The sequence below is a fragment of the Bacteroides intestinalis genome, assembly GCF_003464595.1.
In the GTDB taxonomy this organism is placed as follows: Bacteria; Bacteroidota; Bacteroidia; order Bacteroidales; family Bacteroidaceae; genus Bacteroides; species Bacteroides intestinalis_A.
The window spans coordinates 57,672-115,342 of record NZ_QRZF01000016.1 but is presented as its reverse complement, the minus strand read 5'-3'; the positions used below and the strand labels follow the sequence as shown (position 1 = coordinate 115,342).

Annotated in this window: 37 protein-coding genes (2 of these 37 cut by a window edge); 15 read left to right on the top strand and 22 right to left on the bottom strand. The window is 42.9% G+C overall.

Features of this window, described 5'->3' with window-relative positions:
- A protein-coding gene (locus DWW10_RS19070) for a TonB-dependent receptor (RefSeq protein WP_022392902.1) crosses the window boundary here: on the bottom strand, positions 1-497 show its beginning. It extends 2,308 nt beyond the left edge of the window; only the first 497 of its 2,805 coding nucleotides appear in the window; it begins with the start codon at positions 495-497; the stop codon falls past the left edge of the window.
- Between the two features lie 417 nt (positions 498-914).
- On the opposite strand from DWW10_RS19070, the gene DWW10_RS19065 reads away from it, so the two are divergent.
- Positions 915-3,701, top strand: a complete 2,787-nt coding sequence (locus tag DWW10_RS19065) for a sensor histidine kinase (RefSeq protein WP_022392901.1) — start codon at positions 915-917, stop codon at positions 3,699-3,701.
- 93 nt (positions 3,702-3,794) lie between these two features.
- Here DWW10_RS19065 and DWW10_RS19060 read toward each other — a convergent pair whose 3' ends face one another.
- From DWW10_RS19060 to dxs, 14 genes are all read right to left on the bottom strand, one after another.
- Positions 3,795-5,234, bottom strand: coding sequence for an NADH-quinone oxidoreductase subunit N (locus DWW10_RS19060; protein ID WP_022392900.1), 1,440 nt, complete (start codon positions 5,232-5,234; stop codon positions 3,795-3,797).
- 119 nt (positions 5,235-5,353) lie between these two features.
- Positions 5,354-6,835, bottom strand: a complete 1,482-nt coding sequence (locus DWW10_RS19055; RefSeq protein WP_022392899.1) for a complex I subunit 4 family protein — start codon at positions 6,833-6,835, stop codon at positions 5,354-5,356.
- A 48-nt stretch (positions 6,836-6,883) separates the two neighbouring features.
- Positions 6,884-8,773 (bottom strand): NADH-quinone oxidoreductase subunit L, encoded by a 1,890-nt coding sequence (nuoL, locus tag DWW10_RS19050; protein WP_022392898.1) that lies wholly within the window; start codon positions 8,771-8,773, stop codon positions 6,884-6,886.
- A gap of 41 nt (positions 8,774-8,814) precedes the next feature.
- Positions 8,815-9,123 (bottom strand): NADH-quinone oxidoreductase subunit NuoK, encoded by a 309-nt coding sequence (gene nuoK, locus DWW10_RS19045; RefSeq protein WP_022392897.1) that lies wholly within the window; start codon positions 9,121-9,123, stop codon positions 8,815-8,817.
- Between the two features lie 12 nt (positions 9,124-9,135).
- On the bottom strand, positions 9,136-9,651 hold the full coding sequence (locus tag DWW10_RS19040; RefSeq protein WP_022392896.1) for an NADH-quinone oxidoreductase subunit J family protein: 516 nt from the start codon (positions 9,649-9,651) through the stop codon (positions 9,136-9,138).
- A gap of 79 nt (positions 9,652-9,730) precedes the next feature.
- On the bottom strand, positions 9,731-10,207 hold the full coding sequence (locus DWW10_RS19035) for a 4Fe-4S binding protein (RefSeq protein ID WP_022392895.1): 477 nt from the start codon (positions 10,205-10,207) through the stop codon (positions 9,731-9,733).
- 55 nt (positions 10,208-10,262) lie between these two features.
- Positions 10,263-11,339 carry an NADH-quinone oxidoreductase subunit NuoH gene (gene nuoH / locus DWW10_RS19030; RefSeq protein ID WP_022392894.1) on the bottom strand — a complete coding sequence of 359 codons (1,077 nt, stop codon included), beginning with the start codon at positions 11,337-11,339 and terminating at the stop codon, positions 10,263-10,265.
- A gap of 96 nt (positions 11,340-11,435) precedes the next feature.
- Complete coding sequence (locus DWW10_RS19025) at positions 11,436-13,028, bottom strand: NADH-quinone oxidoreductase subunit D (RefSeq protein WP_022392893.1); 1,593 nt, start codon at positions 13,026-13,028, stop codon at positions 11,436-11,438.
- Between the two features lie 7 nt (positions 13,029-13,035).
- Positions 13,036-13,635 (bottom strand): NADH-quinone oxidoreductase subunit B, encoded by a 600-nt coding sequence (locus DWW10_RS19020; RefSeq protein ID WP_009131728.1) that lies wholly within the window; start codon positions 13,633-13,635, stop codon positions 13,036-13,038.
- The gene (locus DWW10_RS19015) at positions 13,626-13,976 is read right to left on the bottom strand and encodes an NADH-quinone oxidoreductase subunit A (protein WP_007666958.1); all 351 of its coding nucleotides are present in this window, start codon (positions 13,974-13,976) and stop codon (positions 13,626-13,628) included. The genes DWW10_RS19020 and DWW10_RS19015 overlap by 10 nt, the downstream gene beginning before the upstream one ends.
- Positions 13,977-14,088: 112 nt before the next feature.
- Positions 14,089-14,469 carry a hypothetical protein gene (locus tag DWW10_RS19010; RefSeq protein WP_182021471.1) on the bottom strand — a complete coding sequence of 127 codons (381 nt, stop codon included), beginning with the start codon at positions 14,467-14,469 and terminating at the stop codon, positions 14,089-14,091.
- 103 nt (positions 14,470-14,572) lie between these two features.
- Positions 14,573-16,024, bottom strand: a complete 1,452-nt coding sequence (locus DWW10_RS19005; protein ID WP_022392890.1) for a TrkH family potassium uptake protein — start codon at positions 16,022-16,024, stop codon at positions 14,573-14,575.
- Between the two features lie 112 nt (positions 16,025-16,136).
- Positions 16,137-17,477, bottom strand: coding sequence for a Trk system potassium transporter TrkA (trkA, locus tag DWW10_RS19000; protein WP_007666955.1), 1,341 nt, complete (start codon positions 17,475-17,477; stop codon positions 16,137-16,139).
- Positions 17,474-19,378: a 1-deoxy-D-xylulose-5-phosphate synthase gene (gene dxs / locus DWW10_RS18995; RefSeq protein ID WP_022392889.1), complete on the bottom strand. Its 1,905-nt coding sequence runs from the start codon at positions 19,376-19,378 to the stop codon at positions 17,474-17,476. Before dxs ends, trkA begins: the two co-directional genes overlap by 4 nt.
- Positions 19,379-20,080: 702 nt before the next feature.
- On the opposite strand from dxs, the gene DWW10_RS18990 reads away from it, so the two are divergent.
- The 6 genes from DWW10_RS18990 to DWW10_RS18965 all read left to right on the top strand — a co-directional run bounded on the left by DWW10_RS18990 (position 20,081) and on the right by DWW10_RS18965 (position 28,953).
- Positions 20,081-20,803, top strand: a complete 723-nt coding sequence (locus DWW10_RS18990; protein ID WP_022392888.1) for a helix-turn-helix domain-containing protein — start codon at positions 20,081-20,083, stop codon at positions 20,801-20,803.
- A 20-nt stretch (positions 20,804-20,823) separates the two neighbouring features.
- The gene (locus DWW10_RS18985) at positions 20,824-21,813 is read left to right on the top strand and encodes a GSCFA domain-containing protein (protein WP_118422091.1); all 990 of its coding nucleotides are present in this window, start codon (positions 20,824-20,826) and stop codon (positions 21,811-21,813) included.
- Positions 21,789-24,317 carry a bifunctional UDP-N-acetylmuramoyl-tripeptide:D-alanyl-D-alanine ligase/alanine racemase gene (locus tag DWW10_RS18980; protein ID WP_118221928.1) on the top strand — a complete coding sequence of 843 codons (2,529 nt, stop codon included), beginning with the start codon at positions 21,789-21,791 and terminating at the stop codon, positions 24,315-24,317. Before DWW10_RS18985 ends, DWW10_RS18980 begins: the two co-directional genes overlap by 25 nt.
- A 100-nt stretch (positions 24,318-24,417) precedes the next feature.
- Entirely contained in the window at positions 24,418-24,633 is a 216-nt protein-coding gene (locus DWW10_RS18975) for a Sec-independent protein translocase subunit TatA/TatB (RefSeq protein WP_022392885.1), read from the top strand.
- 106 nt (positions 24,634-24,739) lie between these two features.
- Positions 24,740-25,561, top strand: coding sequence for a twin-arginine translocase subunit TatC (gene tatC / locus DWW10_RS18970; protein WP_118221929.1), 822 nt, complete (start codon positions 24,740-24,742; stop codon positions 25,559-25,561).
- Complete coding sequence (locus DWW10_RS18965; RefSeq protein WP_118422090.1) at positions 25,561-28,953, top strand: DEAD/DEAH box helicase; 3,393 nt, start codon at positions 25,561-25,563, stop codon at positions 28,951-28,953. The genes tatC and DWW10_RS18965 overlap by 1 nt, the downstream gene beginning before the upstream one ends.
- A 391-nt stretch (positions 28,954-29,344) precedes the next feature.
- On the opposite strand, the gene DWW10_RS18960 is transcribed toward DWW10_RS18965, so the two are convergent.
- Positions 29,345-30,862, bottom strand: coding sequence for an MFS transporter (locus DWW10_RS18960; protein WP_182021470.1), 1,518 nt, complete (start codon positions 30,860-30,862; stop codon positions 29,345-29,347).
- 301 nt (positions 30,863-31,163) lie between these two features.
- On the opposite strand from DWW10_RS18960, the gene DWW10_RS18955 reads away from it, so the two are divergent.
- Positions 31,164-32,384 (top strand): glycoside hydrolase family 88/105 protein, encoded by a 1,221-nt coding sequence (locus DWW10_RS18955; RefSeq protein ID WP_118221931.1) that lies wholly within the window; start codon positions 31,164-31,166, stop codon positions 32,382-32,384.
- A gap of 4 nt (positions 32,385-32,388) precedes the next feature.
- Positions 32,389-33,357 carry a pectinesterase family protein gene (locus DWW10_RS18950; RefSeq protein WP_118422089.1) on the top strand — a complete coding sequence of 323 codons (969 nt, stop codon included), beginning with the start codon at positions 32,389-32,391 and terminating at the stop codon, positions 33,355-33,357.
- 91 nt (positions 33,358-33,448) lie between these two features.
- On the opposite strand, the gene DWW10_RS18945 is transcribed toward DWW10_RS18950, so the two are convergent.
- Entirely contained in the window at positions 33,449-33,796 is a 348-nt protein-coding gene (locus tag DWW10_RS18945; RefSeq protein ID WP_118422088.1) for a cupin domain-containing protein, read from the bottom strand.
- 148 nt (positions 33,797-33,944) lie between these two features.
- Between DWW10_RS18945 and DWW10_RS18940 the strand changes: the two genes are divergently transcribed.
- The 5 genes from DWW10_RS18940 (at position 33,945) to DWW10_RS18915 (ending at position 43,294) form a co-directional block, all read left to right on the top strand.
- The gene (locus DWW10_RS18940) at positions 33,945-35,711 is read left to right on the top strand and encodes a pectinesterase family protein (protein WP_118422087.1); all 1,767 of its coding nucleotides are present in this window, start codon (positions 33,945-33,947) and stop codon (positions 35,709-35,711) included.
- 148 nt (positions 35,712-35,859) lie between these two features.
- Positions 35,860-37,176, top strand: coding sequence for an acetylxylan esterase (locus tag DWW10_RS18935; protein WP_118422086.1), 1,317 nt, complete (start codon positions 35,860-35,862; stop codon positions 37,174-37,176).
- A 402-nt stretch (positions 37,177-37,578) separates the two neighbouring features.
- Positions 37,579-40,572 carry a SusC/RagA family TonB-linked outer membrane protein gene (locus tag DWW10_RS18925; RefSeq protein WP_118422102.1) on the top strand — a complete coding sequence of 998 codons (2,994 nt, stop codon included), beginning with the start codon at positions 37,579-37,581 and terminating at the stop codon, positions 40,570-40,572.
- A 21-nt stretch (positions 40,573-40,593) separates the two neighbouring features.
- Positions 40,594-42,126 (top strand): RagB/SusD family nutrient uptake outer membrane protein, encoded by a 1,533-nt coding sequence (locus DWW10_RS18920; protein WP_022392874.1) that lies wholly within the window; start codon positions 40,594-40,596, stop codon positions 42,124-42,126.
- A 16-nt stretch (positions 42,127-42,142) separates the two neighbouring features.
- A complete protein-coding gene (locus tag DWW10_RS18915) occupies positions 42,143-43,294 on the top strand; it encodes a dienelactone hydrolase family protein (RefSeq protein WP_022392873.1) in 1,152 nt (383 codons plus the stop codon).
- Between the two features lie 91 nt (positions 43,295-43,385).
- On the opposite strand, the gene DWW10_RS18910 is transcribed toward DWW10_RS18915, so the two are convergent.
- Together DWW10_RS18910 and DWW10_RS18905 are read right to left on the bottom strand one after the other, a co-directional pair.
- Entirely contained in the window at positions 43,386-47,798 is a 4,413-nt protein-coding gene (locus tag DWW10_RS18910) for a hybrid sensor histidine kinase/response regulator transcription factor (protein WP_118422084.1), read from the bottom strand.
- 21 nt (positions 47,799-47,819) lie between these two features.
- Positions 47,820-48,974, bottom strand: a complete 1,155-nt coding sequence (locus DWW10_RS18905) for a dienelactone hydrolase family protein (RefSeq protein ID WP_022392871.1) — start codon at positions 48,972-48,974, stop codon at positions 47,820-47,822.
- 85 nt (positions 48,975-49,059) lie between these two features.
- On the opposite strand from DWW10_RS18905, the gene DWW10_RS18900 reads away from it, so the two are divergent.
- Positions 49,060-53,511: a hybrid sensor histidine kinase/response regulator transcription factor gene (locus DWW10_RS18900; RefSeq protein WP_118422101.1), complete on the top strand. Its 4,452-nt coding sequence runs from the start codon at positions 49,060-49,062 to the stop codon at positions 53,509-53,511.
- Between the two features lie 13 nt (positions 53,512-53,524).
- Here the strand turns inward: DWW10_RS18900 and DWW10_RS18895 are convergent, their stop codons facing one another.
- The 3 genes from DWW10_RS18895 to DWW10_RS18885 all read right to left on the bottom strand — a co-directional run.
- Complete coding sequence (locus DWW10_RS18895; RefSeq protein ID WP_022392869.1) at positions 53,525-54,937, bottom strand: glycoside hydrolase family 140 protein; 1,413 nt, start codon at positions 54,935-54,937, stop codon at positions 53,525-53,527.
- Positions 54,938-55,031: 94 nt separating this feature from the next.
- Entirely contained in the window at positions 55,032-56,762 is a 1,731-nt protein-coding gene (locus DWW10_RS18890; protein WP_022392868.1) for a hypothetical protein, read from the bottom strand.
- A 13-nt stretch (positions 56,763-56,775) separates the two neighbouring features.
- Positions 56,776-57,671, bottom strand: partial view of a RagB/SusD family nutrient uptake outer membrane protein gene (locus DWW10_RS18885; RefSeq protein ID WP_022392867.1) — the 3' portion only. The gene runs 1,165 nt beyond the window's last position; 896 of the gene's 2,061 nt are visible here — the last part of the coding sequence; its start codon lies off the right edge, out of view; it ends in the stop codon at positions 56,776-56,778.

Genomic DNA, 57,671 nt, shown 5'->3' with positions numbered 1-57,671 from the left:
ATGATGCTGATGCCGGGGACGCGACGGATGACTTCCGAGGCATTGCTGTCCTGGGTTTTAGCTATTTGTTGGGCGGAAACCCCACTCTGTACCACAAGGCTGCGGCGTTGTTCCTGTATGAGTGCTACCTCGTTATTCCGTTTGGCTTGTGCGGTGACGGAGACTTCGCCTAATGCTTGTGCATCACTTTCCAACTCAAAGTTCAGCACAGTTTCGGCCTTAACTTTTACACTGTTGAGCAGGATATCTTTGTATCCTATATATCTCACGGCTATGGTGTATGTACCGTCTTTTACATTCAGCGTATAGTTACCGTCGATGTCGGCTACTACCCCCTGCGCTGTCCCGGTTATCTGTATGGTAGCTCCGGTCAGCGGCTCTTTCGTCTGCTTGTCGAGAACGGTTCCTTTGATGTTTCCAGCCAGGGCGGTCATGGTGGAAAGTACCAGTAATAAAATGAAGAAAAATACTTTTCCTAAATCCAGTTTCATGCTCATCTTTTATCGTTTCTTGTTTCCGGTGCAAAGATGCGGCAACGGAATTACAACCGTAATACACATGTCATACAATTGATTCTCAATTAGGTTACAATTTGATAACAAGGTGAGGTGATGTTAGGGGGAGTGTACCGATATTTGCTTTATTACTGTATAGAAAGGAAGGAAACCAGTTGACGAGTTGACAAGGGAACAAGGGGCTGCGCAATGCTTCTGTGCCGCATGGAACCTTGTCCCCTTGTCAACTTGTTAACTCGTCAACTTTCCCTCAAAACCCTACAAAAATGATCAAACGTTTATTAGACTCATGTAGCTGCTGGTTTTAAACTTTCTTTTTTTTGTTAGTAGGAATAGGACAGAAATTAATAAGTAAGCATTATCTTTGTGTTATTTTAGAATATTAAAAACACGAATCGTATGAGTGACAACCAATCACATGAGGCAAAACGTTTTCAGCTCCTTTCATCTGTTGGACAAATAGGTTGGTGGGAAGCAGATTTCGCTACCGGGGAATATCTTTGTTCCGAATATGTTTGTAATTTGTTCGGCTTGGAAGATAATACCATGACTTTTCAGCAGTTCGGTGAATTAATTCGCGAAGATTATCGTTGTCGCATTACGCGTGAGTTGCTTTCGATAGAAGAAATCGAAGTTTATGAACAAACCTTTCCCGTTTATTCTACACGAGGTATTGTCTGGATTCGCTCCCGTTTAGGAGAAAAATGGTTGGCAGAAGATGGACATCCGAAAGCATTCGGTATTGTTCAATTGGTTGATACCCCTAAAACACAGTCTGATGATATTCTGAAACAATTTAATGAGTTGTTGTTCAGGCAACATACGGTATCCCACTCTTTGCGTAACTTTATGAAAGATAAAAGCTTGAGTGAAGTGATTTCGGGAGTGTTGAAAGATGTGCTTGAACTTTTTCATGGCGGACGAGTCTATATTGTAGAGTATAATGATGCCGAGTACCGTACTCAAAGTTGTACCTATGAAGTAGTGGCCGATGGTGTGACCCCGGAGATAGATTTGCTGCAATTTCTCCCGACTAATGGTATGGAGTGGTGGCTTAAGCAGATGCTGGAAGATAAACCTATTTTATTGAGTTCTTTGTCAGACCTGCCTCGCGAAGCCCATCAGGTATATGAAATACTTGCCGTACAAAACATAAAATCGCTTATGGTAGTCCCTTTGCGGAACACTGAACGAGTATGGGGATATATTGGCATTGACTTGGTAGACAGACATTATAAATGGACAAATGAGGATTACCAATGGTTTTCATCTTTAGCGAGCATCATTAATATTTGTATCAGTTTACGTCTTGCCAGAGATGAGGCCGACCGGGAACGCAAAACTCTGTCCAATCTCTATACATATATGCCCATGGGGTATGTACGGCTCTCCATTCTTTACAATGACGAAGGAGTACTTTATGATTATCTCATTACGGATGCAAATCAGTTCAGCGCTGTTTTATCCGGTTCGCCTATAGAGGCTTACAAAGGACGTTTTGCATCAGAAATCTATTCTCCTGACAAATTGGATATTAAACTTCGCCTTCTTGCAGATATACACAAACATGGGGGACATCGGGAACTGGATGAGTATTTTGAGAACTCAGGTAAGACTTGCCATTGTATTATTTATTCACCTGAACCAGATGAACTGGTTTGTCTCTACATCGATATTACGGAAATGCGTCGCACTTATACGGCACTTGATCATAGTGAGAAACTACTGCGTAACATTTTCTCCAACATTCCTGTAGGTGTGGAGATTTATGATAAGGATGGGATACTGATTGATCTTAATAATAAAGATATGGAGATATTCGGAGTCAAGGATAAAGCAAGTACAATTGGTGTGAACTTCTTTGAAAATCCGAATGTGCCGCTGGATGCCCGTGAAAGAGTGAAAGTAGAAGATGAATTCGACTTTTCACAGGATTATGAATTTGCCAATGTGAGTGACTACTATGAATCGGAGAAGAAAGGAGGAATAGAACTATACACTAAGGTCAGTAAAATATATGACAGTTGTGGCGAGTGTAGTGGTTTTGTACTTATCAATATTGATAATACGGAACGCATCAGTTCTATTAATCGTATCCGCGATTTTGAGAACTTTTTCCTACTGATTTCTGATTATGCCAAAGTGGGCTATGCTAAATTGAATCTGCTTACTCGTGATGGATATGCTATTAAGCAGTGGTATAAGAATATGGGTGAAGATGAAGATACCTCATTGGCTGAGGTTGTGGGTGTTTATAATAAGATGCATCCGCAAGACAGAGCACGTGTACTGGCTTTCTTCGAAAAGGCTAAACAAGGGGAAGCTAAAAGTTTCAAGAGTGAAATGCGTGTACTAAGACCCGGAACATTGAATCAGTGGAATTGGGTACGCATGAATGTGGTACTTAACCGGTATGAACCGGCAAATGGCTTGATTGAATTAATCGGTGTCAATTATGATATTACCGAGTTAAAGGAAACGGAACAGAAGTTGATTGAAGCCAAGGAGAAGGCAGAAGAATCAGACCGGCTGAAGAGTGCTTTCCTGGCAAATATGAGCCATGAGATACGTACACCGCTGAATGCAATTGTAGGTTTCTCAAGTTTGCTGGTGGAGACCGAAGATAAGGCAGAAAAACAGGAGTATTCTAAGATGGTGGAGGAAAACAATGAACTCTTGTTGCAACTGATTTCTGATATTCTGGATTTATCAAAGATAGAGGCAGGCACTTTTGATTTTAAATTCAGGGAACTGGATGTTAAAACTTTGTGTGGAGATGTTGCACGTGCTATGAAGTTACGTGTAAAACCGGGTGTTGAACTTATCTTTGAATCTACCTTGCCGTCATTTGTGATTGTAAGTGATCCCAATCGTCTGCATCAGGTTATTTCTAACTTCGTAAATAATGCTATTAAGTTTACTTCAACAGGCAGTATTCAAATCGGATACGACAAACCTGATGAAAATCATCTGCGAATATATGTGTCGGATACAGGTATTGGCATTGCTCCTGAGGCATGCAGGCAGATATTTGACCGTTTTGTGAAACTGAACTCATTTGTACAGGGCACTGGTCTGGGGCTTTCTATCAGTAAAAGTATCATCGAACAGTTAGGAGGTACCATTGGCGTGGACAGTGAACTGGGCAAAGGCTCCACATTCTGGTTTATTCTGCCGGTGGTATAATCATTGTTATCCTAATACTAACGATAAAAAAAATGTGTACCGGAGATTTGATTCTCTCGGTACACACTTTAGTGAAATAAGAATTAATGTCCGTTATAGTCCGAACGAGAACTTGTCGATGGATTGATAAACCACGCTTGCAAGGCTCAATACAATAATACCGAGCGTACAGATGACAAGGCTGGCACGCGTATAATTATCGCTACGGAAAGTAGCGATAGGCTCATCACTCTTGTTGATATACATAGATTTCACAATCTTCAGATAGTAATAGAGTGAGATAATTGTGTTTACCAGTGCAATAAACACCAGCAAGTGGAAACCACCTTGGAAGGCTGCTGCGAAGATAAAGAACTTCGAGAAGAAACCTGCAAACGGAGGAATACCTGCCAGTGAGAACAGAGCGAGCGTCATAAGGAACGCCAGCTTGGGATTGGTGCTGTACAGTCCGTTATATTCTTCAAGTGTGAAACGTTGGGCACGCAAAGCAATAATCGTGATTACTGCAAATACGGAGAGGTTGGCAAACATATAAATGAGTATGTAGTACACCAATGATGCCATACCTTGTTGTGTACCGGCAATGACACCCAACATAATGTAACCTGCCTGCGAGATACTGGAGAATGCCATCAGTCGTTTCAGGTTTTCCTGGCGCAGTGCAAAGAGGTTGGCGAGGGTGATAGAGGCTATAATAACCCAGTAGAGTACTTCCTGCCACTGATCTATCATCGGAGCAAACGTCTTGATCAGAATTGTCAGCAGCACGAAAGCAGCCGATCCTTTGGAGATTACACTCAGGTAAGCAGTTACCACACTCGGAGCACCTTCATATACGTCGGCTGTCCAGAGGTGGAAGGGTACGAGCGAGAGCTTGAATCCCATACCGGAGAAGAAGAATACAAATGCCATTATCTGCAAGGCGTTGCCGTTTAGATGGGCCGGAATATCATCAAAGTAAAGTGTGCCTACTGTGCCGTAAATAAGTGAAATACCATATAGCAACAGTCCGCTTGAGAAGAGTGCTGTAAGAATGTATTTGGCACCGGCCTCAGCAGAGTGGTGGCGATACTTATCAAAAGCGACCAGCGCAGCCATTGGGATACTTGCTGTTTCCAGTCCAATAAAGAACATCAGGAAGTGACCTGCGGAAATCATGAAATACATACCCAACAGCGTGCAGAGCGTTAACATATAGAATTCACCCTGTTTGATTATTGTATCCGGCAGTTTTAGCCACTCGTGTGCCATCAGGAAGACGATAAGCGTACCAACACTGAGTATCGATTTCACAATACTTTGTATCGGCGCATTATGGTACATACCACCGAAAGCATCGGCAGCCGGACCGGGTATGATCGTAATCAGCGTGTGTATCGTGAGCAACACGACGGGCAACATGGTGTTGAGTCGTGGGTTACCATCCTTTTTATGTGCATCAGGGCTCATAAAGAGGTCGGCTACGAAGAGGATAACGATGACCGCTATCAGCGAAAGCTCTTCTTTGAGAATGAGGAATTGGGAATAATCCATTTGTAACAAAATTAATAATTAATAATGAAAGAATGAAAGGCATTCAGCATCATGCTTTTGCGGCATGGGCTTAGGCTTTTGATGTTATACGGTCTTTCATTCTTTAATTCTTTCATTCTTTAATTGAACGAAGTTATCAAAGGCAATACACTTTCTCCAATCATATTGCTGATCCATAACGGAGCAAGACCGAGACCTGCAACGCAAACGATGAGTATGATAACGGCGGTGCGTTCATCCCAGGTAGCGTCGGTTAATGTCAGGTGATGCTTGTTAGTACAAGTGCCATAGAGAATCTTACCAACGAGTCTAAGGATATAGACTGCAGTGATTACGATACTGGTGCAGGCAATAATCGTCCACGTACGGTGGAAGACATCCACATGCTGGAATGCACCGTTGAAGATGGTCATTTCGGCAACGAAACCGCTGAGTCCCGGAAGTCCGAGGTTAGCAAGTCCGGCAATCACATAGCAGACAGCCAGGAAAGGCATAATCTTCATCAAACCGGAGAGCTCGCGTACGTCACGGGTATGAGTGCGGCCGTATATCATACCGATAAGGGCAAAGAACAGGGCAGTCATCAATCCGTGGCTGAGCATTTGCAGGACAGCACCGGTACAAGCAGTCTGGTTCATCATCAGGATGGCAAAGAGTACGAGACCGCAGTGAGATACGGAAGAGTATGCGTTGATATACTTCAAGTCCGTCTGTACACAAGCAGAGAAAGCACCGTAAACTACGGATATACCAGTCAGGATCAGGAAGATCCATCCAAGTTCCTGGGCAGCTTCGGGCATCAGATACATGGCGATACGGAAGCAGCCATAACCTCCAAGTTTCATCAACACACCTGCATGGAGCATACTTACAGCCGTAGGCGCAGAGGCATGACCGTCGGGGCTCCATGTATGGAACGGGAATAATGCACCGAGTACACCGAAACCGAGGAAGGTGAGCGGGAACCAGATGCGTTGTTGTTCAATTGGAATATTGTGCAGTTGTGCAATCTCCAGCAAGTTCATACTGGTGGCACCGGAACCGAAGTAGATACCCAGAATACCAATCAGCAAGAATGCAGAACCACCCATCAACATCAATGTCAGCTTCATGGCAGAATATTCCTTTCGTCCACTGCCCCATACACCGATAAGCAGGTACATAGGAATGAGCGCTACCTCATAGAACATGAACATAGTGAACAAGTCTGTAGAAATGAAGAAGCCGAACACGCCCAGGGAAAGCAGGGTGAACCAGAGGAAATACTCTTTTGTCAGCGGTTGCAAACGCCAGGAGGCGAAAGTACCGGTGAAGACAATGATGGCAGAAAGCAGCAACATGGCTACTGAAATGCCGTCTACTCCCACGGAGTAATGTATATTAAGTGCCGGATACCAAGGTACATCTGCACGGAACAGCATTTCGGCAGTGTCTCCGGCGGCACGGGCTTGCAGGTAAGCAATGGTCAGGCCTACGGCAGCCAGCACCAATGCTGATGCACCTATGACCATCACCGTGCGTATCTGCTTGATGTTACGACTTAGCCAGAGACCAAGCAACATCAACAGAGGGATGAGAACAAAAATACTTAATATGTTCATCTTTATATTACGTTTTACTATTTACGAATTACGATTAACATTTCTCTACTATAGCAGCAATAGCAATATCAGCGCCAGCGTACCCAACAGGAATACGTAAGTGTATTGCTGAATCTGTCCGCTTTGCAAACCGCGTATCTCATCGCTGGTGGCGTTGGCACTCCAGGCAAGGAAGTTGAAGAAGCCATCTACTACATGGCGATCGAACCAGGCAATGGGGCGGGAGATGCAACCGAAAATAATCTTGTGAGTTATGAACTGATATACTTCGTCGATATAGAATCGATGATAAGCAGCTGTCCATAATCCGCGGAAGCGGTGGGCAAGAGCATTGGCAACGGGTTGTTTGGCCCGTGCATACATGGCTGTAGCAATCGCAATGGAGATAACGGCTATGGCGATGCTGGTGCCTGCTACTGTCCAATCGAGATGTATCTCGTAAGCTGTACCGTTGGAGCTGATGAACTTACCGAAGGGGATGAAACCTGCTACAATGGTAACAACAGCAAGGAACACCAACGGGATAGTCATAGCCAGCGGGCTTTCGTGGGGCTTATGTTCAGAGTGAAGCTCTTTGTTTTCTTTACCCCAGAAAATTCCGTAATAGAGGCGGAACATATAGAATGCCGTCATAGCAGCAATTGCTGTCATAATCCAACCCATAGCAGGACTGAACTGGAAGCATGCAGTCAGTATTTCGTCTTTAGAGAAGAATCCGGAGAACGGAGGGATACCTGCGATGGCAAGACATGCAATCAGGAATGTGATATGTGTTACAGGCATATATTTACGTAACCCACCCATAGCGGACATTTCATTGCTGTGTACTGCATGGATGATGCTACCTGCACCGAGGAAGAGCAATGCCTTGAACATGGCGTGTGTAAACAGATGGAACATTCCTGCCATGTAACCCAGGCCACCGTGATGTGGATCGGCAGAAGTACAAACTCCCAGTGCCACCATCATAAAGCCAATTTGTGAAATAGTAGAGAATGCTAATACACGCTTGATATCACTCTGCACACAAGCTACCGAAGCGGCGTAGAATGCAGTGAACGCTCCGACGTAAGCTACCAGGTGCAGCACATCCGGTGCATAACCGATGAACAACGGGAACATTCGTGCCACAAGATAAACTCCGGCTACTACCATCGTTGCTGCATGGATCAATGCACTGACAGGTGTCGGGCCTTCCATAGCATCCGGTAACCAGATATGCAATGGGAACATTGCACTCTTACCGGCACCACCGATAAACATAAGTCCCAGTGCCAGAGGTATCATTGTCGCACCGCCTTTCAGTAATGCCATTTCACTGGGCTGGAAAGTATAGGTTCCGGCATAGTAACCGTAAACGAGGATACCGATCAGGAAACCCAGGTCGGCAAAACGGGTGACAATAAACGCCTTTTTGCTTGCAGCAACAGCAGACGGCTTCGTATAGTAGAAACCGATAAGCAGATAAGACGAAACACCCACCAACTCCCAGAACAGATACATCTGGAAGATATTGGTAGCCACTACCAGACCCAGCATGGACATGGTGAAGAGGCTGAGAAATGCATAATAACGTTGGAATCCATGTTCACCTTTCATGTAGCCGAAAGAGTAGATATGTACCATCAGCGACACGGTAGAGATAACAATAAGCATCATTACTGAAATAGGATCGAGCAGGATACCCAGGTCGATGCTCAGCGTTGGGGTGAAAGGCAGCCACGTCACATTATAAGGTATAACTGTGTCGAAAGTGCCGTCTGTCAGACGTGGAGCGGAGAAATATTGCCAGGCAGTGGCATAGCTCAGTAGGGCCACCACAGCCAATACCGTGGTACCGATGATGCCTGCCGTCCGGTGCGTCATCCATTTGCCGCCAATCCCCAATACCAGGAAGGAGAGGAGAGGAAGCAGGAGAATGAAGATTGTATATTCCATATTCTTTTCTTTTTTATTCTATTATTGATACTGTACTTATTCTACCACTTCAATTCGTCCAGTTTATTAACCTGGATGCTTCGTATATTACGGTAGATATTGATCATAATCGCGATAGCTACTGCCGTTTCGGCTGCCGAGATGGCGATGGAGAACAGGGCAAAGAAATACCCTTCCAGTCCGTCGGGGAAAAGGAAACGGTTGAATACTGCGAAGTTGATATCCGTAGCATTCAGTATCAACTCGATGCTGATAAGTATCGCCAGCGTGTTGCGGCGGGTGAAGAACCCGTAAATACCGGCGAAAAACATGATAGCCGAAACTATCAGATAATATTCCATGTGTATCATAATCAATTGTTTTTATCGTTTACGTGCAATCACCAAGCCACCTACGATACATGCCAGCAACAGGATGCTGATTGCCTCGAAAGGAAGCAGATAACCATATTTATCACTACTCAACATAGAATGTCCGATAGTCTTGATATTGATTTCCAATGGTACAAGATCGGTGGTTACTATAAACTTATGTTTCAGTGTGATGAACAGTACGATGATGGCTCCGCCTACGGTTGCTCCCAGACCGGCCACCAGTTTGCTACGTTTCAATTTGTCGATGGTACGGTCTCCTTCGCCACTGGTTAGCAGGATGGAGAAGACGTAGAGTACCACAATACCGCCGGCATAAACCATGATTTGTACTGATCCCAGGAAGGTGTAACCTAACAGGAAGTAGATGCCTGCTGTGCCGAAAAGCGTAAACAGCAGATACGTTGCCGAGCGTACCATGCGGCGTGTAGTCACTGTGAGAATAGAACACACGGTGATGAACACTGCCAGAAAGTAGAATACTACGGTTTCAAGGGTTATTTCCATTTGATTTAATGTTTTAGTGTTTATTGATAAGTGATTGGTATATGCCGCATGGCACTAATCACTTATCACTAATCGTTAATCATTTTTTTATTACGTGACTGCCCGGATGATTAAGCGTCTTCACCAGCTTTGTGCGGTCGAATACTGCATGTTCAAAGTCTGTAGCAAACGTAATTGCATCGTGCGGACAAGCTGTAACGCAAAGTTGGCAAAACATGCATGAACCGAGATCGTATTCATACTTCGCCAAAATCTTCTTTTTCTTGCCGTCCTCAGTCTCTATCATTTCACTGGTTACTTTGATAGTGTCATTGGGGCATGCTATCTGACATAGTCCACATGCTATACAGTGATGTTCGTTCCGCTCATTGTGGGGCATGGTCAGCGTTCCGCGAAAACGGTCGAACATTTCCAGTGTCGCACGGTTTTCCGGATATTGTTCCGTTACTTTCCGGCGGCAAAAAACAGTCATGGTAGTTTTCATACCTGTTAGCAAAGAACCGATGCCATGCATCAATCCGCCTAAATAACTGTATGTTTCGTTCTTATCTTTCATTATCTCTTTATATTTAATTTACCCGAAGGGAAACTTTGCTCCGGCGCTACGCCGGTTAGAAGTGCAGTTTAAATACAACAATCAGTACCATGATGATCAGGTTCAGCATTGAAATCGGTACCAGGTACTTCCATTCCAGTGCCAATATCTGGTCGATACGCAGGCGGGGGAATGTCCACTTAATCCACATCAGTAGGAATACTACAAAGAAAGCTTTACCAAAGAACCAGATGAAGCCCGGAATATAATCCATTATAGCATTGAAGCCGTCCAGTCCTACGATATGGAATGGCATCCAGCCACCCAGGAAGATGGTAGCAGCTACACTGGCTACGATAAACAGGTTCAGATATTCGGCCAGGTAGAAGAAACCGAAGTGCATACCGCTGTATTCGGTGTGGTATCCTGCCGTCAATTCACTTTCTGCTTCCGGTAAGTCGAACGGACCGCGGTTACATTCTGCGTTTCCGGCTATCAGATAGATAACGAATGCAATTACTGCAGGTATGTGTCCTTTGAAGATGAACCATCCATCTGCTTGGCCTTCTACAATTTCAGAGAACTGCATTGTTCCCATCAGTACTACCATGGTCAGTATACTTAGTCCTACAGACAATTCATATGAGATAATCTGTGCGCCGCTTCGCATGGCACCGATGAGTGAGAACTTATTGTTCGAACCCCATCCTGCCAATAGAATACCTATTACACCTATACTGGACGCAGCCAGCAGGAAGAATACACCTACATTGAAGTTCAGTACTTCCATACCTTTATTAATAGGCAGGCATGCAAAGGTCAGGAACGAAGCAATGATCACCATGAACGGTGCCAGATTATAGAGAAAGCGGTCAGCATCCTTGGGGGTGAATATCTCTTTGGTCAGCATCTTCAATACGTCACAAATGACTTGGATGCTACCCCATTTACCCACACGGTTCGGACCGAGGCGGCATTGGAAGAAGGCGCATATCTTGCGCTCCATATAAATAAGAATGATGGCGAGCACGGCATACATCAGGATGATGCACACGCCTATCACTACACATTCGAGGAATATTGCCAGACCTTCCGGCATGATGGAAGTCAGCGTCTGGTGTATCCAGTTGGTTACTATACTAAAGTCAAACACGTTATTTAGTTATTAGTTGTTAGTGATCAGTGATTAGTATCTTGCGATGTGACAGCGTAGTTCGCTCATCACTAATCACTAATCGTTCATCATTAATTACCTGTCAATATCCGGCACTACGTAATCCAGTGTTCCCCCGATAGCTATCAGGTCGGCAATCTTCGATCCGCGGCAGATGGTGTCTACGGTACTTACCAATGGTAATCCCGTTGAACGGAAATGCAAGCGGTACGGAGTTTTGTCACCATGACTCTCCAGGAAGACGCCAAACTCACCGCGGCTTCCCTCTACAGCAGCATAATACTGCCCTTCCGGTACGCGGATAATAGGTTTCATCTTTTCCTGATACGGACCTTCGGGAATGTTGTCGATGAGTTGCTCAAGGATATTCATACTTTCCATGATTTCATCCATACGAACCATGTAGCGTGCCCAGGAGTCTCCTTCGGTATAGACGATTTCTTTGAAATCCACTTTGTCGTATACTCCATAAGGTTGGCGCTTGCGCACATCACAAGCCCAGCCGCTGGCACGTCCTGTGCCGCCTGTGGCTCCGAAAGCGATAGCATCTTCACGGCTCAGCACTCCTACGCCTTTCAGACGTTGTTGTGCGATAATGTTACCGGTGAATACCTGGTGATATTCGTGGATGATTCCACGCAGATAGGGGATGAACTCTTTCACTCGTTTCTGGAAGTTAGGATGCAAGTCAGCCTGTACGCCACCGATAGTGTTGTAGTTCATGATGAGGCGTCCACCACAAGTTTCCTCAAAGATGTCGAGTATTTTTTCACGATCACGGAAACCATAGAAGAAAGCGGTAAGGGCACCGAGGTCCATTGCCAGACAGGAATAGAACAGCAAGTGAGAGTCGATACGTTGTAATTCATCCATAATGGTGCGGATGTACTTCACACGGTCACTCACTTCTATACCCATTGCCTGTTCAATACACATACACAGGGCATGGCGATTCTGGTGTGCACCCAGATAATCCAGACGGTCGGTCAATGCCAACGTTTGGGGATAAGTAAGGCTTTCGCACATTTTTTCAATACCCCGGTGGATGTAACCACAGTTAGCATCTATCTTATCGATGGTTTCACCTTCCAGTGATACACGGAAACGCATTACACCATGCGTAGCCGGGTGTTGGGGACCGATGTTCACAACGTATTCCTCGTCACCAAAGAGCACCAGTTCTTTATTTCTCACGGTACCATCCGGGTTCAGTTTTAACTCGACAGTGGTATCGATAGTTTCTTCATTGTCCATGCGCAATGGGTTGTCCTTTTCCGGATCGTTATCCTTACGCATCGGGTGGCCTACCCAGTCATTACGCAGGTAGAGACGACGCATATCAGGGTGTCCTATGAAGACAATACCATAGAAGTCATATACTTCACGTTCATTGAAATCCGCTGCTTTCCAAATGTCGCTGACACTGGGTAATTCAGGATTCTTGCGGTCCAAAGTAGCAGTACGTACTGCTGCTTGTTTACCGGTAGCGGTGGATTCCAGCAGGTAGACAACACCCAGTCCGCGTGGAGCATCCGGTGCATCTCCATCGGCGGGTTCTCCCCAGTCCATACCGCTAAGGCACTTCAGGAAGTCCATCTGCTCTTCGCGGTACAGACGGAGCATTTCAGCATGTAAGTCCGCAGGTTTTATAAATCGTATATTATCCATATTTTGATTATTTTTCTGTCTCCTCTTTCGGTTTGGGCTCTTTTCTGTTTACTCCACCGAAGAATTTTTCAATTTTCACTTTGCGCTGCAATTGCATCATACCATAATAGAATGCTTCCGGACGGGGAGGACATCCCGGGATGTACACATCCACCGGTAGAACCTTATCTACTCCATTTACTACATGGTACGACTTCTTAAATGGCCCGCCACTGACGGCACATCCACCTACGGCAACCACATATTTCGGGTCTGGCATCTGGTCGTACAAGCGTTTTAGTACAGGTGCCATCTTATTAGTAATGGTTCCGCATACCATAATCATATCTGCCTGTCGCGGACTGGCACGGGCTACTTCAAATCCGAAGCGCGCCATGTCATAGCGCGCGGCACCCAGTGCCATGAACTCGATACCGCAACAGCTTGTTGCAAACGTAAGTGGCCACAGTGAATTACTGCGTCCCCAGTTGATGAAATCGTCCAATACTCCGAGGGCGACGTTTGCACCTCCGGCATTAAGTTCGCGAACGAGTTTCTCCAATGTTTCATTATCCGTAAATTCTTCATACGGGATAGATTTTATTTTGGGCTTTTTCTTTATTTCCATTCCAATGCTCCTTTCCGCCATGCGTAGGCAAGTCCCAATACAAGGATAAGTAAGAAAAATAAGATACTGAGTAATCCTGCTATTCCCAGGTCACGGGCGATAACAGCCCATGGGAACAGGAATACTGTTTCCACATCAAACATCAAAAACAGGATGGCAAACAGATAGTAACCTACCCGGAATTGCATCCATGATTTACCACGGGTAGGGATACCGCACTCGTACGCTTCCATCTTCTGTGGATTGTACGAACGGGGTGATATCGCTTTTGACAATGCGATAACAATACCCACGAAAGCAATTGCCGTCAGCAAGACGACTACTAACAAAGTAAAGTTCATAAATCTAATTAACTTTTAGATGTATATAATAGGATAGTTGGTCGAACTGGGCAATACCTCTGAATTGCCTTCAACGGACCTTGGTAAGCGATAGGGCCTACCTGACTTTTTATCAAATAATAATCTTTCTCAGCCCGAATACATAGTAAGAAAGCGGGTCGGGTACAGGATAGAAAGAAGTATGTAGAGGCGAATCACCGATCGAAGAATCGGATAGCCAGCACATTCGAAAATAATTCAGCAATAGCAAGACACTCTTGTTACCGGGTACTTGCGTACTGTCCACATTGTCCATATATAAAGGTATAGACGAGAAGTGGTCATATAATATGCTACGGATATCTTGTTTGTGGGCAGTAGGAGCCTGAGATAAGATGCAACGTTCTTCATCATTGCGTATGAAAGTGCATGATATACCTGCCGCCTGTGCGGCACCGTCGTATAATAATACGCCGAGCAAGACTATCATGAAGTATTTTATGCACTGTCTCATACAACTACTTTTTTCATTCGGCTGCAAATGTATAACAAATATTGGCTATTTTGTTATATAGAGATGGCAAAGTACTTTATTTTTAGCACTTTTTTGCCTTATATCAACTTCTTCTCCAGAATTCCGGGGTAAAAAGCAGCAATACGGTGAATAATTCCAGACGCCCCAGAAGCATGAGGAAAGATAATAACCACTTTGCTACATCAGGCAATGCATTCCATGAAAAGGCAGGGCCTGTTTCACCCAATCCGGGACCCATATTACCGATACTGGAAACTACGCAACCCACAGATTCTACAAAACCGATACCCAGTCCCATCATAATCAGTACACTGATGATAATGATAACTGCATATATAAAACAGAATGCCAGTACGGTAGATTGTACGGAGGGTGAAATAACCTGCTTGTTAATCCTGACCGGTAACACTGCATTCGGATGGAGAATATGTTTGAATTCATTACGCGCTACTTTGCCGAGAATAACCATGCGGATACATTTGAGACCACCTGTCGTGCTTCCTGCACAGGCACCCATCAGCATGACAATGGTTAGCAATCCCCATGTTACGGCAGGCCATAACATGTAGTCATCTGTGGCAAACCCGGTAGAGGTGTGCAGCGAGATAACCTGGAACAGTGATTTACGGAAGGCATCTTCCATTCCTATTGAATTGGAATAGTAAAGTATGACTGTAATTAAACCGGTGAATATTATAACTGACCAGAAATACCATTTCAACTCGGCATCGTGGATAACTTTCTTGAATTTCCGGTTGACGAAGAGCAGCAACAATGTAAAGTTGATGCCGGATATAAACATGAAGATGGATATTACATATTCAATATAGGGAGATTGATAGTAGGCTACACTGGCTTGTTTGGTTGAGAAACCACCTGTGCCGGTAGTGGCAAATGCATGACAAACACTGTCGAACCAATCCATTCCGCCCATCATCAGTAAAACAACGAGAATACCAGTAATACCTGCATAGATACTCCAAATCCATTTGGCGGTAATGCCTATACGCGGATGTACTTTATCGTGTGTCGGTCCGCTGGCTTCGGCTGCAAATACCTGCAAACCACTGACACCGAATATCGGAAGGATGGCAATGGTAAACATGATAATCCCCAAACCGCCTATCCATTGGGTCATACTGCGCCAGAAGAGGAGTCCGTGGGGCAATGACTCTATGTCATCCAATATGGTAGCACCCGTACTGCTAAAGCCGGACATTGTTTCAAAGAAAGCGTTGGTGATGCTCGGTATATATCCGCTGATATAAAATGGCAGCATGCCGAAAAGTGAAAATGCTATCCACGCAAAGCTGACGAGTACATATCCGTCCCTGCGTGTCAGTTGGCGATCTCCTCCCTTGCCCATGGCTGCCAGAAGTAATCCCGCGCCTGCCGTGATACCTGCCGATACCCAGAAATCCACCAATGCTTCGTCCTGATAATAGAACGAAACACCGGAACAGGCAAGCAGCATCACTGTTTCAAGCAACAAGAGAATACCAATAATCCGTATGACTGTCTTGAAATTAATCACGTAATTAAATTATGAATTATGAATTATAGATTATGAATTATGAATTATGAACGGACTTTGTAGCAAAGCGTGTGGCGCAGCTAATTCATCATTCATAATTTATCATTCATAATTAATTAAAGAATTTCTCAATCTTTTTAATCATCATATTCAGGCAGAACACTACTACGTGGTCGCCCGGTATTATCTGGGTATTACCGGTTACTACCACACCTTCACCTTGGCGGATTAATCCGCCGATGGTAGCTCCCTTTGGTAAACCGAGGTCTTTAACTTGATGTTTGGTGATTTTAGAATCGGCCTTCACGGTGAATTCCGCAACATCGGCATTGGCAAAAGTAAGACATTTCACATTGCTGACATCAGCATCCAGCATCATTTGATAAATGTGGCTGGCGGTGATCATCTTCTTGTTGATCACTGTACCGATATCGAGGCTTTCTGCCATGCCTATATAATCTATATTTTCTACTTCTGCCACTGTTTTGCTGACGCCCATACGTTTGGCTGCAAGGCAGGAGAGAATATTCGTTTCCGAGTTGTCCGTCAGTGCTACGAAAGCTTCCGTATTCTTCAGACCTTCTTCAATCAGTAAGTCCATATCACGACCATCACCATTGATAATCATGACTTTATCATCGAGAATCTCCGTCAGGCGGTTGCAACGGTTCAGATCGTTGTCTATGATCTTTACCTGCATATAGTCGGGTACATATTGTGCGGTTCGTACGGCAATGCGGCTTCCACCCATGATCATTACGTTGCGTACATCGGCATAATCTTCCTTACCGGCTATCTTGCGTATATAGGGTACATATTTACGGGTGGTGGTGAAATAAACAATATCATGTAGTTTAATTACATCGTCACCACGCGGAATAAGTGTCTCGTTGCCGCGTTTGATGGCTACTACATGATAGGGTTTATCCGTCCCGGCGAGTTGGTGGAGAGGAATATCCAGTATTTCCGCTTTCTCACGCATTTTGGTACCGATCAGTATCAAAGACCCGCCACAAAACTCCCACCATTGGCGTACCCAACTCATACGTATGGAGGATACGATTTCTTTTGCTGCAAGCATTTCCGGGTAAATCAGTGAATCGACACCCAGCTTCTTGAAGAACTCCTTATTTTTTGGCAGAAGGTATTCGTAATTATCAATGCGGGCAACAGTCTTTTTAGCACCGAGGTTGGTAGCCAACATACATGCAGTCATGTTACGGCTCTCGTCGGGAGTGACGGCTATAAAGAGATCTGCCTCTTTAGCCCCCACTTCTTTCAACCCTTGAATGGAAGTAGGTGAAGCCGTGACCGTCATCAAGTCAAAGTTGGAACTGAGTGTGCTCAACCTTTCCTCATTGTCGTCCATCAATATGATGTCCTGCTTTTCGCGGGACAACAATTTTGCCAAGTGTGTGCCTACTGCGCCGGCACCGGCAATAATAATTTTCATCGCTCTCTTATTATACTTTCTAATATCCCTTTTTCATCCATACCACACAAGTGATACAACTCTTGTACTGTTCCATGTTCTATAAACGTATCCGGCACACCTATGCGTTGTACGTGTGGGGTATATCCATTGTCGGCCATAAATTCCAGGACGGCACTACCCATGCCGCCTTTCCGTATGCCATCTTCAATGGTGATGATGCGGGAAAATGAGTGTCCTATTTCATGCAGCATTTCCTCGTCCAGTGGCTTAAGGAAACGCAGATCATAATGTGCTATTGAAATGTCTTTTTCTTTTTCTGCCCGTTCGATGGCTTTTGCGGCGATATTGCCTATCGGACCAAGTGTGAGTATAGCAAGGTCTTTGCCATCCTTTAGTTTGCGTCCCTTGCCGACGGGTATTTCTTCCAATGGGCATTTCCAGTCTATCAGCACACCGCGTCCGCGAGGATAGCGGATGACGAACGGTCCTTTATCCGGCAACTGTGCCGTGTACATGAGGTGACGCAGTTCATGCTCGTTCATGGGTGATGATATAGTTAGATTGGGAATGGGGCGGAAATAAGCTAAGTCGAACACACCGTGGTGCGTTGGGCCGTCTTCGCCTACCAGTCCGGCACGATCCAGGCAAAGTACAACGGGTAATTTGAGTATGGCTATGTCGTGAATGACGTTGTCATAGGCACGTTGCATAAATGAGGAATAGATGTTACAGAACGGTTGCATTCCTTCTTTGGCCATACCTCCTGAGAAGGTGGCAGCATGTCCTTCGGCAATTCCTACGTCGAAGGCACGGTCGGGCATTGCCTGCATCAGCATGTTCATGGAGCATCCTGTAGGCATGGCGGGAGTGACACCGACAATGCGTGGGTTCTGTCCGGCAAGTTCCACAAGGGTTTCACCGAACACATCCTGATAGAGTGGGGGCAGGTTGTGAGTGTCTGCCGTAAAGCGTTCGCCGGTTTCAGGATCAAACTTACCCGGTGCGTGCCAGATACCCGGTGCCTTTTCTGCCGGTTCAAATCCTTTTCCTTTGACCGTATGTAAATGTAGGATTTTCGGTCCTTTCATGTCTTTGATATCCCGCAGGATACGGGCGATATTTTTCACATCATGCCCGTTGATGGGACCGAAATAACGGATATTCATTCCCTCGAAGATGTTCTGTTGTTGGGCAGCCATCGATTTCAGACTATTACCGAAACGGATGAGTGCTTTCCGGCGGTCTTCATTGAGAATGCCCACTTTGAATAACATTTTGGATATTCTGAAACGCAGTTGGTTATAGCGGTTCGAGGTTGTCAGGTTGAATAAGTATTGCTTCATACCACCTACGCTGCGGTCGATGGCCATGTCATTATCATTGAGGATAATGAGAAGATTGTTGGAACTTGCCGAGGCGTTATTCAACCCTTCAAAAGCCAGTCCTCCACTCATGCTGCCGTCGCCTATAACAGCAACCACATGGCGATCTTTTTCTCCTTTTTCTTCTGCTGCTACGGCCATGCCGAGTGCTGCTGAAATGGAATTAGACGCATGTCCGCAGGTGAAAGTATCATAATCGCTTTCATCGGGAGAAGGGAAAGGACGAATGCCTTTGAATTTCCTGTTTGTGGAGAATGTTTCCCGGCGTCCGGTCAGTATCTTATGACCATACGCTTGATGGCCCACGTCCCACACAATACGGTCGTAGGGGGTATTGAACACATAATGCAGGGCGACGGTCAATTCTACCGTCCCCAGACTGGCTGCAAAGTGTCCCGGGTTACACGAAACTTCTTTTATAATGTCCTGCCGCAATTCTTTGCAGATTTCCGGAAGTTGCTCAACACTCAGTTTGCGCAGGTCTTCCGGGTCAGAAATAGAATTTAGCAAGTTATATGATGCTGTCTCTGTCTTCATCTCTGTTCTGAGGATTACAAACTGCAAAATTAGTAAAAGAAAACGGAAGGTCATTTCCTTTTCGGGGAAAAAATGCGAATCCTTGCTTCTTTAACCTTCGTGCATCTGTATTTCACCTTATATTTTAATAACGGAAAAGTTGCGAGCTACGGGTTACAAGCTACAAGTGGCTGCGTTATTTTCCGAAAGGCGCTTATTGCTTGTAGTTAATTTAAAACGGAAAAGTAATGAACTAAAACAAGAACAGAATAACATTACATATTATTTACAAATAGCAAATGTTTAAGGAAAAGTAGCATACTGAACCTAATTCAGTCGTATACTGAATGCCATTCAGTCGTATACTGAATAGGGCTCAGTCGTATACTGAATACGATCCGGAATATCATGTTGATAATCAAAAAGTTGCAAAGTGTCTTACTGCTATTGATAAAACTTGACAAATTGTTAAAACATCATTGTGCTTAATGGGATGGGTTATGAATTGATTTATCAACGCATCTTATCTATTCTTTGATTAGAGGATGGGTTATCTTTGCTTTTTGTTTGTCTCTTTAAAACAAATTGATTACTTTTGTTGCTGCAATGCATCGCTTGGTTTTCGTATAGAAAACAATCAGCCTCAGTTTAGGCGTTTTACGAAATGCAGAAGTGTGCATCTATGAACAAGAAATGCATTGGAACTTAATTAGCACAAATCAAATGGAGAAAGAAAAAGATTCCTTATTTAGCGTAGCGGACATAGTGAAGCGCGCCAAACGTGTACTGAACTTTAAGACTGATGCTGATCTGGCCGCTTACCTGGGCGTTTCGCGTTCCACACTTAGCAACTGGATTGCGCGTAACAGTACTGACTTTCCGTTGTTGTTGAGCAAAATGAAAGACGTAGACTACAACTGGTTATTGCTGGGAAAAGGAAGTCCTGTACATCAGGCAAAATTATGCAATAGTGAGTACGCAAGGGGAGAAGTAGAGATAATCCACAATCCCAAAACACCCGATCCGGTGGGCGACCGTAGCGTAGCGCTTTATGACATCACTGCTGCTGCCAATCTAAAAACACTGCTTGCCAACAAACGTCAATATATAGTAGGTAAGATACAGATTCCCAGCATTCCCTTGTGTGATGGCGCCCTCTATATCAGTGGAGATAGTATGTACCCTATTCTGAAATCAGGAGATATCGTAGGCTTTAAAGAAATCAGTAGCTTTAGCAATGTCATTTATGGTGAGATGTACCTGATTTCGTTCAATATCGATGGAGACGAATATTTGGCGGTGAAATATGTGAACCGTTCGGAAATAGACGGTTGCATCAAGCTGGTGAGCTATAATCCGCATCATGAACCGATGGATGTGCCGTTTGCAGCTATCCAGGCAATGGCAATTGTGAAGTTCTCGATCAGGAAGAACATGATGATGTAGAATACTAATTTTCATAATCTATGGATTTCTTTACTCCCGTTGAGTTGCCTTCCGGTTTGCCACCTCTTGTACAGGCAGATAGTCTCCTGTTGATGGGGTCTTGTTTTGCTACCAACATGGGGAGCTTACTCGCGGATGCTAAATTTCATCCGGATATAAATCCTTTTGGTGTTCTCTATAATCCCTTGTCCATTTCGGCTGCCTTGCGTGAGGTGGTGGCAGGTAAGGTATATAAGGAAGAAAATTTGTTTTTCTTCCGCGAATGCTGGCATAGCCCCATGCATCATGGAGATTTTTCTTCACCTTCAATGGAGGAAACTTTGCAGCGCATCAATGCCCGCTTGTTGGCGGCACACGAATGCGTTCATCAACTGGATTGTCTGATGTTGACTTTTGGTACATCCTGGGTGTACGAACAGAAGACTACGGGGCATGTTGTTGCAAACTGCCACAAGCAGCCGGAATCTGTCTTTATTCGTCGCCGACTCAGTGTGCAGGAGATTGTATCCGACTATACTTCCCTTTTCTCCGGTCTGATTGCCCGGAACCCGAAGTTGAAAGTGATTCTTACCGTCAGCCCTATACGGCACATACGCGATGGAATGCATGCCAATCAATTGAGCAAAGCCACGCTTTTGCTTGCCATCGACCAATTGCAGGCTTCTTTTCCCGAACATGTCTCTTATTTTCCGGCTTACGAACTCTTGCTCGACGAGCTTCGCGACTATCGTTTTTATGCTGACGATATGATGCATCCGTCCCCCCAGGCGGTACGCTACGTATGGGAGAAGTTTGTGCAGACTTGCTTCTCGGCAGATGCGTTAGAGATTATGCAGGAAAGTGAAAATATCAATAAAGCGCTATCTCATAAGCCTTTCCATCCGGAGTCAGAGGAGTATAAGCGTTTTTTAGGACAAATTGTGTTAAAAATAGATCGACTTAACCAAAAATACCCGTACTTAGATTTCCAAAACGAGAAAGAAATATGTCATATACGATTGAAACAATAGCCGAACGCATTGGTGCGCGACGTGTGGGGGACACGCCGGCAACTATAGACTGGTTACTTACCGATAGCCGTTCCTTGAGTTTCCCCGAAGAAACTTTGTTCTTTGCCTTAACTACCAAACGCAACGACGGTGCCCGCTATATATCTGATTTATATTCACGTGGCGTTCGCAATTTTGTGGTAAGCAAAGAAACTTATAAGGCAATTGAAAATGGACAATTGATTATAGATGATTCTATACAACGTGATGATGCGCAGTCAAGTCTCATACCCCAACTCAACTTTTTAGTAGTTGCTAATCCGCTGAAAGCTTTGCAGAAATTGGCGGAGCAACATCGTGAGCAATTCCAGATTCCTGTGATTGGCATCACAGGCAGCAATGGAAAGACTATTGTGAAAGAGTGGCTTCATCAGTTGCTTAGTCCCGAACGGGTAATTGTCCGTTCGCCTCGCAGTTATAATTCTCAGATCGGAGTGCCTCTGTCTGTCTGGCAGATGAACGAACAGTCTGAGCTTGCTATCTTCGAAGCCGGTATCTCGGAGATGGGGGAAATGCGTGCCTTACAGAATATTATCAAACCAACCATTGGCATACTGACTAACATTGGTGGTGCTCATCAGGAAAACTTCTTCTCTTTGCAAGAAAAATGTATGGAGAAGCTGACTCTGTTTAAGAACTGCGATGTGGTGATTTATAATGGTGATGATGAATTTATCAGCAATTGTGTGGCCAAGTCCATGCTCAGTGCCCGTGAAATAGCATGGAGCCGGAGAGATATGGAGCGTCCTCTGTTTATAAGTAAGGTGGAGAAGAAAGAAGATTGTACCGTCATCTCTTACCGTTACCTGGAAATGGACAATACTTTTATGCTACCTTTCATTGATGATGCTTCTATTGAAAACTCGTTGAATTGTTTGGCTGCTTGTCTTTACCTGATGCTTCCCGCCGAAAAAATTACGGAGCGCATGACAACACTGGAACCGGTGGCTATGCGCCTGGAGGTAAAGGAGGGCAAAAACGGTTGCTTATTGATTAATGATAGTTATAACAGTGATCTCGCTTCATTGGATATTGCGCTCGATTTCCTTTACCGTCGCTCGCAAAGCAATGGGTTGAAGCGTACACTCATTCTTTCTGATATACTGGAAACGGGGCAGAATGCACCGACGCTTTACCGGAAGGTATCGCAGTTGATTAATAGTCGTGGCATTGAGCGCATCATCGGTGTTGGAAATGAGATTGCCTCGTGTGCTGCACGTTTTGATATTGAAAAGGCTTTCTATCCTAATACGGAAGCATTGTTGCGTGCTATTTCCCGTGGTGAGCTACGGTTGGAAAATGAAATTATATTAATAAAAGGTGCCCGTCAGTTTGGCTTTGATGCTTTGACGGAAGAACTGGAGAAGAAGGTACACGAAACGATTCTTGAAGTGAATCTCGGAGCCATGATAGCCAATCTGAATTATTATCGTAGTAAACTGAAGCCGGAAACCAAGATGGTCTGCATGGTGAAAGCGTCTGCGTATGGTGCAGGTTCGTATGAGATTGCCAAGACGCTACAGGAACACCATGTCGATTATCTGGCTGTGGCTGTGGCCGACGAAGGTTCCGAACTGCGCAAAGCAGGCATTACGGCGAGCATTATCATTATGAATCCGGAGATGACGGCCTTCAAGACCATGTTCGACTATAAGCTGGAGCCGGAAGTGTACAGCTTCCATTTGCTGGATGCACTGATTAAGGAGGCGGAAAAAGAAGGCATTACCAACTTCCCTATTCATATAAAACTGGATACGGGTATGCATCGTCTGGGCTTTGCTCCCGAGGATATGCCACGACTTATAGAACGGTTGAAGAGTCAGAATGCAGTTATTGCACGGTCTGTATTCTCTCATCTTGTAGGCAGCGATGCATCTCAGTTTGATGCATTTACGCGCGGACAAATAGAAATGTTTGAAGCTGCCTCTATGCAGTTGCAAGCAGCATTTCCGCATAAAATACTCCGTCACATCTGCAACTCGGCAGGTATTGAGCGTTTCCCCGGAGCACAGTTCGATATGGTACGTCTGGGCATCGGTTTGTATGGTATCAGTCCGATCGATAATACTATTATAAATAATGTAAGTACACTGAAAACTACCATCCTGCAAATACGGGAGGTGCCCGAAGAAGATACGGTTGGATATAGTCGCAAGGGACATCTGACACGTGATTCACGTATTGCTGCACTGCCTATCGGATATGCCGACGGACTAAACCGTCACTTAGGCAATGGTCATGCATATTGTCTGGTGAATGGGCAACGTGCACCTTATGTCGGTAATATCTGCATGGATGTCTGCATGATAGACGTTACGGATATTGAATGTAAAGAAGGGGATACAGTAGAGATATTTGGCGATCATCTGCCCATTACGGTGCTTTCCGATATACTTGAAACCATTCCTTACGAAGTATTGACAAGCGTTTCTACACGGGTGAAGAGGGTTTATTATCAGGACTGATATTCGGTTTTACCTTTATTCTTTTCATTTTAATCCATGTAAAAGCGTGTAATCTGTAGTGAAACTATTATATTTGCAACAAATTTAAAAAACTATGAATATGACAAACTTACTTTTATTAGGCTTTCTGCCCAGCGGTTCCGAATGGGTTATTATTGCTTTGCTAATCCTGTTGTTGTTCGGTGGTAAGAAGATACCCGAATTGATGAAGGGATTAGGTAAAGGCGTGAAGAGCTTCAAGGACGGTGTGAATGAGGCGAAAGAAGAAATAAACAAGGCAAAGGATGATATAGAAGAGCCGGCTTCTAAAAAATAAATAAGTTACGATCAAAGAGTAACAGGCTACAAGCTACGAACTACAAGGGGGTGCACAATCAGATACTTGTAGCCCGTAGCTTGTGGCTCGTTACTAATTCACTACTATGGCAGATAAAGAACTAACCTTTTGGGATCATTTGGACGAACTGCGTCGGGTACTGTTTCGCGTTCTCGGCGTGTGGTTTGTATTTGCAGTCGGTTATTTTATTGCAATGCCGTGGTTATTTGATAATGTGGTGTTGGCACCCTGCCACAATGATTTCATCTTTTACGACGTGCTGCGATACGTAGGAAAAACATTCAATCTTAACGATGAATTCTTTACGCAGCAGTTTCACGTCAAACTGATCAATATAAATCTGGCGGCTCCGTTCTTTGTTCATATGTCCACCGCGTTCTGGATGTCGGTGGTGACGGCTACGCCTTATATCTTTTTCGAAATCTGGAGGTTTATCAGTCCTGCCCTTTACCCTAACGAGCGTCGTGGGGTAAAGAAAGCTTTATGCATTGGTACAGTGATGTTTTTCCTCGGTGTACTGCTGGGCTATTTTATGGTCTACCCATTGACGTTGCGCTTTCTCTCAACCTACGAACTGAGTGCATCCATTGAGAATCAGATTTCTTTAAATTCTTACATAGATAACTTCATGATGCTGGTGCTCTGTATGGGACTGGCTTTTGAATTACCGTTGGTGACCTGGTTACTTTCACTTTTAGGATTGGTGCACAAATCTTTCCTGCGCAAGTACCGTCGTCATGCACTGGTGATTATTGTGATAGTCGCAGCTATTATTACGCCAACCGGCGACCCTTTCACTCTGACAGTGGTTTCCATTCCGCTTTATCTGCTCTATGAGTTGAGTATCCTTATGATTAAGGATAAGAAAACTGACACGGAAGATGCGGATGAAGATAAGGAGGAATAATGCAGGAAGAGGTACGGGAATACTATCACTTCTTACTTACTGTCTGCCGGGATGAAAATATTCCATTAACAACGGCTTACCGTCAGCTTCGTGAATTTCTGGAACGTCTTTGTCGTACACAGATGCCGGACGGTAGTCTGCAAATGACTGACTTGTCTGCACGTATCAGCTTTGTAGCTTCGAAAGCCGGACTGTCTGTTGTGGAACAAAATCGCTTACATACTTTTCGCCTGACCTCCAATGCTGTTCTGAACCGTTTGGCTGAACCCTCACGGGAGAATCTATTGAGAGACATCAAGACATTGACTTTCTTTGTGAAGAAGCTTACGGGAGAGGAGATACCGGCGGAACTTTACCGCTTGCTTCCCCGTGCGGATGCTACTTATATCGTTTCTCCGCCTGCTAAAGAACGGGTACGCCGGATGCGTGTTTGTTTTCAATATGCCGATGATACGTATTTATATGTATTGCCTGTAGATACCGTTGCTGATGAACCGTTACGGGTGCGATATAATGTACCGCAGGTGAATGAGGAATTTGCAGAAACCTGTCAATTGTTATGGCGCCATGCACAGGTCAATCTGTTGGATGTAGCTGTAGACGAGGCGGGCGTACTGACACCTTCCTTTATTATTTTAGAACCGGATTATCTGTTGGATATCAGTTCTCTGGCAGAGTGTTTTAAAGATTACGGGCATCATCCGGCCAATTATCTGCTGGCGCGTTTGCAATCTCCCGATAATACACGTCCTCTGTTGCTCGGTAATATTGCCAATCTTTTCCTGGATGAATGGATCTATGCGAAAGAGGAGCCGGACTATTTATCCTGCATGAAAAAGGCTTTCCGCACTTATTCCATAGAGTTGGCTGCATGTGCCGATTTGTTGGACAAGGAGAAAGAAAAGGAATTCTTTGCCGATTGTAAACGGCACTTCGAACATATCCGTCAAACGGTGACTGAAACTTTCCGGACTCCCGGTTATGAACTGGATAAAACAGATGCGGTATTGGAACCTACCTATATATGTGAAGCACTGGGGTTGCAAGGACGTCTGGACTATATGCAGCGCGATATGTCTTCCTTTATAGAAATGAAGTCGGGTAAAGCCGATGAGTATTCTATCCGCGGCAAGGTGGAACCGAAAGAGAATAATAAGGTACAGATGTTATTGTATCAGGCAGTGCTGGAATATTCTATGGGAATGGACCACCGCAAAGTAAAGGCATATTTGCTGTATACACGTTACCCGTTGTTATATCCTGCCCGTCCATCGTGGGCAATGGTACGGCGTGTGATGGATGTCCGCAACAGGATTGTGGCGAATGAATATGGCATGCAATTACGTAACAGCCCTCATTATACGGCGGAATGCCTGAAAGCTATCAATCCGGAGACACTGAATGAGCGTCATCTGAATAACACGTTATGGAAACGCTATCTCTATCCGTCCATCGATGCAGTGGCACAACGTATCCGGATGCTTACTGCATTGGAACAATGCTACTTCTATACACTCTACAATTTTATAACCAAGGAATTGTACACTTCAAAATCAGGTGATATTGATTATGAAGGGCGTGCAGGAGCTGCCGCTTTGTGGCTTTCCACACTTGAAGAAAAGCGTGAGGCAGGGGAGATACTATATGATCTGACGATTACAGAGAATCATGCGGCAGATATACATAAGGCATATCTTGTATTGGCACGTCCGGTTAATGATTTATCTCTGCAAGTTTTGCCGAATTTCCGTGAGGGTGACACCATCGTCCTCTATCAACGCAATCAAGATACGGACAATGTAACCAATAAGATGGTATTTAAAGGGAATATAGAGCGAATCACCGACCGGGATATCCGTATCCGTCTTCGTGCTTCGCAACAAAATACTTCTGTGCTTCCTCTGGATAGTTGCTATGCCATAGAGCACGATTATATGGATACTTCTTTCCGCAGCATGTATCTGGGACTTTCCGCTTTCCTTTCCGCTAACAAGGATCGCCGGGATCTATTGCTGTCTCAGCGTGAACCGGAATTTGATACTTCTTTTGATGCCCGTATTGCAGCTGCTTCCGATGATTTTTCCCGCATTACCCTGAAGGCACAGGCAGCCAGGGATTATTTTCTTTTGATAGGTCCTCCGGGTACCGGAAAGACTTCCCGTGCTTTGCGTGGTATGGTAGAAGCATTCTATCGTGAAGGGAAACAGATACTGTTGCTTTCATATACAAATCGTGCAGTGGATGAGATTTGCAAAACCCTTTCTGTAATAACGCCTGAGATTGATTTTATTCGTATCGGAAGTGAGCTCTCTTGTGATCCTTCTTTCCGTTCCCGATTAATAGAGAATGTGCTGGAGCCTTGTTCTACACGTCGTGAAGTACATGCACGCATAGAGCGTTGCCGTGTTTTCGTTGGTACTGTTGCCACCTTCTCATCTAAAACGGATATGTTTCGTCTGAAGACTTTTGATGTGGCTATTGTGGATGAGGCTACCCAGATATTGGAGCCACAACTGTTAGGGCTTCTTTGTGCACGAAATGTGGTTGGCAACAATGCCATCGGTAAGTTTATTCTTATCGGCGATCATAAACAGCTGCCTGCCGTTGTTCTTCAATCCGAATCGCAATCTGAAGTGTGTGAAGAATGCCTGCAGAGTATCGGTTTGTATAACCTGAAAGATTCTCTGTTCGAACGTCTCTATCGTACAGTCTCCGCCAATCACTCGTCACCAACCACTCAGCGTTTTTACGATATGCTTTGCCGGCAGGGACGTATGAATGTGGAAGTAGCCCGGTTCCCTAATCATGCTTTTTATGGCGGATTACTGGAAGCGGTCGGTTTGCCGCATCAGCAAGGTGAACTTGTACTTGCTCCGGGACTGGAGAGTGATGAATTTGCTGATGTATTGGTGAGTCGGGTAGCTTTTCTTCCCTCGGTGCCGGAGACTCCTTCACAATCAGCGAAGATAAACCATTCCGAAGCACAACTTACAGCGCGGTTGGCTGCTGCCGTTTACCGACAGTATGAGGCAAGCGGTTCCGGCTTTCATTCTGCTTTGACTTTAGGCGTTATTACTCCTTATCGTAGTCAGATAGCCCTTATAAAGAGCGAAATAGCAGCTTTGGGTATTCCTGTTTTGAATGATATCCTGGTGGACACCGTAGAACGTTTCCAGGGAAGTGAGAGGGATGTGATTATTTATTCTTTCTGTGTGAACCGTACTTATCAACTGAAATTTCTTGCCAACCTTACGGAAGAAAGAGGAGTATGGATTGACCGGAAACTAAACGTTGCGCTCACCCGTGCCCGCAAGCAGCTATTTATGACAGGGGTGCCTCACTTGTTACGACAAAATCCTATCTACGCCGATCTGCTCGATACGGTTTTATAAAGCTTTACCAATTCCATTTAGTAAATCTTAAATGTTCCTCAAATCTTTATATCTTTTATTAATATCTCCGAATGGAATAAACGACTATCTTTGCCGAACGTTTTTTTCATAGAGATTTAGATTTAAGGTTAGAAGAATTGTGGAAGTCGTGAGACTTCCCTTTTTTTCATCTTAAAATTTTGCGCTCCTGTATTTCTCATGAACCGTTTGGAGGTGTAATTTGCTAAAGTGGGCACTGAGGTTTGTGTGGTTTTAACGGGAGAGTGCAGAAGAGAGTCGCTTCGTGAGAAGGGGCTTTTTTTGTGCCCATACTTTTTATATTATACTAAAAAAGGTGCCCATCGCTGAGCACCTTTTTCATTGTTTATTCTATTATAAACTTATAATATTATTATTCCAGTACGATAGGTTTGTACTTAGGTACCAAAGCTTTCATTACAACCCAACCGATCAGGTAGGCCACCGCACATACACAGAAGATAATGAAGTATCCTGCAGGTTTACCGGAGAAGCCCATGAACTCCATGGCAGGGCGTACAAACTGTGCGCCTTGTTCCAGTAAATCATGGGTCATTTCTACTTCTTTTCCATCTACCATTGTACTTCCTGATGAATATACGAAGAGATTACCTGCTACTTTCTGCAGAATCATTGAACCGAAACCACCGGCCATACCACCAATACCTGTGATACTTGCAATAGCTGCTCTTGGGAACATATCACTTACGGTAGAGAAGATATTAGCAGACCAGGATTGGTGAGCTGCACCACCGATACCGATCATGATAACCGGCAACCACGGCGAGATAGTCCCCAGAGGCTGTGCCAACAGTACTACCAGCGGGAAGAATGCAAAAATCAACATAGCACGCATACGTGCTGCATACGGGTTCAAACCAGTTTTGTTGATAATGATAGTAGGTAATTTACCACCATAGATTGAAAGCATCGTGATGGCATATAGGGTAAAGATCAGAGCAATACCCAATCCCTCGGAAGTTTTGATACCAAATTGAGTATTCAGATAGGAAGGAGTCCAGAACAGGAAGAACCACCATACACCGTCAGTCATAAATTTACCGAAAGCGAATGCCCAGGTTTGTTTATAGCTGAAGCATTGCCAGAATTTCATCTTCTTTTCGTCTTTTTCTTCTACTACCGGAGCAGCACCTTCTTCATGCTTGTCCTGTTCGATATATTCCAGTTCGGCTTTGTTTACGTGTTTGCTTTCTGAAGGTTTAGAATACATGAATACCCAGAAGCCCATCCAGATAAAACCGAGAGCACCAATTACAATGAAAGCCATTTCCCAACCCCATGCTTTAGCCAGCAAAGGAATAGTCAGCGGAGCAACCAAAGCACCGATAGAAGCACCGGCATTAAAGATTGAAGTAGCATACGCACGGTCTTTCTTAGGGAAATACTCAGCAGTTACTTTGATAGCAGCAGGGAAGTTACCGGCCTCACCGAGTGCCAATACGCAACGGGCTGCAAGGAAACAGTACATACTAATTGTAGCAATGGTTACCACAACATCACCAGTAGCACCCATTAATTCGGCTGCACTGTGCAGACCTACGAAGTGCTCGGTTACGACACCACAGAGAGCGTGGAGACAGGCACCTGCCGACCATACACCGATAGCCCAAAGAAAACCTTTCTTAGTTCCCATCCAGTCGATGAAGCGACCTGCAAACAACATGCAGACTGCATAAACAATAGAGAAAACAGAAGTGATTGTTCCATAGTGTGATTCGTCCCAATGGAATTCGGGTTTGATAAATTCATCCCACGTCAATGACAGCACCTGGCGGTCAAGGTAGTTTACTGTTGTCGCAAAAAATAACATGGCACAGATGGTCCACCTGTAGTTGGTCATCTTTCCCACTGCATTTTGATTTAAACTCATGATACGTTGATTTAAAATTATTAATTCTTATTTCTGGGGCCAAAAATACACATTATTTGATGTATATCAATACTTTTTTCGTCTAATTTCCTGCAATTTTTGTTCGAAATGCAAATAAATGGCAAAAAAACTCGTTATCGCGCACGAAATCGCTCGTTCTCGTACACGAAAAAATAAGATTGTAGAGGACGAAAATAAATAATGCACCATTTCGGTCGAAAAGTACACAACGGTTTAGGTGAGAACCGCTATCTTTGTCACATTACTTAATATAATCTATATACCTAAAAACAAGAATAGAATGATGAATAATCTACTTTGTAAAACTTTTGTGATGGGAGCGCTGATTTGCTCTACCCAGTTGTCCGCTCAGAAAGTTAGTGATAAGCAACCCTGGTCTGTGCGTATGGTAGAGTCAGAGATGATTCGTTGCCCGGAATCCTGGCAGTTGGATTTCCAACCGAAATTGAAATGGGACTATTGCCATGGACTGGAATTGCAGGCTATGCTGGATGTGTATGATACCTATGGAGATAAGAAAATGTTCGACTATGCATTGGCTTACGCGGACACTATGATACACAATGATGGAAGTATCGAGACTTATAAATTACATGAATATAATATTGACCGTCTGAACTCCGGTAAATTCCTGTTCCGTATTTATGAACAGACGAAAGATGAGAAATATAAGAAAGCCATAGACCTGCTACGTAGCCAGCTCGATACCCATCCACGCAATGAGGATGGAGGTTTCTGGCATAAGAAGATTTATCCCAATCAGATGTGGCTGGATGGCATCTATATGGGGGCTACATTCTATGCAGAATATGCTTACCGTAACGATCGCGTACAGGATTATCAGGATATTGTCAATCAGTTTATTACGGTAGCCCGCCATACTTATGACCCCAAAAATGGCCTTTACCGTCATGCCTGTGACGTCAGTCGTAAGGAACGTTGGGCAGATCCTGTTACCGGACAGTCTCAACATAGCTGGGGACGTGCTATGGGCTGGTATGCAATGGCATTTGTAGATGCATTGGATTTTATTCCGAAGCATGAGGCAGGACGTGACTCTATGCTCGTTATCTTGAATAATATTGCTGCACAAGTAAAGCGCATACAAGATCCGAAGACAGGGCTGTGGTATCAGGTACTGGATAAAAGCGGTGAGAAAGGAAACTATGTAGAGTCTTCTTGTTCCACTATGTTTGTTTACGCTCTGTTTAAGGCGGTTCGTAAAGGATATATTGATAAGTCATATTTGAAAGTAGCCCTCAAAGGCTACCAGGGCATCCTCGATAACTTCATCGAAGTAGATAAAGATGGTGTGGTTACTATCACGAAAGCTTGTGCAGTTGCTGGATTAGGCGGTAAGAATTACCGTATGGGCGATTACACCTATTATATAAATGAAACAATCCGTAGCAATGACCCCAAAGCGGTAGGTCCGTTTATCATGGCAAGTTTGGAATGGGAGCGTTTGCAGCAAGTAAAAGAAATCGTTAATCAAAAATAAGACAATGAAACGACTGACTTATTATTTATGCGGCATAGTTCTTCTCCTGGTGGGAATCATGCCATTGTCGGCACAAACTCAATGGAAGGATACGATTGTTGTATCCCGCGATGGTTCGGGAGACTATCGTACTTTGACAGAAGCTATGGAAGGTATCAGGGCTTTTATGGATTATAAAGTGACGGTACTGGTAAAGAATGGTACTTATAAAGAAAAAGTGGTTATTCCTTCCTGGTTGCAGAATGTAGAATTCATTGGTGAAAGTGTGGAAAACACGATTATCACGTATGATGACCACGCCAATATTAATAAAATGGGTACTTTTCGCACCTACACAGTGAAAGTGGAGGGGAATAGCATAACTTTCAAGAACCTGACTATAGAAAATAATGCTGCCAGACTGGGACAAGCTGTGGCACTCCATACGGAAGGTGATAAACTGGTATTCATAAACTGCCGTATTTTGGGTAATCAGGATACTATTTATACAGGTGTTGCCGGTACACGGCTCTATTTTGTAGATTGCTACATTGATGGAACCACCGATTTTATATTTGGTCCTTCTACTGCATTGTTTGAGAATTGCGAGATACGGAGTAAAACTAATTCATACATAACGGCGGCTTCTACACCCAAAGATATTGCGGTGGGATATGTTTTCAAGAACTGCCGGCTGACTGCCGACCCCGGTGTGGATAAGGTATATCTGGGACGTCCTTGGCGTCCGTATGCTGCTACTGTATTTATCAATTGCGAAATGGGCAAACATATTCGTCCCGAAGGTTGGCATAACTGGGGAAATGTAGAAAATGAGAAGACAGCACGTTATGCTGAATATGGAAGTACCGGAGAGGGTGCTCCAATAACTGATCGTGTGAAATGGGCTAAACAATTGACGAAAAAGGAAGCTGCACTATATGATGATCTGAGTTACATCTATAAAATGTGTAGCGATTGGAACCCTGCTAAATAACAACTTAACTTCCTGCCTGCAAGAACTTAATTCCTTGTCGACAGGAAGTTAACTTTTTGTTCGCAAGAAGTTAACTCCTTGCAGACAGGATTTAGCGTTTCAGAAAATCTGCTCTCATGGGGCTGAAACAGTCTATCAAGATACCGGCTTCCAGGCATACACAGCCATGTACCGCATCCGGTTCGATGTAAACACCGTCTCCGGTTTCTACAATTTGTTTTTCACCATTTACGGTAAATTCAAATTTACCGTTTGCCACATAAGTGGTTTGTGTATGATAGTGAGTATGTGGTGTACCGACAGCTCCTTGCTCGAATTTCACTTTTACAAGCATCACTTGTCCGTCGTAACCCATGATTTGGCGTACCACTCCTTCACCTGCAGGTTCCCATGCTATTTCTTTTTCAAGAATGAAGGTGTTACTTCTTGTCTTTTCCATTTTGCCAGTCAGATTGATTATTTTACCGGCAAATATACGATTAATATTAATTTTTCTACCGATTGCGACTTTTTTTACCCTTAAAACCCTCTGTTTTTAGGTAATATTGCAGCCGGAAACTAAGAATACTATTTATATATAATGAACTATGAAACATAAGTTGACATTATTACTGGGGTTGTTTTTTCTGCTTTCTGCTTTCAAGGCTGACAAACCAGTGATTACGATTTTTATGATTGGAGACTCCACTATGGCTAATAAGTCATTGACGGGTGAAAACCCGGAACGGGGGTGGGGGCAAATGTTGCCCGGTTATCTCTCCGAGGAAATACGTGTGGATAATCATGCCGTGAACGGGCGGAGTTCCAAGAGCTTTATTGATGAAGGGCGCTGGGAAAAGGTAATCTCACAAGTGAAGAAAGGTGATTATGTATTTATCCAATTCGGTCACAATGATGAGAAGTCCGACCCAAAGCGGTATACAGCTCCGGGAAGTACTTTTGATGAAAACCTGAAACGTTTTGTAAACGAAACACGTGCTAAGGGAGGTATCCCTGTTTTGTTTAACTCCATTGTGCGCCGAAACTTCGGCACAGCGGACGGGAATGCAGTTGCTCAGGCTATCAGTCAGGATGATATACAGAAAGGCGTGAATCCGGATGCAACACGGGAAGCTTCGGGACAAACAGTTATTGCTGAAGGTGACAAGCTGATTGATACGCACGGAGCCTATCTGGACTCTCCGCGAAATGTAGCGAAAGAACTGGGTGTTGCATTTGTGGATATGAATAAGATTACGCACGACCTGGTAGAAGGCATGGGACCGGTAGAGTCTAAAAAGCTGTTCATGTGGGTACCTGCCAATCAGGTTGCTGCTATACCTAAAGGACGCGAAGATAATACCCATCTGAATGTATACGGTGGCCGCATTGTATCCGGTCTGGCTATGGATGCCATTGCTAAAGAAGTACCGGAATTGTCTAAGTATGTCCGTCATTATGATTTCGTAGTGGCACAGGATGGTAGCGGAGACTTTTTCACTGTACAGGAAGCCATTGATGCTGTTCCCGATTTCCGCAAGAATATCCGTACTACGATATTGGTGCGTAAGGGTGTGTATAAAGAGAAAATCGTAGTACCCGAAAGCAAAATTAATATTTCCCTGATAGGTCAGGAAGGTGCTATACTTTCGTATGATGATTATGCGCAGAAGAAGAATTGCTTTGGTGAAGAAAAAGGAACTTCTGGTTCATCCTCCTGCTATATTTATGCTCCCGACTTTTATGCCGAGAATATTACATTTGAGAATTCTTCGGGTCCGGTGGGACAGGCTGTAGCCTGTTTTGTAAGTGCTGATCGTGTTTATTTCAAAAACTGTCGTTTCCTTGGTTTCCAGGATACACTCTATACCTATGGAAAAAACTGCCGCCAGTACTATGAAGATTGCTATATAGAAGGTACGGTCGATTTTATCTTTGGCTGGTCTACGGCTGTATTCAATCGTTGTCACATTCATAGTAAAGGTGGAGGCTATGTGACAGCACCTTCTACGGATCAGGGGCAGAAATATGGTTATGTATTTTATGATTGCCGACTGACGGCTGATGAGGGTGTACAGGATGTCTATCTGTCGCGTCCCTGGCGTTCGTATGCGCAGGCTGTATTCATCCGTTGCAATTTAGGCAAGCATATCGCTCCTGCCGGTTGGAATAACTGGGGTAAAAAGGAAGCGGAAAAGACCGCATTCTATGCAGAGTATGAAAGCACGGGTGAAGGTGCCAATCCAAAAGCACGTGTACCTTTCTCACATCAACTGAAAAATCTCAAAGGTTATGAAATAGATTCCATACTTATCGGAGAAGATGGTTGGAATCCGGTAAAAAATGGGAATGAATTATTAAGCATAAAGCGCTGACCCGTATCTGTCAAAACCGTATCATCTCCGTACCATCTCCGTGTTCATAACTACGGACTTGACACGGTTTTGACACGGAGTTGATACGGACTTGGTAGGAAGATGGTCTTTGTGACTGGTAAAATAATGTGATAATACTAAAAACATAATGATGAAAAAGAGTTTGTTTATATGGCTGTTCGCCCTGATCTTTCCGCTGTCATTTGTATGTGCGGAAAACTACCCGTACCGGAGTGATGTACTTTGGGTGACCGTGCCCAATCATGCTGACTGGATTTATAAGACCGGAGAGAAAGCTAAGGTTGAGGTGCAGTTCTATAAATACGGCATTCCGCAGGATGGCGTAACTGTTTCTTATGAAATAGGTGGTGACATGATGCCGGCGGATACTTCCGGTTCCGTTACTTTGAAGCAAGGAAAGGCGGTGATACCTGTGGGAACAATGAAAGAACCCGGTTTCCGTGATTGTCGTCTGACAGCGACCGTGGATGGAACAAGCTATAAACATCATGTGAAGGTAGGCTTTTCACCGGAAAAGATTCAACCTTACACACAGATGCCAAAAGACTTTAAAGAATTCTGGGAAAACAATAAAGCGGAAGCTACCAAATATCCGTTGACTTATACTAAAAAGCTTGCAGAGGAGTATTGTACGGATAAGGTTGATTGTTATCTCATTAAATTAATGCTGAATAACCGTGGACAGTGCATTTATGGTTATCTTTTCTATCCTAAGAATGCAGTGAAAGGTTCTTGTCCGGTTGTACTTTGTCCTCCGGGAGCTGGAATTAAAACTATAAAGGAGCCTCTGCGTCGTAAATATTATGCGGAAGAAGGATGTATCCGTTTCGAAATCGAGATACATGGTCTGAATCCGGAGATGAGTGCGGAAGAATTTAAGGAAATCAGCAATGCTTTTAATGGCAGAGAGAACGGTTATTTAAATAACGGATTGGAGAACCGTGATAATTATTACATGAAACGTGTCTATCTGGGTTGTGTACGCAGCATCGATCTCCTGACTTCTCTGCCCGAATGGGATGGTAAAAATGTAATTGTCCAAGGTGGCAGCCAGGGAGGAGCTTTGGCACTGATTACTACCGGACTGGATAGCCGTGTAACAGCTTGCGTTGCCAATCATCCGGCATTGAGTGATATGGCAGGCTATAAGGCAGGACGTGCAGGTGGTTATCCTCATTTTTTCAGAGTAGAGGGTATGGATACTTCGGATAAGCTGAAAACGATGGCATATTATGATGTGGTGAACTTCGCCCGTATGATTAAAGTTCCTACTTATATCACTTGGGGATATAATGATGATACCTGTCCGCCTACTACCAGTTATGCTGTTTATAATGTGCTGGATTGCCCCAAAGAAGCACTGATAACTCCGATTAATGAACATTGGACTTCTGATGCTACGGAATATGGACAGTTGAAGTGGATATTGAGACATTTGAAGTAAATAAGAGCGTTTTATATTCTGTTTCCTTTCTGATATACTTCCTTTGAAAATATATCAGAAAGGATTTTTTATAAGCTTTTCTTTTTTGATAGAAAATGAGATGAATGAGTGTAGCGAAATAGTAGTTTAATAAAGTGGTTGATGTGAATAAATAGAGAGTGATGAATAGATTCGTAGAAAAAACGGTTTCAGGGGGAGAAAAAGGTGTAGAAAAGATGTGGAATAATTGTTTAAAACCCCTTCCAGACGAGCTTTGGGCTGTGTGGACTATTTTTTTAACCGATTTGAGCATATTTTTCACCTGTAAAATCAATATAATCCTCTCCTTTGCATGGCAAGGTGAAAGATAAAGCCTTATTGAGAAACTTTGAATCTTTATTTATTAATCCCAAATGTATTAATATGAAAAACAAACTGCATTTTGATTTTAGAAAGTTGTGTTTTGTATTGGCATTGATAGTAACACAATGTCTGTATGCACAAAACAAGACGATTACAGGAACGGTGACTGACTCGAAGCAAGAACCGTTGATCGGTGTGAATGTGACTGTAAAAGGTAATTCCGCTGTAGGAACAATAACTGATATGGATGGTAAGTATACATTGTCGGTTTCTTCGGGAAAAAACACTCTCATCTTCTCTTATATAGGATATGTAACACAGGAAATCGCAGTCGGCTCACAGAATACAATTGATGTGGTACTGCTGGATGATGCACAGGCTTTGGAAGAGGTGGTAGTAGTAGGTTATGGTACTATGAAAAAGTCCGATTTGACAGGTTCTGTATCTTCCATCAGTAGTGATCGTTTTAAAGTTGGTACTGACCTGAGCCCTCAACAATTGATGCAAGGTGCCTTTTCAGGAGTAAATATCAGCCAGAATAGTGGTAAACCCGGTGGATCTAATACAATCCGTGTTCGTGGAGGTACATCTATTACTGCTTCCAATGATCCGTTATATGTAATTGATGGTGTTCCTATCAATTCTTCTGCTGGTGTAAGTTCCAGTCACATCGCTTCCAATGGTAGTAATACAGACTTCTTTGACCAGGAATCAGTAAATCCATTATCTTCTATTAATCCTAATGATATTGAATCCATCAATATCTTGAAGGATGCTTCTGCTACGGCTATTTATGGTTCCCGCGGTGCTAATGGCGTTATTATGATCACTACGAAGAAAGGGAAAAAAGGTGTTAAGCAATTGGATTACAGTTATAGCTTGGGTATTTCTAATGTAGCTAATAAGCTGGATGTACTGACTGGTGATGAATACCGTAAGGCAGTAACTGATTTAGGATTATCTTTGGATGATAAAGGCGATAATGCAGATTGGCAAGATCGTATTTTCCGTACGGCAATCTCTCAAAATCATTACCTTTCTTTCATGAGTGGAAGTGAGGATACAAACTATCGCGCATCTTTGGGGTATAGTGACCAGGAAGGTATTATGCTGGGTTCTGGTATGACAAGTGCCAATGCCCGTGTGAATATTAATCATACAGCACTGGATGGCAAGCTGAAGTTAAATATGAATTTGAACTATGGTGAAACACATGCTGACCAGGCACCGGTATCCAATACTGTTGGTAGTGAGATGGGAAGTAGTATGTTGTACGAAGCATATGTTTTTAATCCTACTTATCCGGTTTATGATGAGGAAGGTGATTTCTATGATGTGCCTCCTTATCGTGTGAATCCAGTATCTTTTGCATCTGAAATTCTGGATGAGCGTAAAAACAGGAAATTCCTGGGTAATCTGACTGCTGATTGGAATTTCTATAAACCTTTTACGTTCCAGGTGAATTTGGGTTATACTTATAATTCTATCGAACGTAACTCTTATATATCCAAGAGTAATCTGCTGGGTAATGGCAATGATGGTTATGTTAGTGTACAGAAATTGCAGGATTATTCTAAACTGTTGGAAACAATCCTGAAATACAATCAAAAATTTGGTAAACATTCTATTGATGCCATGCTGGGTTATTCTTACCAGTATTTTTATGATGAAGGAAATCATACCCGTGCTTATGGTTTCTTGTCCGACACCTTCAAGTGGTATAGCCTTGCTGCTGCAAAAACAGTGGAAAGCGTAAGTAGCTTTGCTGAAAGCAATACCCTTATATCTATGTATGGACGTCTGAATTATAATTATGGGGATAAATACTTATTTACCGCTACAGTACGTCGTGATGGTTCCAGCCGTTTCGGTGCCGATCACAAATGGGGTATTTTCCCTTCTGCAGCCGCTTCCTGGAGAATCTCTCAGGAGGAATTCTATCATAGCGATATTCTTACAGATCTGAAACTACGTGTCAGCTATGGTATCACAGGTAATCAGGAGATTGGTAACTATAATTCTCTGAATACGCTGGGAGCCAGTACTAATGGATATTTGGTAGGGGGTGAGAAGGTAACTATTGTATTACCTCAACAATACTCTAATCCTGATATAAAATGGGAACAGACTGCACAGACAGATATAGGTTTGGACTTTGGTTTCTTCAATGGAAGAATTCATGGTAGTATTGACTATTACTATAAAAAGACGACTGATTTATTGCTTTCCGTGGCGGTTCCTTCCCCTTCCTTGATTACTTCGCAGATTGCGAATGTAGGTTCTGTAAAGAATCAGGGTATTGAAATAGACTTAGGATTTGGTGTACTGCGTACCAAAGACTTTTCATGGGATGTGAATTTGAATTTCAGCCGGAATAAGAATGAACTGATAAGTCTGTCGAATGATAAGTGGACTGGTGAAAACATGAAAGTTGCTCCTTGTCAGGGCCAAGGTCTTTCAGGTTCTTATGCCCAGTTGGTAATACCTGGACAACCTTTGGGAACTTTCTATGGAAAGAAATTCATTGGTATCGTAGATGGTAAAGAACAGTTTGCCAATAATGGCGAGTCTGAAATCATAGGTTGCGCACAACCTGATTTTACGTATGGCATTTCTACTACTTTGCGTTATAAGAATTGGAGTTTAAGCATGAACCTGCGTGGTAGTGTAGGAAATGATGTCTATAACTGTACGGCAAACAACCTCTCTTATCTGAATAACCTACCGGGTAGAAATGTATTGAAAGAGGCAGTGACCGCCGGTGTGAATCGTGAAGAAGCCAAAGTATTCTCTTCCAGATTTATAGAGGACGGTTCGTTCTTACGTATGGATAATCTTTCTTTAGGTTATGATTTTAGTTTCAAACCGTTGCGTATTACTCGTGCCCGTGTATTTGTTTCCGGTCAGAATTTATTCACCATTACCGGATATTCCGGTCTGGACCCGGAAGTAAATTCGGAGGTTTCCAGAACAGGAGTAGCTCCGATGGGCATAGACTATTTGAGTTATCCGAAAGCACGTACTTTCACAATGGGCATCAACGTTTCGTTTTAAACCTTAATTTATTATCAGAAGATGAAAACAAAAAGAATATTTAAGAGCATAATTGCATGTAGTGTTGGAATTAGCATGTTGTCCGGTTGTCTTAATCTGGATGAAGAATTATACGGTAGACTCTCTCCCGAAACATATTATCAGACAGAAGAAGAAGCTCTCTCTTCCGTAGTAGGTGTATACCAATATCTGGCATATATGTCCAGGGCAGGTGGTGATGGCTGGCGAATTGGAGAGTTTGGCACGGATGAATTTTTCTGTCCGGGTCGTGCCAGTGGTGGATGGTATGATGAAGGTAATATGCAGATCATGGCACATAAGATAACAGCGGATAATGCACGCCTTGAAACTTGCTGGGGAACTTATCTGTTTCCCGGTATTGGTGCAGCCAATGCTGTGATAGCCAGTATGGAATCCTCTCCTATGAAAGATGAATTGAAAGCCTTGATTGCGGAAACACGTGCTCTCCGTGCCTATGGATATTATTATGCAATGGATTATTTCGGAAATGTACCTCTTTTTACAGGAGCTAAAGTTGATGCAAATGATTTACCGAAGACTGCTTCCAGAAAAGAGGTCTATGAATTTGTAGTAAAAGAGTTTGCAGAGGCTGCTGCAGATTTGCCTTCTATTAAAGAAGTGAATCGTGCATCTTATTATCCTCGTTTGACAAAGGAAGCTGTGTATACAGCATTGGCTTCTGTTTATCTGAATGCTGAGGTTTATGCCGGTGAAGCTCATTGGGCTGATGTGGTGACTATGTGTAATCATGTCATCGGAACCAATGCTTATGTTTTGGAAGATAAAGTGGGGGATTGCTTTCTTGCTACCAATGAATCAAATTCAAAAGAGGTTATTTCTTCGTTTGCGGTAGATCCGTCCAAAGGTGTTGATGGCAATGAATTCATTCTTTATGCTCAACATGCTCTTGAACAAAAGAAGTATAACTTAGCTTTTGCACCGGCTAACGGTTATTGTTTTACGGATGATGCTTTGAAGAGATATGAAGAAGGAGATGAACGTCTGGAACTTTTGGAGTATGGTCCTCAGTATTATCAGGATGGAGTTACTCCGTTATGTGATGATAAAGGCACTCAATTGGTGCTGACAACTATCAAAGATATGGTTTCTGCCCAGGATAATGAAGGCTACCGTGTGTTGAAGTATTCGCCAATAGGTGTGGCTTGGTCTGGTAGTAAGGCTGATAACGATTATATTTTGGAACGTTATTCCAATGTTTTGCTGATGAAAGCTGAAGCTTTGTTCAGGCAAGGGATACAATTGGATGAGGCACTCGAATTAGTAAATCAGGTGCGCAGGCGTAGTAACCTTTCCGATTGGGATGGGCTGACTTTGAAAAAGATAGAAGAAGAGCGTGCCCGTGAATTTATCTGGGAGAACCAGCGTCGACGTGATATGATTCGTTTTGGTTCTTATTTCACAGATACCTGGTTCTATAAGACTGGTGTTACGGAAGAGTGGAGAGGTATTTATCCTATACCTGCTATTCAATTGAATAATAATCCTAATTTGAAACAAAATCCGAATTATTAATAAATATGTTTTTGGTATGATAAAAAGTATCATTCTTTGCGTGTTAGGGTTGGCCACTTCGGTGGTCGCCCTTTCTCAGCATTTATCCGGTTACGAACTGGAAAGGGAAATGCCGGTTTTTCTGGATCAGTTAAAGCAAGAGTTGACTTACCCCATGGCTTGGGGAAATAGTCCTGTCAAGAATTTTAAGAAATGGCGTAAACAGGCGCGCAATGTTGTGTTGGATGCCATGTTGGCCCCACCTCCTTATACTACTGATTATAAGGTGGAAGTAGTAGCGGAAGAACAACGTGATGGATATAAAGCAAAGAAATTACGCTTTAATCTGACCGGTTATTCACGGGTGAATGCCTATATGCTGGTTCCTGATGGTGAAGGCCCTTTTCCGGCAGTTGTGCTTCTGCACGATCATGGAGGACATTATACGATTGGTAAAGAGAAGATGATACGTCCTTTTGGTGTGTCTCCGGAAGTATTGGCGGATGCCGATGCTTGGGCGAAACAGTGTTATGGTGGGCAATATGTAGGCGATTATTTGGCAGCCCATGGTTATGTGGTTATTTCTGTCGACGCTATCTTTTGGGGTGAACGCGGACGTAAAGAGGGAGTTGACGGTGATAAACATATGGCTGTGGCTGGCAACTTTATGATGTTAGGGCGTAGTTGGAGTGCTTTTATGAACTATGAAGACATGTATACTACTGACTTTCTGGCAACCTTGCCTGAAGTAGACTCTAAACGTATTGGTTGCATGGGCTTTTCTATGGGCGCCTATCGCGCCTGGATGCTTTCGGCTTTGACTGATAAAATAAAGGCTGGAGCTGCCGTTTGCTGGATGGTTACCACGGATTGTCAGTTCTCATGGGAATATGGAAATGAAAGGGGAGGATTTGCCAATATGCTTCCAGGTATCAGGCGCTATCTGGATTATCCGCATATTGCTTCTATAGCTTGCCCTAAACCTATGTTCTTTCTAAATGGAGAGCACGATAAATTGTTTCATCCGGTAGGAGTAAACGCCGCTTTCGCTGAGATGCGGAAAGTGTGGGAAAGTCGCTCGGCAGGAGATAAACTGGTAACAGAACTGTGGGATATGCCACATGATTGCGGTAAGAAAGTACAGGAAGCTGTCTTGAGTTTCCTTGATAAGTGGTTACAGGAAGATTGATTGTTTTATAGAGATTTACTATTTCATAAGATACCCCTATGTTCTGTATTAAGGATGTACGAATGCTTTTAATACAGAACATAGGGATATTTTATTTCCGGCTTTCTTTATATTCTGTTGGCGTCATGCCATATTGTTGCTTAAAGCATTTACTAAAATAGTGAGAATCATTTAGTCCTACCATATAAGCTATCTGAGCCATATTATATTCATCAGTTTCTATTAGTTGGGCGGCACGTTTCATGCGTATTTCCCTTAGAAATTCTACAGGAGACAGGCCTGTCAGTGTTTTTAGTTTCTTAAAGAATACAGAACGGCTCATATTTACTTCGTTGGCAATATCTTCAACCATAAGGTCACCATTATCCAGATGTTTCTCTATTGTCTCCATAACTTTGTCTATGAATTTCCGGTCATTGGCGGATAAGGAGGGTTGTGTTTCTTCTTTTTCATAGTTCGGTTGTTGGCTGGTAGATGTGGGCAGCAGGCTTGCACAGAATAATGCTTGCAATTTCTTGCGCTGGTCAACCAGGTTGAAAATTCGCGCTTTCAGATAGGCAGCACTGAAGGGTTTGGTTATATAGTCGTCTGCTCCTGATTTCATACCTTCTATTCTACTTTCGATAGTAGATTTGGCTGTCAACATTACAATAGGAATATGGCTGGTATTCATCTCTTCCCGCAGTTCGCGTACCATTTCAATTCCATCCTTTTCGGGCATCATCACGTCACTGATAATAATATCCGGCAGATATTTCTTACTCTTCTCTAATCCTATTTTTCCATTTTCTGCTTCTATCACATTGAAGTGTTGAATAAAGATAGTCTTTATGAAGAAGCGTAGTTCTTGATTATCCTCTACAATCAGAATCGTTTCTTTTTCATTGTTCAGGTTTGTTTCTTCACTTTCAGCAAGAGAGGATAACGAGGTATTCATATATCCCGGAACAATATCAGTTATAACATAATCGGATAGGATGAATTCAACAGTTTCATCAAAATGCTCTTTTCCTTTGGGAAGTTTGATGGTGAAGCAACTGCCTTCGCCAGGTTTGCTTTGGATGCTGATTGTACCATGATGCATATCGATCAATTCTTTAACGAGTGAAAGTCCGATACCGGTGCTGGCTTGGTTGAATAAATTCTTATCTACAAGATTCTCAAAGCGGACAAATAAAGATTTTTGTTTGTTTTCGGCAATGCCGATACCTTGATCTTCCACTGCAATCGTTACATCAGTTTCCCCCTCCTGTATACTTACTTTAATCTGCTTACCCTGGGGAGTATATTTGAATGCATTTGATAACAGATTAAATAATATTTTCTCTAATTTATCCGGGTCAGCCCATATTTTGACCTGCGAAGTTTGTGCAGTCATTCCGAAATCCATCTGATGTTCGTCCGCCAGCCTGTTGAAACTTTCCATTATCTGCCGGGTAAACGGGATAAGATCGATTTGCTGCACCTTCATTTTCATCTTCTTATTCTGAATTTTGCGGAAGTCCAGTATCTGGTTGACGAGGCGTAGCATTCGGTTTGTATTACGTTCTACTAAAACTAATTGTTCTCGTTCTTCATCCTCTAACTTGCCATGCTGCAAGACTTGCTCTATGGGGCCGGCAATCAGAGTCAACGGGGTACGTAATTCATGAGAGATGTTCGTAAAGAAACGTAATTTGATATCTGATATCTCCTGTTCTACAGTAACTTTATGTTTAAGTCTGAAGATAGTAAAGAGAATATAGGCAGCTATAAAAATGATTAATAGGATAAAGAGTATATAAAGCAGATACGCCCATGGGGTTTCCCAGAAAGAGGGGAGTACGGTGATGGCTAATGTGCGTGTGTTTTCTACCCATACGCCGTCGCTATTTGTGGAACGGACTTTCAGAGTATAATGTCCTTTAGGAAGATTGGTGTAAGTGGCAGTTCGTTGATTGCCTATTTCGTTCCAGTTTTTTTCAAACCCTTCCAACTGATAAGAATATGAAATGTTATTAGGATATTTCATATCCAGTGCTGCAAACTGAATACTGAAAGTATTTTTATCATGAGGTAATGTTAGGAGTCGGGTATCATCAATATGGGTGGACAATATGCTGCCTTCTCCGGGTGTTACCGTTTTTTCAGCTTGTTGGAGGCGGGTAAAGATAATAGGAGGAATATAAGTACTTGTATGGATAGAATCCGGGAAGAAGCAAAGGATCCCCTTGACTGTGTTAAACATCAGATGATCAGAGTGCGCCCGTAATGCGGCTCCTTCATTAAAGGAAATTCGTCTTGGAAAAACTCTGGAAGGATAGTTTATGATCTTTTCTGTTGTGGGAATGAATTTACAGAGTTCTTCTTCTGTGGCACACCATAAATTGCCGTCTTTGTCTTCTTCGATAGATAACAGAACATCCGATGGGAGTCCGTTTTTCATCGTGTAGGCTTTGAATGTAGCTTGCTCTTTATTAAGTGAGAGCAATTTATTGAGGCCACCTCCGAATGTTGCAACGTACATTTCACCTTTTTGAGTGAAGAAGATATTATGTATATCATTATTGCTGAGGCTTTGCGGATTACCTGGTATACGGCTATAACGATGGAAAGTGATTTTTTCCGGTTCATTGAAATTACCTTCACACATCAGTAACCCTGTAGCACTGCCTATCCAAATATTTCCTTTAGCATCAGAGGTGATGAAACGGGTACGATAACATTGGGTGATAGGGTAATTCTTTAACCGGTTTCGGTAATTAATGAATTGGACAGGCTTTTCATTCGCTTCTTTTTTCAGATAGTTTATTCCGCCTTCAAATGTTGCAATCCAGATTCGTTGCTGTTTATCTTCATATAAACTGTAGATTTCATTGCCGCTTAGGCTATATACATCGTTGGTGTCAGTTGTATATTGGGTAAGATGATAGGTCAATGGCTTACTTTGAGGTTTGGCTGCAATCAAACCATTACCCTTGGTGCCGATCCAGATTGTTCCTTCATGATCTTGCATAATGGCATAAGCAATGCCTAATTCATCTGTGTTATGAGGAGAAATCGTTCCTTGTGCAGTGAGATTGCCTATGTAGCGTTGTTTTTGATCATAGACCCGTACTATTTTATCTTTATTCCCAGTCCATATGTATCCGTCACGATCTTGATAAATGGCGCGAATATTACTACCTGGAAATTCCGGATCATCAGGAGCTGCTGTCAAGAGATGAAAGTGATTGGTATTGAAAGATACTTTTTCCAGTCCATTACCATATGATCCTAACCATAGATTACCTTGTTTATCGGTAAAAATAGCTGTGACTTTATTGTCGGTGCTCCACCCGGATTGCAAGGATGGGTTATAGAAGGGTTTTATACGATTGTTTTTACGATCATACCAAGCAAATCCACCACCGGAAGGGTGTATCCATAAAGCACCATTTATATCTTCATAGATATACATTTCAGGTCGGGAGTCAACAACATCTTTTCCGTATTTATCTTTCAGAATGAAGAAATCAAATTGTTCATTCTCTGGATTAAAGTGGGTGACTCCTTTTATTTTCAAACGCATCCACACTTCACCATTGGAATCGACATACACTTCTTTTATCTGGTTATCTTTCAGTGAAGGGTGGGTGGCAGTGTTGTAATGACGGGAGGCTTGGCTTCCTTGCTCGTGAATAAAGAAGCCATCGGTGGCTGTGCCGATAAATAGTTTATCATGCTTTAATTGCCGGATAATTTTAAGGGAAGAGTGAGTGGTGAGTTCTTGTCTTGAGAACTGACCATTATTGGAATGATATTCGTAGATGCATCCTCGCTTGGAAGTGAAGTAAAGTGCATGCTCATTCTCTAATGCATCATAAAAAGGCTGCTTGTCTTTTATTGAGGGGATGACAAAATAGGGGGATAACTTTTCTTCACCATTTTTTTGACTCAGTCGATACAAACCATTCTCTGTTAATATCCACTGGTTTTGTTGTTTATCCTGGAAGATGAGATTAATTCGTTCTGAATATGAAATTTGGTGGAATTTGAAAAAGTTAGTGGCTTTCATCTCCTGAGTATCCGGATGAATGGTTATACGAATTAGTTCATTCTGTATGGTAACCACCCAGACATCTCCGCATGGAAGTACATATATATCCTGTGATAAATAGTTCTCGTAAGGGATTGCCTGGAATTGTTCCGTTCTTGGATTAAACCTGTATACCTGATGGTCATAACTTCGCACCCAGATATATCCGTATTTATCTTCTTTTATATTGTCCAGACGGTTATTACTTAATCCGATACTATCGCCCGGATGTGCTTTATAGTTCTTGAATGTATATCCATCGAACTTATAGAGTCCATCCCATGTGGCAAACCACATAACTCCTTTATGATCTTGCATGATTCCCTGTATGGTTTTTTGTGCAAGTCCATCCTCTGAAGTATATTGCGTGAAAGTATGTGGTAGCTGTCCCATGCATAGGCTATTGCAGGCTATGCAACATATAAATAGTATCCAGATGTGCTTCATGATTAGATAATAAATGAGAGTTTATTTCAGCCATTTATCGAAAAATTCCAATGTCTCTTTCTGCATTTCCTTGTTGAAGAAGTGCTTCTCTTCCCATATTTTAGTTACCAGGCGTTCGGATGCTTTCTGACTTTGCCAAACAGTCTGCATGATGTTATATGCATCTTTCACGCCTTCTACCGGGAATAGTTTGTCTTGACTTCCGTTAAAAAATAAAGTTGGTTTCGGGCACGCAATGCTTGCCGTATGCGGGTAGTCCAGATAGCGACGCAGGTTGGGTATCAACATGGAATAGGCTGATCCCCCTTTGTTCTGATTGTTGGTTAGTGTCATCAGATACTCAGTAGTGTTCATCCAGCAGATGGATGCGGAGGCTTTTATGCAATCGGTGATTGCAGCGAGCATCCATGAACGATAGGCTCCCATCGAAAAACCTGCGCAACCTACTTTATTCTTATCCACACATGGGAGTGAAGCCAGAAATTCTGCACTTCGTACATCATCTATATGGATGAATGCTCCCCATGAACTCCCCATTTGCAGAAAGTTGGAAGCTAATGCCTGTTGACCGTCATAGCTCGCTCCTTCTTTCCGTCCGCGATCTCCCCAGAATAAGGCATCAATGGAGAGTACAACATAACCGTGTTCGGCAAAATAGTCTCCTGCATATTGTCCGTCGTAGCAACGGGATGCCCAGTCATCTGCATCTGCCATGACTTCGGTACTTACACCGAATGGACGAACCATTTTTTCTTTACCGATGGAAAAGTGCGCACCATGGTCGTGCAACATCACGACTGCCGGGAAAGGACCTTCACCATCAGGTATTAGCAGGTAGGCGGGGATGCGGCACCATTCCGATACATTAAATAGTATTTTTTGAGCTTTATATCCATTGCGTTGTTCGGTAACGATTACTTCCATGGCATAATCAGCGGGAGCAGGGGGTAAATTCTGCATACAGTCTAATAAGGTTTCCCGTGCCTGGGTACGCCATGTCTCAAATTTACGGACAGGGGAATTTCCCCATGCCATCGGAAAGGTAAGTTGCTGTTTCAGTTGCTCATAGAAGACAGGCATATTTTTGACAACACCATAGGCGGTGGTGTCAGTTTGTGCAATTATGCCAAGATGCCCGAAGAGAACTATTAGGAAAATGGTTGTAATGCGTTTCATGGTCAGTGGTTGTTAAAATCTAAACAAAGATACATGATTTTTCTATGAAATACGTATCTTTACCGCATAGAATAAGCCTGTTATGATGAAAAAAATCTTATATCTGATAGTTGGGTTGGTGTGTGTATTATCAGTAAAAGCACAACCGGATTGTTTCTTTACCCATTATTCGTCTGAAGACGGACTTTCTCAAAATACAGTAATGAGCATCCTGCAAGATCGCAAAGGGAATATGTGGTTTGCTACCTGGGATGGTATTAATAAGTTCAATGGTTATTCATTTAAAACATATAAGGCACGGCTCGATAATCGTATCGTGTTGAGCCATAATCGTGTAGACCATATGGTGGAGGATAAGTATGGCTTCCTTTGGCTACAGACTTATGATAATCATGCTTATCGTTTTGATCCGCGTACGGAAGCATTTGAGCGTGTTCCGGCTGAAGGCGAAAGGGGCAGTGTAGTCAATGTCACGAAGATAGAAGCCCTTCCAGGTGGCGCGGTTTGGTTGCTAACCGAAACGGAAGGCGCCATTCGCATAGCTACGAACCCGGAAGATTATAGTTTGACTTCACAATGGTATTCTGCTCAATCAGGACAATTCTCTGCCACTCGTGTTTTTGGCATATATGAGGATCTTTCGGGTAATGAATGGATATTATCTGATAACGGATTGGGAATGTTGGCAGCGGGACAGACTACTCCGACATCCTATTTTGTAGATGCTGCTGAACGGGAAAAGAAAGGAGGACAAGCTTTTTATTCCTGTCTGGAATATGATTCGGAAATCTATTTTGGTTCGGATAACGGACGTGTGTGGTGCTATCAGAAGGAAAATGGACAATTTCAATTGCAGAATCTGCCTGCATCTTCCCGTATTGTTTCTATCAATAGCGTGGAGGGTAATGAACTGATATTTACTACTGCGAAAGATGGTTTTTTCTCATATCAACCTAAGACGAAAGCGATAGAGCATTTTCCGGCTTCCCGCTTTCCAAATGCATCTATTCACTCGGTTTATGTAGATAAGGCGTCCGAGGTCTGGTTTGAACAGCATATTCCGGGTACAGTGGTGCACTTCAATCCGCGTACACGGATTCTGAAACATGAGAAAGTACCGGTGGAGCCTACCAGCACTGACCGCTCGCGTCCGGCTTTTCATATTCATGAGGATATTAATGGTGTACTGTGGGTACATCCTTATGGGGGTGGATTTTCATATTTTGACCGGAAAAGTAATAGTTTACATCCATTCTATAATAGTCTGTCAGGAAGTGACTGGCGTTTCTCTAATAAAATTCATGCAGCTTTTTCTGACCGGCAGGGTGATTTATGGATGTGTACGCATTCTAAAGGACTGGAAAAAGTGACCTTCCGTCCATCCCAGTTCCGTGTAATGACTCCCATGCCACATGATTATGAGTCTTTGAGTAATGAGGTTCGTGCCCTTTGTGAAGATATGGATCAGAATTTATGGGTGGGTCTGAAAGATGGAAAACTACGGGTATATGATAAGAAACGTGTAGATAAGGGCTATTTGACTGAAAATGGTACAGTGTCGCACAGTGGTACTCCATTGCGTGGTAATGTCTATTTCATTTTGCAGGATAGCAAACAAAATCTTTGGATTGCAACGAAAGGGGATGGTCTGGTGAAAGCTGAGAAGCAGAAAGATGGATTGCACTATAAGTTGACTCGTTATCAGCATCAGGAAGAGGATATTTATAGTTTGAGTGACGACAATGTTTACTGTGTATATGAAGATAGTCACGGACGTATCTGGATAGCGACTTTTGCCGGTGGAGTAAACTACATGACACGTGATCAGGATGGAAAAGAAATCTTTGTGAACCACCGTAATAATCTGAAAGGATATCCCATTGACTATTGCTACAAAGCCCGTTTTATTACAGGAGACCATAAAGGACATATCTGGATAGGGACCACCATTGGTGCACTGATGATAGATGCCGATTTCAAGAATCCCGAAGATGTGAAGTTTCATCATTTCCTGCGTGTTCCGGATAATGAGCATTGTCTGAGCAATAATGATGTACACTGGATTGTATCGACCCGTAACCAGGAACTTTTCATTGCAACTTTTGGTGGCGGACTGAATAAACTGGTGTCATTGGACGGCAATGGTAATGCCACTTTCAAATCGTATACAGTGCAAGATGGACTCCCTTCGGATGTGCTGCTTTCCATACAGGAAGATAAGAACGGTAATTTGTGGTTGAGTTCTGAGAATGGCATAAGCAAATTTATTCCTTCTGAAGAGACGTTTGAAAATTATGCGGATAAAGAGATTTTCTTCCGTGCACGTTTCAGTGAGGCGGCTTCGGAATACACGGCTTCGGGGAATATACTTTTCGGAGCTAATACAGGTATCTTTTACTTTAATCCGGATTCTATTTGTAAAAGTAACTATGTACCGCCGATTGTATTATCTAAATTATTGATAGCCAATGAGGATGTACAACCGGGACAGGGTTCGGTTTTGAAACAAGGTTTGGATGATACGAGAGAACTGGTATTATCCCATCGGGAGAATATTTTCACGATTCAGTTCGCTGCACTCGATTATTCCGCACCTTCTGAAATTCAGTATGCTTATATTCTGGAAGGTTTTGAAAAAGCCTGGAACTTTGTTGGCAAGCAACGTGCTGCAACCTATACCAACTTGCCGAAGGGACACTATATCTTTAAGGTTCGTTCGACCAATGGAGACGGAGTGTGGACGGAAAACACGCGCATACTGAATATTGAGATTCTTCCTTCTTTCTGGGAAACTCCGTTTGCCTACTTCCTGTATGTGCTTTTCGTTATACTGATTATTGTGACGGCTGTTTATATCCTGTTCACCATTTATCGTCTGAAACATGAAGTATCTGTAGAACAACAAATGACAGATATGAAGCTGCGCTTTTTTACAGATATTTCTCACGAACTGCGTACTCCGTTGACTCTGATTTCGGGGCCTGTGGAATACGTTCTGGCGAATACGAAACTTCCGGCTGATGCACGTGAGCAATTGCAGGTGGTGGAACGGAATACGAACCGTATGTTGAGGCTTATCAATCAGATTCTGGATTTCCGGAAGATACAGAACCGGAAGATGAAGATGCAGGTGCAACGCATAAATGTAGTTACTTTTACCCGTAAGATCATGGAAAACTTTGAGTCGGTTGCCGAAGAACATCAGATAGACTTCCTGTTTGAAACAGAGAAGGAGGAATTATATCTGTGGGTGGACGTTGATAAGTTTGAGAAAATAGTATTCAATCTGCTTTCCAATGCCTTTAAGTACACTCCAAATGGGAAGATGATTACAGTTCTGGTGCGTGAAGATGAAAAGACAGTTTCCGTGGGTGTGGAAGATCAGGGAATAGGTATTGCGGATAATAATAAAAAATCATTGTTTGTCCGTTTTGAAAATCTGGTAGATCGTAACTTGTTCAATCAGTCCAGTACAGGCATTGGCTTGTCGTTGGTGAAAGAACTGGTGGAGATGCACAAGGCAGTTATTACGGTTGATAGTAAATTGGGCGAGGGTAGTTGTTTTAAAGTAGATTTCCTGAAAGGAAAAGAACACTATGATGAAACAGTGGAATTCTTACAGGATGATACTACTGTGGGTATGGGAGTTGCAGAACAAGTGACGGACATACTTAGTGAAGTCCCCAATCAGTCGGAAGAGGAAAGCCTTCCGGATGAGACCGAAGAAGATACAGATGCTAAAGGAACGATGCTGCTTGTGGAAGATAACTCGGAACTCCGCCTGTTCTTGCGCAGTATCTTTGCTTCCGAATACAGGATTGTGGAAGCTGTAGATGGTATGCAAGGTTGGAGTAAAGCCTTGAAATTCTTACCGGATATTATTATCAGTGATGTGATGATGCCCGAAAAGGATGGCATAGCTATGACTCGTGAATTGCGTGCGGACATGACGACCAGCCATATTCCTATTGTATTGTTGACAGCCAAGACTTCCATTGAGAGCAAACTGGAAGGCTTGGAGTATGGAGCTGATGACTATATTACTAAACCGTTCAGTGCTACTTACCTGAAAGCACGTGTAAAGAATCTGCTTACTCAACGTCAGAAGCTGCAGGGCATTTATCGCGATAACTTAATGACTGGAACTTCTGCTACTATTTCCGAAGAAGAAACAGTGGAAGAAAAAGGTCCTGAAATGTCTCCTAACGACCGTAAGTTTATGGATAAACTGGTAGACCTGATGGAAAAAAATATGGATAATGGTGAATTGGTGGTAGATGATCTGGTGCAAGAGTTGGCTGTCAGCCGTTCTGTATTCTTCAAAAAGCTGAAGACGCTGACCGGATTGGCACCTATTGAGTTTATCAAAGAAATGCGTATTAAACGCGCTGTCCAGTTCATTGAAACCGGAGAGTATTCCATGACTCAGATTTCTTATATGGTGGGCATCAATGATCCGCGTTATTTCAGTAAGTGCTTTAAACAGAAGATGGGAATGACACCTACTGAGTATAGAGATAAGGGGCTGAAAAAATAACGCCCCTTTCTTGCTAGTTTTGCCAATGAATTGTGTAATTCTTATTGGCATCTGTGATAATCAATACCCAATCATTTCCGTTTATATGACCGCCTTCGGGTTGGAAGGCTGCTGTATTGGAACTGAATTCACCAATATAAGACAGGTTACCGTTGCGGGGTGAATACCACCAAGCCTTTTTAGTTTTTCCACTGATTTTATTGAGATTGACTTGCATGCTACGTCCGGTGTAGTTATAGATTAACATATAATCATTTCCCCGGGTAGCAATAAGGCGTTCGTACTTAGTACCATTCTCACCGGCAATACAACTTTGATCGGGTACTCGTTCATAGAAGGGGAAAGCAAGTATTAAGGTCTTCAGGTACTTCATCTGGTTGAATCCGGGATCTTTTAGTGCATCATACCATAGCTTGGTTGCACCATAGGCCGGGTTTACTCCTGGTTTTAAGAATTGCATGATGGAACTGTGCCCGTATGTATGTCCGAATGCTCCGGCGAATACAGACCAATAAGCATATCTGCGTACATCATTGTCTTTCCAGAAGCCTTCTTTAGGATCATGGAGGCCTTGTGGAATAGCTTCATAGGAAGGCTCGCCATCAATAACCGGACGTAATGGGTGTCGGGAAAGACTACGCTCCACATATCGCCAGTTATCCTCTTCTGTACCTTGTGGCAACAGGCTGTTTTTATCCTCTTTGCTTTGTCCGTATCGGCGATGTCCGCTTTGGAACATGTTGAAATCCAACCATGGGGTATCATTGAACCATTCTGTAGAAAGGGTCCGGCCGAAAGGATGGAAAGTCATGAGATGATTCTTGTCGATAGATTTGATAGTGTTAGCGAGCATGTTCCATACTTCTGTTTTGATGTTTCCGTAGATATCTCCGCCAATCATCCAAATGATGTTAGGACGATCTTTGTAACGATTGGCAAGGAAAGTACCGTAAGCCTGGGCTTCTTCTACGTTCATTTTCCCACTTTTTACCAATCCACCCCAAATGCAGACCATGCCAATATATATTCCTCTGCGGGAGGCGGCATCAATGATGAAATCCATATGATCCCAATAACCATATATTCCCGGACGATCTATGTTTGAGAAATCAAATCCATCCGGCATAGAGGATTGCCCATAAAAGTTCATTGCAGGTACACCATTGATTGTTTGTACTTGTACTACATTGAAACCGGCTTGTTTGCATTGTTCCAGATAGTATTCCGCTTCATCCCGGTTCAGTCTTTCGGGAAGTAACCAACCGGTATCTCCGAGCCAGAAGAAGGGAGTTCCGTCGGTATGTTGAAGGTAACGGGAGTTCTCTGATACTTGTAGTTTTCCATTCTCCCAAGGGAGATTACGAGATTGAGGGAATGCTTGTAAACAGATACAGGCAAAGATGGTATATAATAATAGTTTTTTCATGCTGTTGTTTTTTATTCAAATATAGTTAGAAAAATACAGAAAGAGGGAAATGGCAGTACATTTCCCTCTTTGCTTATATTAAACTATAAATAAGTTATTGCCATTTGGATGCTCCGATACCGGATTCTCCAATATTGCCGATGATTTTGTAATCACCTTTTTCCGGTCCTTGCCACAGAGTGTTTTCATCAAAGCTCAATTCAAGAAGTCCATCAATAGGATAAGTTTTGTCACCGATAGCGGTCCAGGTGAAATTAGTTTTAAAGCTAAGAGCTACATTGATTTGTGCTGCGCTGGCATCAGTAAAGATAGAGCCTTTGGCCCCAGCAGTGTAAGTCATAACAACTTCTCCTGCATTTTTATCTGAAGCCATAGAAGGACCGAACAGCGTCTTATTGATATTTAATTTAACAGCATTTTTGCTGAGACGGAATAATGGAGCATTAGCATTGACTGTTGTTTCAATAGGAGCATAACAGAAAGTACAATTTGTGATGTCGATAGTTAATTCACTTGCACTAGAGCGGAAATCACACAGTATAACAATATTGGTTATAGTACAATTATTGAAAGTAACGGTTTTCCAGTCACCCTTTTTGTTGGTACTTGTAACTACACCTTGATCACCAATACCGTTAATGGTGCATCCGTCAAATGTTACATTTATAAAGTTGTCAGAATCTGCTTGTCCACGTACGATACCGCGGTAACCTTCAAGACGACAACCTTGGAAAAGTAATTTATTGACAGTAGAGCCGCTACCGTTAACGTTAATGATTTGCAGGCCTCCAAAGCCTTTGGCTGTGTTATATTCTACAAATGTTTTTCCGTTTTCATCAATATCAATAGCACTTTTGCTATATATATCAACATTTATAAATTGAATCTTGTCAATTGTTACACCTTTTCCAATACCTATTGCATTTTGGAGAACAATACGAGCATTAGATTCAAGAGTAGGTCCTGTCATAAATGTGATCGACTTATCAAATGAGGCTCCACTCATTTTGTAGTCAAGGCCACCTTTTAGGATAACTCCCATATTTTCTGTAGTCTCTTTCCAAAATTGGCTATTAGTTAAGTAACTTTCAGCTTCTTCGTCAGAATGATTACGCAAGTCAATCCAATTTCCTGCTCCAAACATTTCATCATAGTTGGCGGCAATGCTTGTTTTACCACTAATTTTGCCGGCATAAGTATCATTGTTTTGTATTTCTTCATCGCTATAAGCATAGAATGTATATTGAGTTTCGGGGGTCAGATCATAAATGTCGACATAGCCGCTCTCATATTCACTTTCACTTACTGGTACAAAACGAGGTTCTACACCTTCGACATCTGTAGTAACCTTTATTACTTTAATGATTGCACCACCTTCATCCCAACTGATACGTGTGGCATTATCAATACTTTTACTAGAGGTAATTTTAGAAATGTAATTGATGCTGGCATCTGTTGTTGTGTACACTTCAGACTCTTTGGATGCAGAATTACAGCTTATTTTAACCATATACTTTTCATCCCAATTCAAGTCTTTGAAAGTATAGGGAGAGCTTTCGCAAGAAGCTTCTGTATAGAACTCATAAATACTTTCACCAGTGGTCTTATCTGTACCGGTTACACGGTATAATTTCAAATCATAGTTGGTGGCACCCTTGATGTTGTCCCAAGTAACCACAACTGTGTTGCTTTGCGTCTCCAGAGAAGCTACCGGGCGGAATAAACGAGGTGCCTCGCCCAGTGTCTCATCATCGTTGCATGCAGTAAAGGTGTAACTTGCTGTTAATGCAAGAAACATTATTGCAATATATTTTCTGATTTTCATATTCATTTAATTTTTATTTGTTACGGATAGAATAACCATCATTTGATAAAACACCATTGGAGGATATTACACGATCTGTTGGAATAGGGAATACATAGGGTGTTACTTTGTTTCTCAAAGAACTAATATCTTCCGTACCAGTGATCAATGCGCCATCAGTCAACCCATGCCATGAATATAGTACTCTTTCTTGTACAATACCTTTCTTTATCTCATTTCCATTTTCGTCTGTGCCGTAAGGTTGATTGGTTTCCGGATCCTTGTTGCTGACGCTAATCAGACTTTCTACAAAATTAATATATTTTAATCCGTCAAAAGTTGCGTTTGAGCTTTTTATATCATCGTCTTTCAATGTTTCAGCTGTATTATATGGACTGCTGGATTGATTGCGGTAAGTGAAATAATCGTTCTCAAATTCGAGGGAACCATTCTTATAATTATAGTATAAGCGGGGAGCTATACCCAAATCTTCGATATCCTTATTTTTGTTGTAGATTAATTCACCATTGACTTCATCTAATTGTTGATAGTTTATTGCTACATTGCGCATCCAATCGATAGTATTCACAATAGCATCACTATAATAATTCCAACGAATTAAGTCAAATTTACGAATGTTTTCTCCACCAAATTCCCAAGCTCTTTCTTTGATAATAGCTGTTCTAAAATCGTTGTAATTACTTAGTTTATTGATGTAATTGGTTACCATTTCGTCTTTATTGCTTGCTTTGATGAAAGCACGTTCCCGTACTCGTTGCAACATTTCTTTGGCAATTTGTGTAGGACCGTTATTGATTTCATTATCAGCTTCTGCCAGCAATAATAGTACATCTGCATAACGCAATATAGGCCAGTTGATGCCTGTTCCTTTGTCTTTTACCGTGGTATTGGTCATATCCATACGACACC

Excerpts from the sequence above, each read along its gene's own strand:
- DWW10_RS19015 (WP_007666958.1), bottom strand. The coding sequence starts at position 13,976 with ATGAACTTTACTTTGTTAGTAGTCGTCTTGCTGACGGCAATTGCTTTC.
- DWW10_RS18890 (WP_022392868.1), bottom strand. The coding sequence starts at position 56,762 with ATGAAAATCAGAAAATATATTGCAATAATGTTTCTTGCATTAACAGCA.
- DWW10_RS18975 (WP_022392885.1), top strand. The coding sequence starts at position 24,418 with ATGACAAACTTACTTTTATTAGGCTTTCTGCCCAGCGGTTCCGAATGG.
- DWW10_RS19010 (WP_182021471.1), bottom strand. The coding sequence starts at position 14,469 with ATGAGACAGTGCATAAAATACTTCATGATAGTCTTGCTCGGCGTATTA.
- DWW10_RS18910 (WP_118422084.1), bottom strand. The coding sequence starts at position 47,798 with ATGAAGCACATCTGGATACTATTTATATGTTGCATAGCCTGCAATAGC.
- DWW10_RS18990 (WP_022392888.1), top strand. The coding sequence starts at position 20,081 with ATGGAGAAAGAAAAAGATTCCTTATTTAGCGTAGCGGACATAGTGAAG.
- tatC (WP_118221929.1), top strand. The coding sequence starts at position 24,740 with ATGGCAGATAAAGAACTAACCTTTTGGGATCATTTGGACGAACTGCGT.
- DWW10_RS18895 (WP_022392869.1), bottom strand. The coding sequence starts at position 54,937 with ATGAAAAAACTATTATTATATACCATCTTTGCCTGTATCTGTTTACAA.
- DWW10_RS18940 (WP_118422087.1), top strand. The coding sequence starts at position 33,945 with ATGAAACATAAGTTGACATTATTACTGGGGTTGTTTTTTCTGCTTTCT.
- DWW10_RS18925 (WP_118422102.1), top strand. The coding sequence starts at position 37,579 with ATGAAAAACAAACTGCATTTTGATTTTAGAAAGTTGTGTTTTGTATTG.
- DWW10_RS18915 (WP_022392873.1), top strand. The coding sequence starts at position 42,143 with ATGATAAAAAGTATCATTCTTTGCGTGTTAGGGTTGGCCACTTCGGTG.
- nuoK (WP_022392897.1), bottom strand. The coding sequence starts at position 9,123 with ATGATACACATGGAATATTATCTGATAGTTTCGGCTATCATGTTTTTC.
- DWW10_RS19020 (WP_009131728.1), bottom strand. The coding sequence starts at position 13,635 with ATGGAAATAAAGAAAAAGCCCAAAATAAAATCTATCCCGTATGAAGAA.
- nuoL (WP_022392898.1), bottom strand. The coding sequence starts at position 8,773 with ATGGAATATACAATCTTCATTCTCCTGCTTCCTCTCCTCTCCTTCCTG.
- DWW10_RS19035 (WP_022392895.1), bottom strand. The coding sequence starts at position 10,207 with ATGAAAGATAAGAACGAAACATACAGTTATTTAGGCGGATTGATGCAT.
- dxs (WP_022392889.1), bottom strand. The coding sequence starts at position 19,378 with ATGAAGACAGAGACAGCATCATATAACTTGCTAAATTCTATTTCTGAC.
- DWW10_RS18965 (WP_118422090.1), top strand. The coding sequence starts at position 25,561 with ATGCAGGAAGAGGTACGGGAATACTATCACTTCTTACTTACTGTCTGC.
- DWW10_RS18905 (WP_022392871.1), bottom strand. The coding sequence starts at position 48,974 with ATGAAACGCATTACAACCATTTTCCTAATAGTTCTCTTCGGGCATCTT.
- DWW10_RS18960 (WP_182021470.1), bottom strand. The coding sequence starts at position 30,862 with ATGAGTTTAAATCAAAATGCAGTGGGAAAGATGACCAACTACAGGTGG.
- DWW10_RS19040 (WP_022392896.1), bottom strand. The coding sequence starts at position 9,651 with ATGGAAATAACCCTTGAAACCGTAGTATTCTACTTTCTGGCAGTGTTC.
- trkA (WP_007666955.1), bottom strand. The coding sequence starts at position 17,477 with ATGAAAATTATTATTGCCGGTGCCGGCGCAGTAGGCACACACTTGGCA.
- DWW10_RS18950 (WP_118422089.1), top strand. The coding sequence starts at position 32,389 with ATGAAACGACTGACTTATTATTTATGCGGCATAGTTCTTCTCCTGGTG.
- DWW10_RS19055 (WP_022392899.1), bottom strand. The coding sequence starts at position 6,835 with ATGAACATATTAAGTATTTTTGTTCTCATCCCTCTGTTGATGTTGCTT.
- DWW10_RS18985 (WP_118422091.1), top strand. The coding sequence starts at position 20,824 with ATGGATTTCTTTACTCCCGTTGAGTTGCCTTCCGGTTTGCCACCTCTT.
- DWW10_RS19025 (WP_022392893.1), bottom strand. The coding sequence starts at position 13,028 with ATGGATAATATACGATTTATAAAACCTGCGGACTTACATGCTGAAATG.
- DWW10_RS19065 (WP_022392901.1), top strand. The coding sequence starts at position 915 with ATGAGTGACAACCAATCACATGAGGCAAAACGTTTTCAGCTCCTTTCA.
- DWW10_RS18945 (WP_118422088.1), bottom strand. The coding sequence starts at position 33,796 with ATGGAAAAGACAAGAAGTAACACCTTCATTCTTGAAAAAGAAATAGCA.
- DWW10_RS18900 (WP_118422101.1), top strand. The coding sequence starts at position 49,060 with ATGAAAAAAATCTTATATCTGATAGTTGGGTTGGTGTGTGTATTATCA.
- DWW10_RS19060 (WP_022392900.1), bottom strand. The coding sequence starts at position 5,234 with ATGGATTATTCCCAATTCCTCATTCTCAAAGAAGAGCTTTCGCTGATA.
- DWW10_RS18920 (WP_022392874.1), top strand. The coding sequence starts at position 40,594 with ATGAAAACAAAAAGAATATTTAAGAGCATAATTGCATGTAGTGTTGGA.
- DWW10_RS18955 (WP_118221931.1), top strand. The coding sequence starts at position 31,164 with ATGATGAATAATCTACTTTGTAAAACTTTTGTGATGGGAGCGCTGATT.
- DWW10_RS18980 (WP_118221928.1), top strand. The coding sequence starts at position 21,789 with ATGTCATATACGATTGAAACAATAGCCGAACGCATTGGTGCGCGACGT.
- DWW10_RS18935 (WP_118422086.1), top strand. The coding sequence starts at position 35,860 with ATGATGAAAAAGAGTTTGTTTATATGGCTGTTCGCCCTGATCTTTCCG.